Consider the following 57,671-nt stretch of genomic DNA (forward strand, 5'->3'; position numbering starts at 1 on the left):
TAGCTAATTGCAGTCCTGCTTTCGCTGAGGCATCATCAGGAGCCAGTTCAAGCACCCGGGCTTTTGTATACGGCATGCGTTATTTGAATGATGAAGTGATATAGAAAATTATTTTTGATATTCCTGTCGATCAGAAATCAAATATAGAAGAATTGGGTGAAAAATCGGATTGGTTACTGCGTTGGTTATAAAGGCCAGGCAAAAAACCGATTTGAAGCAAGGCAATCCGGTGCATGGCCTTGTAAAAGAGGAATTATAATAATAAATCACTTACTTTCAATTCTATTAAACTTTTTTGAAAAATATGAACCTGATTTTTCCAATTACTTACATGATCTGGCTACTTTCAGAAGTGATTTTGAACAGGATGCTACGCTCGAAAAGTACAGATAAACAGAATGCTGATAAAAACACGTTGACCATTATCTGGATAACAGTTGTAGCAGCAATTACACTTGCCGTTTTTATTTCAATGAATATTTTTGTGCCAATCCTGACTAATCCAGTCATTCAGTATATCGGGCTTGGAATTATGTATCTGGGCATTATTTTACGGATTGCCACAGTAATCTCATTAGGCAGGATGTTCACGGTCGATGTTACAATCCGGGAAGATCATAAGCTTAAACAGGATGGTATCTATCGGTTCCTGAGACATCCTTCCTACTTTGCTTCACTTCTCACTTTTGTAGGTTTTGGGATTTCGCTTAATAACTGGATCAGTCTGATCCTTGTAACAATTTCCGTCATCATCGTTTTTCAGATGCGCATCAGGATTGAAGAAATAGCTTTGATTGAGCAGTTTGGAAATGAATATCTGGACTATAAGAGGACGGTAAAGGGGTTGATCCCTTTTGTTTGGTGAAATGATTTTGGTAGTAATTGCTTACTAATATCAATTTTCATGGGGTATTTTATGACTCTGGTATTTGAACACAATCCGGTTTTTACCGGCATATCAAAATTAACAGTAACTAAATTATCCTATTTCGAACTGAATCAATCTCCCCACCAATCTTGCCAAAGCAATACTAATAAGTATAAAAGTATTACTTTTGAAGTTACTAAATTTAGCAAGGCCATTTTTGACCAATTACCTTCATCAATGAAAACATTTTTTACCTGTTTGTTTGTTATTTGCCCTTTGATTATTATTGCTCAGAACAGTTACCCTGACAGCCTTTCCGTTCCGGAAAAGAAACCTTCCGTAAACTACTTTGGTATTCGGTTCGGTGGTTTGGCGAGTTCTTTCAGCCATAACCCGGATCTTTTGGTTCCTGCTCCCGGGAAAAACTCCCTGCCGGCATGGCATGCCGGACTTGCGATGGATCTTTTTACTAAAAAATATTACAACGCCCGGATCGAATTGTCATATTTAAGCAAGGGAGCAAGGGAAACGTTTACTAATGACCGTATTGCTATCCAAAGTACTAACCGTTTGCAGTACATTGAGATCAGTGCATTACCACTTATTATAAAACCCGGGTTTAAGAAAATCAACCCTTACCTTGCACTGGGCGGTTATTATGCACGCCGTGTCGGAATTAAATCCAGGTCTAAAACAGGAGCAGGATCATGGGAAAAAGATCAGGTTACTGCGGATAATCTCAATGTGACAAACGATTACGGCTATTCCGTTTCTGCGGGTATTTATGTCTGGAAACGGCCTGTCTTTGAGCTTCGGTATGAAGCCGGCCTGCGTTCTGTTTCTTCCACATCCAATATCAAAAACCGTTCAGTAATCCTTTCCATTTCTATTTAATCCGCCATGAAATTTCACGCACGGTTTTCCGCTCAGCTTTTGAGTATATTGTTATCTGTATGTTTTCTCTCCGGTTGTAAATCAGAGCTGGTTCTTGAAACAGATGACTTCTACCGCTTTGATAAAGTGAATAAATTAAGTATCAAAAAACCAGTACAGATCGACTATTTTCTGGGTATTGACAAGGGTGAAATTCCTTTAAATACAACGGTTTATGATAAAAAAGGCACTGTAATTGCTGCACCGCAGGAAGCAATAAGTTATTACGCTAATGATATCAAACTACCGGGCGAAACTTTTTTGCCCGATACAGAAGGAACCTTTATGATTGTAGGCAAGCTGGCCGGGCAGGTAAGTGATTCCATCATGGTCAGGGTTTGGGATACAGCTTCACTTACACTCTCATTGAGTATTACGAACCTGTCAAATGCGTTTTATGCAACGGGCAGGGATACGTTGAAATTTAAAGTAGATGTACAAAAAGCGGGCCGGATTATTGATATTGATTTTCCGTACCATGTTTATCTCTCTAATAAAGAACAAACCATTGAAACGTTTTCAACGACCATTCCGGGCGTATATAGGTTTCAGGCCAAAGGATTGGGTTTGGTTAGTAATGAACTAACGGTCACCGCGCTTTCTACGGCAAATTACCCGGTTATCCGTTTGCCTGTTATATTCCACGAGGTAAATATGACATTTCTCACAGCTGACAAAATCCGGAAATTGACGGATGATATGACCAGGGCGTTCCGTAATCAGCTCAATACTAACCGGGCACAAAAAGATGTAAACGCTTCTGATTTGTTCGTGGAATTTTATCCGGCAGAAACGGGCCTGGACGGAAACAGGCTAAGCTCGGCAGGATTAGACCGTATTGTCAATCAAAAAAACACCTTCACTGTTGATGATACTTATTCTGATGCGTTTAACTCCTTTTGGGATCCGGCAAATTATCTGAACGTATGGGTTTACCCTAATATTACCGGAGATTATGCAAGCTCTTCCTGGGCATTTTTTCCCAGCGTTACCGTACCTATGGAAGGTTTTGGTGTAGTTCCGGCAGGGACGACGCCCTTCTTTCCATATGGAATTTTCTTAAATGGAAATCATGTCGACCTTAATTTTGATGGTGGCCGGACAGAGGAGATTTTAGCTCATGAGGCAGGCCACTTGTTGGGATTAGATCATGTTTTCGACGGAAGCAACAGTGAATTTAATGTATGCCCTTCATTTGATCCGGATTATTGCTCAGACACTCCTTATTATAACCGCTATGCTTATAATCATAATGACTTTAATTACGATCAAAGGTATAACAGGACTTCCTGCGATGGTATTGGTTATGTATCAACCAATTTCATGGATTATTATTACAGCCATAACAATTCTTTTACCGCCGATCAAATGAAAAGGGTAAGGCATACCATTAATTACGGTCTCTGGCTTCCGACTCCCTATAATGGTACACGGGCAGGCAGGAAAAATGCTAAGCTTTCAATTGTTGAACGGCCTGCAAATTTGAAATTCATCAAGCCGGTTATCTGCTCAATCCGCTAAAATATATTTCAGGCCACATCAATGTTAATTTGTGTGGCCTGAATTCCGATTTTTTTCGTTTGGTAATTTCAAGCTAACCCCGATTTGCAATCGGTGTTCAATGGCTTCGCGATTGCAACGCGATTCAAATAATTGCTGGTCAAAGTAATGGCATATAACGTTTTGGATAAAAATCCCGGGTTGTGATAACCGATTTTTCCATGTGGTAATTTCCACGATTGTCATTAATTAACCGAAAGTTAAAATTAATCACTTTGCCTTATCCAAAGCCATTTTAAGTGCGAGGCCGGTTAAGATACCGGCCATAAACCATTTCTGAATTTTGATCCAAAGAGGCTTCGTTGCAAACCAAACGGCCATTTTTGAAGCAGTAAGAACAATGATCAGGTTGATTGTAAAACTTATAAGCAGCTGCGTAAATCCAAGCTTTAAACTTTGGGACATCACAGAGCCATTTTCAATTTTAATAAATTGAGGAAAAAAGGAAAGATAGAAAACCGCCACTTTCGGGTTCAGAACATTTGTGAAAAATCCCATACTGAAAAGTCTGGCTGGTTTATCTGTTTCCATATCTGACTGCATTTCAAAAACACCTTTACTTGCCTGGCTTTACGGATTGATAAGCAAGATATAGCAGGTAAACCACCCCGGTAGTTTTGAGTATGGTGTAGGCAAGAGGAACTGCGAATAAAACGGCTGTAAGCCCGAAAGATACCATGATGATATGAAATAAAAATCCACATACGATGCCGCTTAATGAAATGAATCCAGCCAATCGTCCCTTGCGTAATGGATCGGGAAATGAGGTATACCATATTTGGCCCCGGACTTATTACCAATCCCAGACAAGCAAGAGCAAATAGAAGAAGGTCATATGTTTGTATCATATTCAGAGGTGTTTCCTGATTTTTTTTGTTTTATAAAATTAGTGTGAAACCGGATTGTAGTAATGATCCAATTTTTAGAATTTATATGGTCCAATATTATATTTGAATATTATTTTTCTGATTCAGGATTCACGCTAGTTCCTATTTGCAACTCTGCTAACACCGATTTGCAATCGGTGTTTATCTGGCTTCGCGTTTGCAACGCGTTTATGAATATTCTTTAATACGCGAACCAAAGAATTTTCACAAACGCGTTACAAACGCGACACCAAGCTCACCCCGATTGCAAATCGGGGTGAGCTTGGCTCTGAAAAATTACAACCGAGCTGATACTGTGTGAAAACCGGGGTAATTTGAAAAGGCAAATCTATGTTGCTTTCAGAATTAATTATCCTGGAAAAACTGTTTTCTCCTGATATTTTTAGTAGTAACTAGTCTGTTTGGGAAGATATATCTGGATTTTAGATATATTTTTTTATCGGGAATAGGAATTATTCCCACATGGGTGCCATCTATTATTGGCTCATGAACCCAGTAGACATATAAAGTATCATCAGAGAAATATCCTAAATTCCAATTTTCAAATCCTGAATTGTATATTCCTTTAATAGCCTCTGAATTACTGGAAGAAAGATCAGTTTCGCTTTTGGGCCAGTAGCCGTACTTTTGTCGGTAATTAAATAATGCATGGGTAAATTCAAACGTAGGAGCTATTTTTCTAATTTTTTTACGCTTGTTAATAGATGGAAAAGTTATTCCAAGTTGATTAATGCAGGATATTTCAGATAAACTGAAATAAGAAATTACCGTTATTACGAATAGTCTTTTAAAGCTCATGCAGCTTAGCCTTTACTGGTTTATTGATAAAAGTGTTTTTTACAAAAAGTGTATCCGTTCCGGATGATCTGATTTAAGCTTCACCAAATTATAATGACAAAGTTCAACAAAATTTAAAAAAGTAAGGAATATTTTAAAAACTCTCCTTTTTTGATAACGATACAAGATGCAATTCTGTCATTCTTTAAAGGAATGTATGACACTACTATAATCCATTAAGCAAATCCAAAATTTAAAGATTGTATTTCAAACTTTTTCAGGAAAAAAATATTAATAAGAATCCAGGATTGTAAACTATGAATAAGATTTTGTAACTTACTTACTGTCAATTAAATAATATCAATTACGTAATATTTTCAATAATAAAGGGTAATTCGACATTCGTGTAGAAAAACAGTCGATTGGCTGGATCGTGGTTTTGCAAAAAATACCAAACAATGTTATAAAAACTCAAAACGAAGCATTATGTTTCAGCAATTCTACGAGCCGCACCCGGCCTTAAAAGGTTTTGTAAACAACATCATGATCCATCAGGTGACGTTTGATGTTGCGGCCGGGCAACCGCAATTTCCGGTACCACCGCTTCCCGAGCACTGCTTGTTCTTTTACGTCAGAGATGCTTCCGAATCGGAAGATACGGCTGCCAATAATAAGGAAACGCTTTCGTCTGCTCTCATAGTTGGCCCACATGTCAACCGCCATATTATTATTCCGGGACGTGATCATTTGATGATCAAGGTAGGATTTCAGCCTGGGGGATTATATCGCTTTTTAGGTATACCCATGACGGAGTTATTGTGCCAGGATTCGTTTGATGCGGTGGACCTGTTAGGAAAGGAAATGAATGAGGTAACCGACCAACTGCGTGAGGCCAGTTCGTTTTCCAGCATGAAACTGATTGTTGAACGATTTTTGCTCAGGCATGTTAATCGCTTAAAACCGGTTTTACCCATTGATCAGGTGCTTTCGCTGCTGATCAAAGAGCGAGGATTACTGAAAATAGATCAGGTGGCATCCCATGCCTGCCTGAGTGTTCGCCAATTTGAAAGGGTATTTGGACAAAGGATCGGTCTGCCGCCCAAACAATACTCCCGATTAGTACGATTTGCCCAGGCCTGGATTCTGAAAGAACAGCAGCCGGACAACAGCTGGCTAAAGATTACCTACGAATGTGGGTACTTTGACCAGATGCACCTCATCCGCGACTTTCAGGAGTTTGCCGGTGTCAGCCCTTCGGTTATTGAATCAGCGCTTATGACATCCGAGGTGAAATTTTTTAACCGGCTTTTCAACTAAAGATCCGTCAAAATATTACGAAAAATTATTCCGCTTATTTATTAACAGATCCAAAGATGTCGTGTTTGTACTAGGCTTTTGCCTTCCCGGTGAAATAATTTTACTCAAAAAAACCCGATGAAAAAAGTACTGACGACAACTATCTTCTTATTAATGAGTGGGCATCTGTTTGCTCAAACTCGTAGCGCAGACGAAGCCTCCATCAATAAACAGATTGATGCGATGATTTACAGCTGGAACAATCATAATTATGATGACTTGAAACATTATACGACTGAAAATACCGACTGGGTGAATGGAGTTGGTGCGTGGTGGCGAGGACGGGAGGAGTCTCAATATGGCCATCAGATCTATCACAACACGATTTTTAAAGAATCGGTGTTAAAGAAAACTTCCGTTGCCATCCGCTTTTTGACCGATGATGTAGCCCTGGTGCACCTTTATTGGCATTTTAGTGCTTTTACAAATCCTGCAGGAATAACATCGGGTCCTGATGATTGTATAGCTTCCATCGTGTATGTAAAACAAAACGGGAAATGGTTAATGACTGCCGGACAAAATGTTGCTATTGTAAAAGAAGCCTTACAGTTTGATCCGGTTAAACAAATGCCTAAGCACTAATCCGCTAACACCGATTGTGCTTCGGCTGTTTCGGCTAACACCGATTTGCAATCGGTGTTTAAATGGCTTCGCGTTTGTAACGCGCTTCAATTCCTCTTAGTCAGTTTATTCAGCTCATTCTCATCTGGTGTATTTGTTACAACCCCGTTTTTTGGAACATCGATCCGGGCTGTCCACACAATGGCATTGAGCACCAGCATCCGGAAGCTGTCGTTTTTCCAGTTAGCGTGCACGTGGCCGCCTGTAAATCCGAAACCTCTTCCGCCACCCGGCCGTTCGTATGCCCATGCAATGGTCTGTGGTTCCTTGTTTTTCAGAATGGCTTCGCGCACATGAGGATTGTTGGTATGTGTTCCATCAGGCCGGGTCAGGGTGGAATCCGGTGGAAGCGCTTTCAGGATCGGAGTGATATTTTTCATGTTATCCACAAATCGCAGATGATAATACCATTCGTCTCTAATGGCAAAAGGTTTGACGCCGTTGGTTATCGGATGTTTGGGGAGTTTTGTTATTTCAGGTGTCCAGAATGGGTTTACTGACCAATCCGTTTCAAAATATCCACCGATCAGGTCACGAAACTGATAAGTGAGATTTCCTTTTGGCATTTCCAGTGTAAAATGCAGCATAACCAGTCCTGTTCCTCCGTGCATCAGGGAATCCAGTTCCTGTAGATGAGGAGTAACAATATGCCCGTCAGAACCATCACAAAACAAAACGATGGTGCTGGCGTTTTTAAGCGCATCCCTTTCTTTTGGCCAGCCGTTGTGAAACACTACGGTGTCTGTTTCCGGCATGCCTTCCTTTATTTTTTGTGCCAGAAAAGTCACTCCGCCATTGTATTCGTGCTCACCTTTTCCATGACTGTCGGGGCCGGCAATAAATACAATTTTTTTTCTTCCTTTCCCGGTTTTCAAATCCTGCTGAGCCTGGGCGAAAGAGAGGCTCAAAGTGGTAAGTAACAGAAAAAGAATACAAAACAGATTTTTTATGGCCATTACAATTTGGATTTGATTTCAGATCGTGCATCCGGTATGTTCCGGGCGATAAAAAAACCAGGCCAAAAACACGAAAATGATCTTGCAGAACCCATCGTGTGCCATATCTTTGATCAAAAAAAATCGATTAAAATATGAAAACCAGAATCACTTTTTTCCTGCTGATGATTTGTGCTGCTTCATGGGCACAACTTCCGGCTGCCGACGATATCAAAACTTCAAAAGGCCCGTTAAAAGTCCAGCCTCTGAACCATGCCACACTGGCACTTACCTGGGATGGAAAAACAATTTATGCTGATCCGTATGAAGGTGCCAAAACTTTTGCAGGAATTGCAGCCCCGGATCTTATCCTGATCACGGATATTCATGGTGACCACTTCGATCCTGCCACACTTGAAGCACTCGATTTATCGCATGCGATCCTTATTGTTCCTCAGGCCGTTGCCGATAAAATGTCTGAAAAATTGAAAGCGAAGGCAGTGATCATCAACAATGGGCAAACGATCAGCAAACTGGATATTTCTATTACAGCCCTGCCGATGTATAACCTTCCGGAAGCTGCCGATGCCAAACATACCAAAGGAAGAGGCAATGGTTATGTATTAAAAATGGGTGGGAAGTCAGTTTATATCAGTGGTGATACAGCCGGTATTCCTGAAATGAGAAGCCTGAAAAACATTGATGTGGCATTCGTTTGTATGAATTTGCCTTACACTATGGATGTACCGGAAGCGGCTTCTGCGGTGCTTGATTTCAAACCCAAGGTTGTTTATCCATATCATTATCGCGGGGCAAACGGGTTCAGTGATACAGAAGCATTCAAAAAACTGGTCAACGATAAAGACAAATCTATTGATGTCCGCCTGCGGAACTGGTATACGATCAAGTAGTTTTTGTAAATCCCCGGTTTCCTGGAAATAATCCGGAAACCGGGGATTATATTTTTAAACAATTTTTTCCACTATCAGCTTTATCCTGTATGTCCGGAATTTTTCCTGCTTCCATTTGGAAGACCATTTTGTTCTTCTTTCTTTTTTCTTCAAAATTAGTTTTCGCACAGCTCCTGCCGGACATGTCTGCTGAAAGTGCAGGAATGAGTACCACCCGGCTTCAACGGATTGACAAAGTATTGCAGGAATATGTAGATCAGAAACAGGTAGCGGGAGTAGTTGCCATTGTGGTCAGGAATGGGAAAATCGTATATTATAAGGGATTAGGTGCAGACGACTGGGATGTAAAATCTCATTTGAAAAAGGATGCCATTTTCCGTATAGCGTCCCAGACAAAAGCCATTACAAGTACGGCTGCTATGATCCTGTTTGAGGAAGGGAAATTTCTTTTGGATGATCCGATATCCAAATATATCCCATCTTTTAAAAATCCACAGATCATCGACAAGTTCAATGAGGCAGATTCCAGCTATACGACCAAACCCGCCAAACATGAAATCACTATTCGTCAGTTGCTCACCCATACATCGGGGATCAGTTACGCCGTAATTGGTTCAAAGGAAGCGACTGCTATTTATGCCAAAAATGATATTCCAAGTGGTATTGGTACGCCAAAATACAAGCTGGCTGATGTGATAACAAGGCTGGGGAAATTGCCGCTGGTACATGAGCCGGGAGAAAAATTTACATATGGGCTGAATTCTGATGTCCTCGGATATCTGGTGGAAGTGTTATCAGGAAAATCACTCGACAGCTTTTTAAAAGAACGTATTTTTGAGCCGCTGGGAATGAAAGATACTTATTTTTACCTGCCCGAAAATAAGAAAAGCCGCCTCGCCAGGCTCTACACGGAAGATCCGGAAGGAAACACGATCAAAGCAGAAAGCAGGCCTGATTTCAATATTGATTATCCCACCGAAAACGGCTCATTTTATGCAGGTGGCGCAGGACTAACTTCTACTGCTTATGACTATGCCATATTCCTGCAATCGTTCCTGAATGGGGGAGAATTCAATGGAAAACGCATTTTGAGCCCGGCTGTGGTACATTTAATGACGCAAAATCAAATTGGTGACCTGGACATTGGCAAAAACAAATTTGGCCTTGGGTTTTCTGTCACCACCGAAAAAGGAGCAGCACGCATCCCCGTTTCAGTAGGTACATTTGACTGGGGTGGTATTTTCGGAACTACGTATTGGGCAGATCCCAAAGACAATATTGTTGCCCTGCTTATGACCCAAAAATATCCAAATAATACTTGGGGAGAAATGCAGGACAAGTTTAAAGTGCTGGTTTATCAGGCTGTTATAAAGTAAGTATCAGTTGGTTAATTTGCGGTCAGGCATGAGCATGGTTTTTATATAACTAACTGATATTTTTTTGAATTATTTGCATGATATTTTTATAATTATACAAAAAGCTTTAAACTCAGGAACGGATGAAAAATGTACTATTTTATTCTCTTTTGCTTTATGTATCAACGATGAGTGCCTGTAAAACAACAAAACAAAAAACTGCCGGGCCGGAAAGTACAGCACTAACCGGAACTTACTGGCGTTTGACGGAAATAAATGGTAAACCTATAGGGCCAACTCCTGCTGACAAACGTGAAATCCATATCAAGCTTAACAAGGAAGCCAGCACAATGGAAGGATTTGCTGGCTGCAATGGCATTGGTGGTAATTTTGAGGTAAAAGAAGGCAGCAGGATCAGCTTTACGAAAGTAATTGGTACGATGATGGCATGTCCGGATTTAGACACAGAAAACAGTCTTTTGGAAATTCTAAGATCTGTTGATAATTATAATCTGGTTGACAAACAACTGGTGTTAAACCGCGCAAGAATGGCCCCGCTGGCCAGGTTCGAAGCCGTTGATTTTAAATAATGACGGGAGGGATTACTGTTCCCTCCCAATAAAATTCTGCTAATAACAGAGCGCTCCCCGCTACAATTCCAGCCGTTGTTTGTCTTTTAGTAAACGCTCTTTTAGTTTGGCATAATCCACTTCCTGTACAGAAACATTCCTGTTTATTGCCTGTATTGCTGCCGAAGCAGCACTTTGTCCTAGTATCATAAAAACCGGTTCCATGCGGATGGAGCCATAGGCAATATGAGATCCGGACAAACAAACGGGTACCAGCAGATTTACACAGTCTTCTTTTTTCGGAATAATGGAAGCGTAAGAAATGCGGTAGGGTGTTTTGGGATGGACGCCTATGTCACCTTCGTTTTGTACAAAACCATCTGCCTTTACATAACGCTGTGCATTGTGTGCATCCAATGAGTACGAACCCATCCCGATAGATTGAGAAACTGCTTTTTTACCCAGTGTTTCATTTTCAGTCATCACTTCCTGGCCAATCATCCGGCGTGCTTCCCTTACATAAATCTGATGTGGCCAGCCACCATTATCCTTAAATTCATCTTTCGGCAAACCCCACTGTTTCATTTCTGTTCTTACATCGGCCGGTACATGCGGATCATTGGAAAGATAATACATCAGGCCTTTCTGATATAATTCATGTTCTTTGATTATTTCCTTTCTTCTTTCATAACTGGCATCCGGATAATCGTAGTTCATACCAATATAATCGGTGCTAAACGGGCCGTGGTTGTTGGTATCCGTTTTTTTGTTTGGGATCGGATCGTATTTATCGAAAGTTTCTGTCCATCCGGCTTTGTACACCCGCGCCAGCAACTCATATCTGGCCGGATCGTATCCATCGGGTTTGGCAAAAGCAATGCGGTTGTCAGGGTTAGCCGACAAACACATACGAAAACAATAAGCCTGGATTTTATGATCTCCATCACCGTTTTTACCTATTTTTTCATCTGTTATATATGGCAATAATCCGCTATTCGGATCACCTTCCTTTTTGTACGGACTGACGTTTTTCTTAAAATAATGCCCGTGCTGAAACACACCCGCCTGAATACCGTTCCATTCTTCCTTATAAACACTGTTGGCTTCCCTTCCGACGTGGTATTTCACATTGGCAGCTGCCATCAGATCACCCTCATAAGTTGCGTCGATGAACATTTTGCCAGTAAAAGTTTTTCCGGAGAGGGTTTTTATGGAAAGAATTTTTCCTTCCTTTTTAGTTAAACCTTTGGTTCGGTCAAGCCATTCGTTACGGTAAATTTTAATATTATTTTCTTTCACAAAATCTTCAAAAACCTGTTCTGCCACATGCGGCTCAAAAATCCACATTGTTCTGTCCGCTCCGTCCATGGCTGGTGTTCCCTGGCCTTTGTTGCCATATTCTTCTTTTTTCTGCCATTGCCATGCCTCTGGTTTGTCGTAATGCAGATACACGCGATGGTAAAACTCTCTGGCCAGGCCACCGATCACTGATTTGTTTCCTGTATCCGTAAATCCCAGCCCGCCGGAAGATAAACCTCCCAAATGTTTATCCGGAGAAACAACGATCACCGTTTTTCCTTCCTTTATGACCTGTACAGCAGCAGTAATTGCAGCGGAAGTTCCTCCGTAAATGATGACGTCAGCCGTATAAGAATCCTTGGTATTGCTGTTTTCTTCTTTTTTATCGCCGGAGCATGACCAAACTGGAAATGTAAAAAGGACAATCGCGATCAACCGAAAAATATGTCTCATTATTTGGCGGGTTAGGTTATTGAGTCTCCTGATTAAAGACAAAACAATCAGATTAATACCATGCAAATCCACACGATTTTAAAATTTCGACTATTTGCAGTTTAAACGACTTCCTGTGTAAATTCGGGGCTTTATCAAAAATCAGATTATAAGTGAAACAAATTGCATTGCTCATTATTCTATTTTTTACTTTTTTGTCGGTTCAAGGGCAATCATTGTACATTAAAACCTTCGGGGATAAAAATAATCCGGCAGTGATATTTCTTCACGGTGGCCCAAGAGGAAATTCAGTGCAATTTGAGGCAACCACTGCCAGAAAGCTCGCGGAAAATTTTTATGTGATTGTATATGACCGCAGAGGAGAGGGGAGATCTGCCGACGAAAATGCAAAACTGACTTATCAGGAAGCTTTTGACGATTTAAATGATATTTATAAAACTTACAAAATCAAAAAAGCAAACCTGATCGGTTTTAGTTTCGGAGGTTTACCGACTATTCAATTCGCTGAAAAGTATGACGAAAAAGTAAACTCCATTGTGCTGGTCAGTGCACTGGTTTCTCAACAGGAAACCTATAACCACATTTTTGATTCAGTAAAGAAAACTTACACAGAAAAAGGAGATACAGCCAAACTAAGGAAGGTAGCCATTATAGAAAATCTTGACAAGAATTCTGCGGAATACCGTGGTGAATGTTTTGCACTGGCCTCGGAAAACGGATATTTTAAAGTTAACGATCCAAGTGAGGAAGCTGCAAAAATATACGAAGAATATAAAAACAGCGCGCTGTACAAAATGGATATCAGGAATAATAAGGCACCGGAAATTTTCTACAAAAATGAAAAACGATCCAATATTGACCTGTATCCTGTTTTGATAAAATTAAGAAAAAAGAACGTACCCATTTATGCTTTGTACGGCAAACTGGACGGGATTTTCTCTTCTGCACAAATGAATAAAATGAAAGCAATAACGGGCAGTAAAAATTTCGGGTTACTGGATAATTGCTCTCATTATCTATATGCAGACCAGCAGCAGACATTTTTAAACAGTATTGAAAATTGGCTTAAATGATCCGGTGCGATTTATTGTCTTACCGGAACCAGTTTAATTTCTCTTAAATCCAGCAATGCCCCTGTTTTAAAATTAGAAGCGGGACGAAATGTCATTTTATGCTTTCCGGGGCCAAGTTTTAATTGCCCGATTTGCTTCGTTTTAAATGTTTCCCAGGAACCACTTTTTTCTACTTTTCCTATCACAGCCGAAGTTCCCGTTTCCAGGACAAAAGGTTTACCAGCTTCATCGTCAGCAACGGACCAATCCATCATTACGTTGTAAGTGCCTTCCCTGCTTATCTCAACATCCCATTCAATCCGGTCTTCCGCAGTAAACCAGCCGAACGCATTCCATTCCGGCATGAATTTGATCTTTGGGCCAATGCCATTGGCTGATTTTGCCGAAAGCGAAAAAGCACCGTCAGCGTCTGCATGAACCATTTCCGGTTTGTTGACAACCGCTTCTTTCGTTTCATTTTTTACAGATTGAATGTACTTTGCAACCGTCCCAACCGGCGCGAGCCAGATTCCGTTGGCAGGATCTTTGGCATATTCAATAAGTTTTTTTAGCATGGACAATCGGGTTGTCTGTCCGCCGCTTTCACCCATTTCATGTCCTGCCAGTACGAGCCATTGCCCGTTTGCCCGCGTTTGTTCAATTAAAGGAAGTATTTGTTCAAAGTCCTTTCCATCCATTTCCATTCCGGTAAGCTGGGCAAAATCACCAAATTCGGGATCGTTTGGGCCTTCATCAAGCCAGCCACGGCCGGTCAGGAATAGTTCGGCAACAACCGGAATATAACTTTTTGTGTTTACACCCCTGCCCACAAAAGTACCTCCGCAGGGATAAGCGAATACTTCCGGTTTTACACCCAGCAGCTGATAGATACGGTTATTGGCTTCTATAAGTTCGGCTTTCATTTTTTCAAGTGTGTAACCTTCAAGTGCATTGGGCCTTGCCCAGGTAAAATTTCCCGAACATGGATGGTTAACCGAATGATTGCCAATTTCCTGTCCGCTGGAAACCGCTTTTTTCCAGCCTTCCAGTTGCTTTTCCGCTGCTGCCGGCACGAGATAGAACGTACCTTTCACATCATACTGATTCAGAAATGGAATGCCTGTCGTAGCCTGACTTCCCCGCGCGTCGTCAAACGAAAGGCTGAGTGCTATTTTCTTTCCATCCGGCCATTTGAAAGTTTTGTTTTGTGCTAATGCTCCCATAGTGCCAAGGAATAAAAAGCACAAAGAGGTGAAAATTGAAAGGTTTTTATTCATGAAAACGTTGGGGATTTATTTTTTATAAGGGATATTTGCTAACTCAACATATTCTTGATCTCACCGGCGCTCATTTTTTATCGTACATGCGACCAATTCTCAATTCTTATCTCAAAGTTAATCCTGGTTCGGTTTTTTCATTTCTCCCTGAAGGTAATTCATGACCGCATCCGTAAGATCCTGGCCGGCTTTGGGAGAGTAGGGGGTAACGGTTGTTTCATAACCGCCCTGCGCATATTCTTTTTCGGTCAGCAGATAACCCAGCCAGCCGTTTCCATAACCGAAATAGAATGTAAAAGGAAAGGTTGAACGATCGCGGATTTCATTGGAAATTTCACAGAAAAGTTCAAGCGGTGCACTCCATATAGCAACATCCTCGTTGATTTTAAGAAAACGCACGGGCAGTTTTACCAGATTTACGCCCTCTTTCGTAGTGCGGGTATAATTGACCATGTCATCTGTCCAGCCCATTCCTGCTTTCCTGGGTGTTTCCACGATCAGGGTACTCGTACGCAGTTTTACATCGGAGGTCATCGCAAGAATATCTTTATTGGCCTTAATGATTTTATCCCCGAGCATTACTTTAAATTGTGGCAATACACGATTGCCGTTTGGCTGATCGAACTGGCTGTACAACGGAGCGATATTCCCTGCCGCGCCGTTGATGTAAAGCATGGGAACGCCCAGTTTTTCTTCCACATATTCAGCAACTATACCTGGCCCGTCGGCGCTTATTTCTTCAACAGCAGCGAATACAGTACCGTGCATGGCGTAATTGGCGATCAATGTAAGCAGGCTCCCGTCTTCTTTTTCAAGACGGATCAATCCGATTCGGCGGTCTACCGGGCCGTCCGGATTCATGCCCAGCGTAATTTTTCCGTCAGCCAGCCGGGCACGCCGGTTGATGTTGGCTGATGCAAAACCCCAGCCTGTTCCAAGCTTTGCAGGAGTTAATTTTTTTCGTGCTTCGGCAATACCATCAATCAGTTTCTGTTCTACCAGATCGGTATATACTTTGTCAAAATCATGTTTATAACGGTCGCCCAGGAAAACTGAAGGCAAACCCGGAGGGCCTACTTCCGGTGCAGAGTGGGTATGAGTAAAAGTCCACCAAAGATTTACAGGGCTGATTTTTTGCTCTTTCTGAAGCCGCGCTGCTACCTTATCATATTCCGAAGGGGATACCAGCGCAAGGTCCGAGGAAACGATCACAAATTGGGTTACGCCATCGTCCATCATCACGATCCGGTGGTAAATTTTATCATGGACCCCATTGGATTTACGTGGTCCGTAACCCAGTAAATATTGTGAGTCGGTTGGTGTGATATCCACCTTAACTACTGATGCACGAAAACCGGCCATTGAAACCGAAGGCAAGGAAATAAGGAAAATAAGGTAAAGAACTGCGAAAACTATTTTTGGCCTGATCAGAACAGAGGATATGATAAGATTTGAAGTCATGATATTTTTTGAGTTAAAAAGAAAAATAAATTTTAGTGAGCCGCAGTTTCGTCTTTGCCCTGTTTGAGGTATAGCAGCAAATCTGCCATTTCCTGTTGGCTGATCTGATTTTCCAGTCCTGCTGGCATGACGGACATTCCTAGTGCTTTTAAAGATTTAATGTTCGAACGTGCGATGACGGTTTCCTGTCCTCCGTAATTTTTGATGGTCAAAGCCGTGGGGGATTCCGTTGCAATAAGTCCCTGCACTGCTTCACCTGCATGCATTTCTATTGACCATATATCAAAACCATCGGCAATGGATAAATTAGGATTGAGAATATCACCCATTATGGACTCTGGCCGGCGATTACGGATTGTGCCCAGATCCGGCCCATAAGCTGTTCCTGACTTACCGCCGATCTGATGGCATGTTGAACAATTTTTCTGAAAAACATTTCTACCGTTACCAATATTTCCGGTCATGGATAATGCCGGAGAATAAGCCTTGACAACTGCCAGGCGGCCATCATCTTTTTTGGTCAGGAGCAATCTGGAACGGGCTTTTAATGCTGCATTTCCCTGAGCCATCAGTCCCACACTTCTTGGCCAGCCGATGGCAGAAGGGTCTATGATTTTTTTTCCAATGCATCCAGAAGCAAAGTGATCCTGGCTTCATTGACCATAAATGTATTGATCGCCACATTCCTGACGTCAGGAGTAAGGGATGGCCATTGAGCGATCACAAAATGACTGACCGTTTCATCCGGAATTGCACTTAATGTACGTAATGCAGCCAATTGAACAGGAAGCGGCTCAGTTGGTGCGATCATTTTTTTTAATGCATCTGTGTAAAGTTTTGGATTACTCAGGGATAAAAAATTAACCGCCGCCGTGCGGTTTTCGGTAGTTTCTTTTTTATTCAACGCAGTTTTAACCGATTTTTCAATTGCAGCTTTTGTGGAAGCATTCTCCGCTAATCCGTTTATCAGCAGGATTTGTATACTACCTTGCCTAACAGCAGAAGACGGATGATTTGTCGCCGCATTTACCAGTAAACCCTGCTCACTTTTAATTGCGGCGGCAGCTGATTTATTGTTTTTTAACCCAACTGCCAGACCCTGGAGAACAGGTGCCTGCCATCCGCTGATTTTTTCCGTACCTGGTTCCAGTGCTCTTTTAATCGCTGATTTAATATCCGCTGCTGTACCGCCGTTTCCTGTCATGGTGCTTAATCGTTCCACCAAAGAACTGTATGCTGCATCGCCTTTTTGATACCGGTTAAGCACTGCATCAAGCATATTAGTTTTGGAAGAAGGAATTGCCGACAATGCTGCAATTTGCATCCAGGGATCTGCTATATTTTTAAACAAAAGGTTTTCACGCGCTTTGGCAGCTTCCGGCGTATCAATGAATCCCAGCGTACAAAGCAGTTGAAAACGGACTTTTGCATTGTCGTCATTTTGCAGTGCTATCAATGTTTTTTCCAGTTCAGGATTTTTGGCTAAAAATGGCTCCGAAAGTTTAACCGCATTTTCACGAACTCCCGGTGAAGAATCCTGTAATGCCTTCATCAAAAGTGGTGGCTGCAAAACATTCATTCCTTCCAATGTATAAAGGGCGTGTAGCCGTCCCAAAGGATTTTTTTCATTGAGCACCATTTGTTCCAATGCAGTTGTAAGGCTTTTGTCATTGCCGTCGATCAATAAACGTTGTGCATTGCGACGCCACCAGATATTCGGGTCAGCCAGTTTGCCTAAAAGGAATTCGTTCATCCACCTGGTTGATTTCAGCTCTTTTGACCAGTTTGCCGGCTTGGTTCCTTTTGGTGTAATTCGGTAGATCCGGCCTTTGTCGATCCCGTTATAAAGCTGCCCTGATTTGATCACATCTTCCGCCATCCATTCCGGATGTTCAATGATCTGACGGTAATAATCAACCACATAAAGTGCTCCGTCAGGACCGATATACATATTTACCGGACGAAACCACGCATCGGTGGACGCAAGGAATTCTTTATTTTGATAAACACGGCTTGCTGTAAATGTGGCTCCTTTGTCATGGATCACGTCAGCATGGACAATGTTACTCACCGGCTCAGCTACAAACATCACACTATCAAACGGAGCCGGGAAAATTCCACCCTGGTAAGTCCTTGAACCACATGCAGAAGTGAAAACACCCAAATCGGTCAGCAGCTGATTCTGCGGATTTTGGGTAATTGGGAAAACCTCGGCCGCAGTCCCGTGATCGGAGATTGATTGGGCTGCATTGGAAACCAGCAAACCCGGGTTCCTGTTGAGATAAGCGGCAGAAATAACCTGGTGAATAATGTGATTTGCATTGCTAACCAGCAGGTATCTGCCCCAGTTGTCAAAAGTGTGCCCAAACTGTGTATTTGCTGAAAGTATTTCCAGGCCGGCACGGTCTGGCCGCATACGAACGCTTCTTCCACGTGCATTGTCGGGCAGTCGCGGACTGTCTTTTTTGTCTGGAAAGTACACATCACCTCCGCGGTCACCAAACTCACTTTTAAAAGTCTGTGTTGAAACTGCCGGTTCATGTCCAAGGTAAATCCAGTTGTCCAGGCCAAGCACTGGGTTGTTGAGGTTATGCTGCGGATTGGATAATGCAAAACCGGTGATCAATGTATCACGCACATCAGATTTTCCATCTCCGTCGGTATCTTCCAGGTATAAAACATTTGGTGCATCCGTCACGATGATCCCTTTTTTCCATCGCATTACACCGGTTGGCAGCATGAGCCCCTCAGCAAATACGATACTCTTGTCCATTTTGCCATCACCGTCTGTATCCGTTAGAAGTTTTATTTTCCCCGAACCGCTTTTGTCGAGTGGATAACCATGCATTTCGACCACATACATGTTCCCGGCTTCATCAATTTCCATCGCAACAGGATCTGCAATTAACGGCTCACTCGCTACCATTTCTATTTGAAAACCATCTGCAACCTGGAATGTGGCAAGGGCTTGTTCGGGAGGGACTTCGGCATTGAAAACCTTTGGATTACTGCTTGAAGCAAAAAAACAAATACAGACAAGCAATCCGGTTATAGATTTAGGAATATGGTTACCAGTCATTATGATGAATAATTTTGGTTTTACAATTTAATTGAGGAGCAGTAATTTCAAAGACAGACTTTATGCTAATACGTTTGTCGTCCCTGAAATTACCATTCACTCCATGCAAATAATTTAAAAAAGGAAAAGGGATAGGATAATACTAGTAATTAGGGTTTTGGACCAGCTTGGAATTCTGGTTCATCGCCGATTGCGGGATAGGCAAGAGGTAATTTTTATCGGCATAGAACGTTTTGCCGCCTTCGGGTGCCGGAATCACAGTATAAACCGTTTTTCCAGCAACTACCTCGATTTTCATGGCATGCAGCGTACCGTTCAGGTTCTTTTCTGCGAGTTTCAGCCGCATCAGGTCAAACCAGCGCCTTTCCTCAAATGCCAGCTCAACCCGGCGTTCCCGCTGAATGATCACACGCATTTCGGCCTGGGTCAATCCGGTTTTCAGTGCGGGTAATTCCGACCGCATACGTATCTGGTTAATGGCAGAATATACCGTTTCATCCGGTCCAACGGCTTCGTTTTGTGCTTCTGCATAGCTCAGTAACACTTCTGCGTAGCGATAAATAATGAAACTGCCGCTATTCAACAGGTTGTTGCCATTTACCGTGTATTTAGGGTTCAGCGTTTTCCGCAGGTAATAACCGGTATTGGTTGCCTCATTGGTATTACTCAGATCGGTTGCATTCCTGCTGCCAACACCTTGTTTCATAACCATTTCAGCACCGACCCAGATCGACCCGTCGTAGACAATGGACTGATAGAATCTTTTCTCCCGGTTCACATACGGGTTTTGAGGATTGTATCCCGAAGCCGGATCTGTGATTGGCAAACCATTGGCCATCGCATATTCATCCACAAGTTCCTGCGACGGATCGACTCCACCGTACGCTTTCTGCACACCGCCTACCATCCATGGGCCCCATAAACCTTCTTTTCCGCTTCCCAGTGCTGTACCGCCGAGGTATTGTTTTGCAAAAATAACTTCAGCATTGTTATTATTATCTTCGTAAAATTGCGTTTCATAATTCGCAAACAGGCTGTGTGATCCCAGTTCGATTACTTTTTTATTGGAAGCAGCTGCGAGTGCCCAGCGGGCTTTGTCATTGGCAGTATTTTTCAGCGGACTTGCCCAGAATAGTTCGCAAAAACCTTTGAGCGTCAGTGCAGAGGCTTTGGAAACCCGGCCAGCTTCGGCTTTCAGCGGCAGGTCATCCACGATAGCCGCGCATTCATCTACAATGAACTGATACGTTTCTTCGTCGGTGTTACGGGGCCTGAATATTTCTTCGCCCTGCGTGTTCTGGTTCAGTGTATTGGCAATGATCGGTACGCCGCCGTGGGCTGTCCACAACAATTGATAATAATAAGCCCTTAAAAACCTTGCTTCGGCAATTTTTGATTTTTTCCAGGTATCGGGAAACGCTGATGCTGTTACTTTTTCGATAAACAGATTGGCACGGCGGATGTTGGCGTATTGTCCCCACCAGTTAGGCGTATTACTGGCCGTATAAACCGAAGGGGAATATAATACCCGGCTGTCAAGCCCATTAACACCGTTCATGGAATTATCCGTATAGTTTTCCCAGGGATCGAAGAAGTTAAACGGGCCCGGCAATCCGGAATACACATTGTTCAGGAACAAATCTGCCATGCCTGTGTCCGTCCAGACATCACTATCAGCAATCTGGTCTTTGGGGGATACTTCAAGAAAACTTTTGCAGGAAGCTATTCCCAGTATTATGAACAGTAAAGCTACTTTCCCATTCAAATTCATAAATCTATGGAGTTTCATTGTTGTGTCGTTTTTCAAGGATTAGAAAGTAACATTTACACCAACTGACATTACTTTTTGCTGTGGATAACTCCATGCATTTACCTGGGTTATTTCCGGGTCAAAATTTCTTAACTTAGTCCAGGTCAGGATATTCTGGCCGGATACATAGATCCTTGCATTCTGTATTTTGACCTTTTGCGTAATCGCCGGTGGCAGGGAATATGATAAGGTTAGGCTTTTTAACCTTAGGTAGCCAGCATTGCCTACCCAGAAAGAGGAAGTCTGGGTATTGTTGGTTGTTGGCGCGTTGGTGATACGCGGGTTTTTAGCGTTCGGGTTTTCCGGTGTCCAGTAATCCAGGTTCTCCCTTACAGCACCCATGCCGTTGCTGAATGCCCATGCCGCGCTGCCAGCATAATAGTAGTTCGTTTTTGCGGCACCCTGAAACAGGATATCCAGTGTAAAGCCTTTGTATTGGATATTAGGAGAAATACCGTAAATAATGCGGGGAGTTGCCACGGCGTCACCAATCCTGGTCCTGTCATCATCGTTAATTTTTCCATCATTGTTCATGTCCTCATAACGAATATCACCAGGTAAAACCTTACCCCATGGCTGTACTGCAATGCCCGGTTTCAAATTTCCTGCATCATCGAAATCGGCCAGTTGAAAAAAGCCCATTGAATGAAATCCAAATTGTGTTCCGAGTGGTTTTCCGGTTAGCCGGCGGTTGGGATTGTTAAACGTAGCACCGGCTTCAAATACCTGCAGCAGCTTATTTTTGGCATAGGTAAAGTTGCCATTTACAGAAACACGAAGGTCTGATGTGAACCGGTGCGAAGAACCAATGGAAAGGTCGATGCCCTGATTTTGCATGATACCGGCGTTTACCTGGCTCAGGCCAATACCGTATTCCGCCGGAACGATCACATCCGGATTGACGAGCATATTGGATCGTTTTTCATAAAAGTAATCCGCTTCTACACTTAGTAATCCTTTCCAGAATGTACCTTCAATACCAATATTGGTTTTCTTGGCACGTTCCCACGTGATGTTGGGATTAGGCTCATTACGTTCCCGGATGGCCTGAACTGCGTTACCACCCAGAACATAAGCGGGGCCGGCAACACTGTATGTACTCATGTACTGGAATGCACTGCCAGCCAGGGCACCTACTTCGCCATACGATCCCCGTAATTTCAGGTTGTCGATCCAGCGAATGTTTTTCTTGATAAAATTTTCTTCCGATAACCGCCAGCCAAGAGAGAATGCAGGAAAGAAACCGAAGCGGTTTTCAGCAGCAAAATAGTAACTGCCGTCGTAACGTCCGCTTGCTTCAAATAAGTATTTATCGGCGTAATCGTAGGTAACCCGGTAAACCAGGCCCATCTGGCGGCCATAGTTCGCCGTTCCGTTCGTGGTCATATCTGCATTGCTCGAACTGCCCATATTCAGTTCATCAATGCTCAGGTTGTAATTACGGCGGGATGCTCCCAGTGCAATGGTATCGTTGGCTTTGGCCTCAAAAACTGCCAGCGCCCCAATATTGCTTTTACCAAACGATTTGGTATAATTCAGGCTGGCCTGGTACGTGAGTTGCTGGTACTGTCTGTAATTTTGGTTCAGGGATGCTTTGGCCGCGCCAAATATGCCGTCGGTAATATCTTTCGTTACCGTATTGATTGTTGCCAAATGAACCGGTACGGTCCAGATCTTGTCCATGATCATCGTTGGGTCATAAGCAATGGTTCCCTTCGCAGCCAGCCCGGGAATGAAAGGAATTTGCTGTTCAACAGACAATTGGGAATACAATGCGGTCGTGTTTGTTTTCTGATATCCACTGTTGTAAATACTGCCGGTCACATAAGTACCGTTCATGCCATTGCTGAAAAAGAGCGGTCCGTTTTGCAGATGTGAATAACCGATCAGCTCAAAAATACGGGATGTTCCTATTGACGGGTACCGCGACTGCTGTACACGCCCGTTCAGGGTAAAAGAAATCTTGGTGGTTTTGGTTGCCTGGGCATCCAGGTTCATCGACAGATTATAACGTTTATTATTTGTCGAGGGCCACATACCTGCCTGATACTGGTAACCCAGGCTGGCATAGTATTTAATCCGTTCGGCACCGCCCGAAAGCTCAATGTTGTGTGTTGTGATGACAGCATTGCGGTTCACCAGTTCCTTCACATAGTTGTCGGCCGGATATGAATCGTTGTCTGAACCATCTTTGAACTTTTGCAGCGCTTCATCCGAATAAGGTACCGGCAAACCAGCGTTTGCGGCAGCCGCGTTTTTCAGTGTGGCAAATTCGTGACCATGCAGGTAATCGGGCATTACAGTCGGATTCTGGAAGCCAACATAGGCGTTGTAAGTCAGCGAAGGCGTTCCCGTTTTTCCGCGTTTGGTCGTTACCAGCACCACACCGTTCGCCCCGGCAACACCGTATGGCGCTACCGCAGCTGCATCTTTCAGCACGGTGAAGGTTTCAATGGTGTTAGGATCAAGCTGTTGAAAATTTCTTGGAATACCATCTACCACAAGCAAAGGCTGGTTGTTGCCCGTCGATGAAACCCCGCGGATGTAAATACTGGAACCATCCCTGCCCGGCTCACCGGAAGCCTGCTTTGCGATCACACCGGAAATCCGGCCGCCTAAGCCGTTACTCAGGTTGGTAAGCGGCGTGGCTGCAATCTGTTCTCCCTTCAATGTGGATACAGCAGCCGTCACCGACGTTTTCTTTTGCGTTCCGTATCCTACAACGACCACTTCACTCAATGCTTTGATACTGGCTTTCAGGGAAACGTCCAGAACGGTCCTGTTGCCCACTGCAATTTCCTGGCTTTCGTAACCTACAAAACTGAAAATCAGGATGGCAGATTCGTCCGTGTCTGCGAGTTCAAATTTTCCATCGACACCACTGACGATGCCCCGCTGTGTACCTTTTATAATAACGCTCACACCGGGTAAGGCTTCACCCTTTTCATCTGTGATCGTTCCCGTGAGGTTTTTTTCGCATCAATGTCAAACGGGGCGTTAAGGCTTTCCATCGGTTTTTTATGCAGCAGGATCCTGGAATCTACTACCTCAAACGAAATCTGGATCGGCGTCAGCAACTCGTCCAATACCTTTGAAAGAACCCGATTGGAAGCACTCAGTGATACTTTTTGTCGTGCCTGAATACTATTCGTGCTGTAAATAAATTTCACATTGGCCTGCTTTTCGATTCGGCTCAGGATATGCCTTACTTCCACGGATTCCATCTGAATGGATATTTCCTTCCGAAGTATTTCCTGGGCACGCGTGTCCAGTGCCAGTGAAATATCACAGAAAAGGGCAGCTAGCATTAACTGCAAAACAGTTATTCGCATGACATTAATTAAAATCCGTTTGACAGATACATTTTTTTGCATAATTTTAAATGTTTTTGATTTTTTACAGATTCATGAACACTATCATCCTAATCAGAATTGACGTTCTGCAAGGATGTTTGCAAAGCCAATGATGCTCGTAACATCATTGGCTTTTTCTTTCAACAGGTTTTATTACATAGGCAAAGTTTTTAGTGGTCCTGACAGCTATTTATTACAGCCATCGCCTTTGATAAAAAAAGTGGTGCCCCTCAGCTCGTAACTGGCGTTCACCGATTTACAAATAAATCTTAGTTGTGTGTGCAGGGAAAGTCCTGTAAGGTCTCCCGTAAAAATGCAATCGTTCAGCGACGGATTTTCGACAACGATCTCAACTCCGTATGCTTTCTGGATTACCGACAAAACCTGTAAAAGCGAGGCGTCTTCAAATATCAGTTCAAACTTTTTATCCTGTGAGATTTGCAGTAAAGGGATTTCCACCAATTCAGGAAGCAGTTTTTTGGATTCCTTGTCGAAAGTTATTTTCTGGTTTGGCCTCAAAATTACTCCGTTCCGGTTATGCGGTGCTTTTTGTTTGTTTTCATACACCGAAACGCGGCCACTCACTACTTTAACTTCGATCGTCCTGGAATTTTTATAAGATTTTACATTAAAACTTGTTCCCAGAACTTGGGTAACCAGCTCACCCGTGTACACAAAGAACGGACGTGCCGAATCTTTTTGGACATCAAAAAAAGCTTCCCCTTCCAACTCGACTTCACGCAGTTTTTTGTTAAAATGTTTAGGGTATTTCAAACTGCTTTCTTTCGTTAGCGTTACTACACTTCCATCTTCCAGCGACACTTTCCTGCTGTGGCCCGAAGTGTTTTTTATCACTGCATAATCTTTAATCAAAGTAAAACCCGGATCATCAGAACCGTCTTTTGCAGCGATACCTGTGCTGAACTGCTGCAAAAAATCAGGATAGATAACGGCCACGCTGAACAGCACCGTTAACATCGCGGCAACTGCGAGCCAGCGCCAGCCAATTGTACTAAAACCAGAAGGTGCCGAGAGGACGGATAAGTGTATACGTTTCCATATTTTTTTCTCTACAATTTTTTGTTCCGACTTGTTAATGGGCGTTTTTTTGTTGGCAAGTGCGGTATCGGTCCATTCCAGTATCTGGCTTTCCTCTTCGGGCCCGCATTCACCGGAAAGGTATTTCTGCAACAATATATCGAAGTCGTGTTGATTCATTAGGTGCTTATTTCTGGCCTTAGTTATCTGAATTGTAAATTTTTAACTGGTCTTTCAAAACTTTGAGAGACTGTGTGATATGGTACTCAACTCCTTTCTCTGTAAGGCTGAGTTTTTTGGCAATATCTTTTACTGACCGGTTTTCAAAACGGCTGAGCCGAAAAACTTCGGAGGTCTTTTCCGGTAACTTTTTCATGACCTCATCCACCGCCTTAGACAGATCAGAAAAATGGACAATTTCATCCGTGCCGTACGATTGCTGAATTTCGTTCAGTATCAGATATTCCTGGTATTTTCTTTGTGTAATAGACGACTTGATGTAGTTCGTTACGCGGTGTTTCATGGATACCACCAGATAAGCCCGCAAATGTTTGATGACCGATTCCTCCCGTTTACACCAAAGATTTTCAAACACGTCCTGTACGAGTTCTTCCGCTTCCTCCCTGGTGCCGGTTTCCTGGTATGCGATTGCGTACAACCTATACCAGTATCGGTGGTATATTTCTTCAAAGGCTTTTTCCTTGCCAATCCGAAGAGAATCTACTAATTGTTCATCGGTAAAACGTTTGTACATAGGTTTCAAAATGCTAATATGCTCTAAAGGCAACTAACAAGATAAAATCCCTAGTCATTTTAACAGAAAATTTTGAGATTTTTTAAAAATGAAGAATATTATACTATTTAAGCTTAGTTTAGGATAAATAAATATTGGTTTCCCATCCTGGTGAGGCAGTTCGAAAAACCTGTTCACTGCATTTATTTCTGTCTTAAATAAAAATCAGTCTCATTTTTAGTTGTTTCCAGTATCATTTTGAGCTCATCGGCAAATTCCTCAACAGTATCCGGTTTTTTTAAAAAGTATTTGTTCTTAAACTCATCCGGATTTTGCAGGTAGGGCATGCAGCCGGAATAAAAAATGACCTGGCTATTGGCCAGCGGTAGCTGTCTGAGATTGAACAAACATTCGGCACCGTTCATAGCCGACAGGTTCCAATCTATAAAAAGGAAATCCGGAATTGAAACATTAACCGCTTTTAAGCTCTGAAAAGCGTCCATACAATCATAAGTAAAGATACAATTTACCTGTAAACAGGTTTGCCGGATGGCCATCTGAAAAATAACGTGATCGTCCGGATCATCGTCAATTACTAAACATGTTATTGTTTCTTTCATTGCTATATTTATACTCCCTCAACTAATATTAAAACCATGCCACAATATAAATTTTAGACCTGTTTTAGAAGTTGTTATAACGGCTCTCAAAGAAATATTTAGCATGAAAAATGTAGTGTCATAAATTTTTTTTAAAAGTTTAGAAACTATTTTTATCGCAGAATTTATGTTTCATTCAGCCAATAAGGGGATGGATAAAATTGAATTACTGGAACGAAAAATCAAATTAGTCAGGCAGCAATTTGACGAGTTGAATGCATTGTTTGCAGTCCAGCAAAAACTTGCCCACACGATCCGGGAAGATTATCTGAATTATTTGTTCAATGCAGAAACAGTACTACCTTCCCAAAGAAAACAGCGGATTTTAGAAAGCAACACCAAAATTGCTGAGCTAATCCATCTTTGCAAATTAGAGCGTTCAAATTTGAAGGAACGCCACCTCCAACAAATAGCCGAACTGGAAAAGCTGGAAGATGAAGATCAGGTAAAATTTTCCAATACAGATTAGTAAAACGCAAAGATAGCAGCACCGGATCGTACAAAAACTGTAAATCAAAGAATTCAACCACTGGCAAGCTAGTATTTTTGATTCATGTTGATATTATAATATCCTATGGTTAATAATATAACTCACCCATCAATCTTATTAACCGGCTAATAGCAATGTTTTGCTAAGTTTTATCAGTGAGTATGTCCTCATTCAATTAAGTCTTCCTTTTAACTACTGTATTAATTTAGTTAGACGAAATATTTTGGCTGCCTGGAAATTCTTAGATCAAAAGATCATTCCAACAAAAAGCGTTTTTGAAATATCTGTTTCGGCTTTACCGTGACCATTATTGTGAATGCATAGTAATTTTTTTTAAAATTGGAATTGTGACCCCGGTTATTATTTAGCGTATAACTAAACACGGTAGATCTTTAAAATCGAATTAATACGATGCCATTTCGATAAAAATTTAGATAGTAGGTCTTAAATAGAATAAATATTGAACTCTATACGAAGTTGTTTTATAAAGGGCTCTTTAACCGGTTTTTGTATTAATTTACCGTTTTGCAGGCAATGGTTACTAATATTTGCTTATCAAAATGAAAATTATATTTATTCTATTAAATCACGTTAAAAAAATATGTTTACCCTAAAAACAAACAATGTTTTACAGAATATCGGTACTACTAATATTAGGTACATTTGAGGGCAAAGTATGATTATAAAATGTTCGCTGTCAGGTAAAAATGATTAATCCGGGAAATCCACCCTAACGCAATTTAAAAGGACATTTTTTTGAATAAATATTAAAATATACACTATACACACACGCACAGTTCAATGATTAAAATTTACTTCTTTTAGCCAGGCAGCTCACAGGTTTTTTTAAAGCTTCTGATGAGCCAGAGCACTGCAATTGCTTTTTCGTTTCAGGGAATTTCAGATGAAATGCAAGTCTTTTCAGTTTGATAATAGCTTCACTCCCTCATGTACCATGTTCTTAAAAAAGTGAATTTCCAATCGATACATCCAAATACTTGAGTCATACGTATATGGGGTAGAATATACGTTCAAATTTTCATAGCTGATTTTTAGAGGAAATAAACAAAAGCAAACAAGAACAGAATAACGCATTTCAGGATATTCCATCCATTTTAAAATTTCCCATAAGCGAATGAAAAAAAGATTTTACAAGAAAGATAATACCACACGATTAAAACCAATCAAACACACTTTTAAACCAATCAAAAAGATGATAAAACGAACCAAAGGCCTGATGTTAATCATCTTGCTGGTTACTCTTACCGATATTTGCTATGCGCAAAATGGGTATATCTACCTCCACAAAAAGACGCTGGACGAATCTTCCAGTGTGGATTTTACATTTAATATAACCGTTGGGCCCAACTATAGTACCTCCCATTACGCTTAATGATAACCCAACACAGACACCGTTGGTGGATATCGGTGCATCGCAAAGTGGAAGGCTTTGGGCAGTAGGTAGCACGAACAACACGTTGTACTACCGGGATTTGGAAACAGCAGCATGGATTGCAACTTCTGTTACCAATGTAAGCCATGTGGACGGCGGTCCAGGGAACACTTGTTTTGCTGTCACTACGGCCGGTCTTGTTATAGCTTTTGACGGAACAACAGTTACTCAGCTAAGCACCTCCAACGCGAGCTACGGTGGAAACAACGCTTTTGATATAGGTAGTGCTTGGGATAGCCGTCCATACATAACAACAGCAGCAGGCACGGCCCCTGCACGAACAATATGGCGTTATAGCGGTTCCGGTACGGTTTGGGCTCTGGTAGAATCAACTCCCACTACCAATAATTTACAAATTGACGGAAACCCTTCAACCGGCGGTGCTGTCGTAGTAAAATCAACCAATGTTGTTTCTTCTATTACAAGTGCAGGAGTAGCTACGAACCTGGCAAAACCAGCCAGTTCCACAATGGCTCTCGGAGATATTGCTGTAAGTGGAACAGGACGCATTTTCCTTTCATCGGCTTCCACCGTTACACCAGGCAATAACAAATATATCTTCGAATGGACAAGTGGAACAACCTGGGCAACACCTGAACTCCTGAGCCGCGGTTATGCTGATAGAATTACGGTCGGCATTGCAGATCAGATTTGGGGTGTAGGTCTGTCTCAGCCAACTGCAGCCAACGTATATACAAGAGTATTTGATGGTACAACCATATCATGGCTAAACGATGAACGTGTACATACGAGTCCCACGAACAGCAATTCGGAAATGATAGCTGTAGCACCGGGTACATACACTGTTACCGAAACGCTACCAGGTGGTTGGGATCTGCAATCCATTTATATGTACGATCCTACAAGCAATTCTTCAATTGACGTGGTTAACAACAAGGCTATGTTCAATGTTGCAGCCGGCGAAATAGTACATGCCATTTTCGAAAATGGTCTGATCGTTTCAACGGCAATGACCAACAGTTGTACATCAGCTTATTTGGAAACTTTTGGAACGGGTCCGGTAGATACTTATGGTCCGGAACTGATAGGGCAAACGGATTACCATTATGGGACAACAACATCGGTTGGATCGTTTACCGACTACTATAAAGTTATTGGTAATTCCAAAAACCTGTTTAATGGTACAAGCTTCTTTGACCATACAGTTGGCGATGGACAAGGAAGGATGATGGCGGTTGATGGAAACGATGAACCGGATGTCTTTTTCCGTCGGCGTTTTACTGATCTGATACCAGGTCAAAAGTATGATTTTTCAGCATGGGCGGCAAGTATTGGCAGTGGTGCTACCAAACCTAATATTGCTTTTCTTGTAATTGACCCAGCTACCAATACTGTGCTGGGTAATAATAGCACTGGCCCAATCGACTATATTGCTGCCGCTCCCTGGCAAAAATTCACGCTGTCGTTTGTGGCTACCACTACAATCGTAGATCTGGTATTGCAAAACAATGCCAATGGTGGCAATGGTAACGACCTTGCAGTAGATGATATCAGCTTTGCAATTTCACCGGCAGCGATTCCTATAACAACAGTTGTCAACGCAACATGTGGTACTTCAACAGGAAGCATCACGGTTACTTCGCCAGTGGGTTCATCTTTTGAATATAGTCAAGACGGCTTTGCAACACTTCCGCAATCCAGTCCCTTATTTTCAAGTCTAACACCTGGCATATTCACCATATCTGCAAGGTATGTGGGAACAACGGATTGCTTAAGTTCTAAAACAGATACTGTAAAAGTAACAATCTGTGGTAGCGTTTTTGATGATGCAAATGGCGACGCAATCAACAACAGTGAAAATCCGATTACGACAGGTGTTTGGGTAAATCTGGTGGATCCCGCAACAAATGCTGTGCTCCAATCAGTACTGGTGGATGGTTCAGGTAATTATAATTTTGGTGGTTTGTTGCCAAGTACAGATTACAAGATTATCCTCACAGAGACCGACCAGAGCGCCAACACAAACCTGACTGTTTCAGACCTTCCAGGCACATATGTAAACACAGGTACAAACCTGAATGGAACCGTAATTACAGCGAACCAAACGGGTGTAATTACAGTCAATACAGGAACAACTGGCTTAACGGCTCAGAATTTTGGAATAGAGCAACCACCTGTCGCTGTTGATGTAGCATCTGCAACCCAACCAAACCCTGGTGGTAGTGGAAAGGTAGTTGTGCCAACGCTTAATGGAACGGATCCTGAGGATGGAACATACAACGGAACCAGTCTTACCAATACAATAAAAATTCAGGTACTGCCAACTGATGGTACACTTTATTATAATGGCGTTGCTGTTACGGCAGGACAGGTAATCCCAACTTACAATCCTGCTTTGCTGACTCTTGACCCCAATGACGGAGTGACTTCTGTAACTTTTACGTATAGTGAAGTCGATGCAGCAAATCAGGTAAGCCCACCAGCTACCGTCACGATGCCATTTACGACTGCGACTGCGTTTGCTTGTTCGTCCAATGCGTATCAGGTAGCGGGAAATGCAGGCGGTAGCTCTACACTTTATTCGTATAATGTAAATACCGGTGTACGCACATCAATTGCAGTGTATGCAACGCCTATTTCATTAAACAATCTAGGCTACAATATTGCTGATAACATGATATGGGGATTCAATCAGGATCCTGCAAAACGTCAGGTGGTACGTTTAGATGCCGCAGGAGTAATGACTTCTTTCACGATTCCTAATCTGCCAACCAATGTAGTTTTTAATGTTGGAGATGTGATGACGGGTGGCTACCTTTTCTTATACATAAATGGAGGGACACGCTATTATGTTGTTGATATAAACCCGGCACATGCCAACTACCTGCAGTTGGTCGACCCTACTGCCGCATACATAGTAGATCTTGCACCATTTGGCAACGCTGTCTCTCCAATCGCGTTGGCAGACATGACTTATGATCCTACAACAAATTTGTTATATGGAGTAGTAAGTCCGACAGCCACTAACGCATTTAAGATTGCATCGTTGAATCCTGTAACAGGCACAGTAACTTACAGCGCCACAGCTATTACAGGCAGCACCATACAAACGGAGACAAATGCTTTCGGAAGTGTATTCAACGACATAAACAACAATGTATTCTATGCATTTGCAAATGCACTAGGCAAATATTACAGAATAGATTTAGCCACTAATACGGCGACATTATTGTCTTCATCAGCTTCAGCCAATAACAACGACGGAGCAAGCTGTCCAACTGCGGTTCTTAGTTATGCAATTAGTGGCAATGTATTTAACGATGCCAATGGTTTAAACCCAACGCCAACAAACACAGTTGATGGGTTAGGGACTAATGCAGGTGGACTAAATGCCATCTTATATGATATCAGCACAGGTAGAGTAGCTGCAATAACTCCGGTGAATGCGGACGGTACATATAGTTTTGGAGCAACACCAGGCGATAATTATAGTGTTTATATTACAACGAACACCGCCACAGTTGGACAAACTGCTGTCCCAGTGGTTGCTTTGCCATTAGGTTGGGTTAACACAGCCGAAAATTTGGGGGCAACTGCTGGTCATGAGTTAGTAACTGACGGGATTTTGTCTATCGGGGTAGTGAGTGCATCAGTAATTGACGCCAACTTTGGTATTGAACAGCCGCCTGTTACTAACAACGACAGTAGCTTGGACAATGTGAGCGGAACACCGGTAACCATCAATCCATTGACGAATGACACTGACGGTACTCCCGGAACATTGGATGGTGCAACGGTAAGTCTGGTAGCTCCGGTCACAGCAACAGGAGTTGTTACTGATGCCAACGGAGACATCACAAGTATGACAATCCCCGGCGAAGGAACATGGACAGTGAACCCAACAACGGGAGCAATTACATTCACGCCGCTTTTAACTTTTACAGGAAACCCAACGGTAATCAACTACAATGTTGAAGACAACGCAGGTAAAGTATCCAACGATGCAACGGTAACCATTACATATTTGGCACTTGTAAGTATCAGCGGAAATGTTTGGAACGATGTCAATGGCGATGCGGTGAACAGCACAGAAAATCCAATCACCGCAGGTGTGTGGGTAAACCTGGTTGACCCTGCAACAAACGACGTGATCCAATCTGTACAGGTAGATGGCAGCGGAAACTATACCTTCCCAGGTGTAGCCCAAAGCACCAGTTACCAGATAATTTTAACCAATGCCGACGCAACGGGCAACACAAACCTGACGGCTTCAACGCTTCCCGGAACTTATGTTAACACAGGAACAAATTTGGCAGGAACGGCGAGTACAGCCAATACAACAGGTGTGATCACTGTTAATTCCGGTACAACAGGTTTAACGGCACAGAACTTCGGTATTGAAATTCCACCAGTTGCAACAAACGACAATAGTTTAGGTAATGTGAACGGCACACCCGTAACTATCAATCCGCTGACCAATGACATGGATACGGCTCCTGGAACGTTGGATGCTACAAAAGTGAGCTTGGTAGCGCCAGTCACAGCAACCGGTGTTGTAATTGATGCCAACGGAGACGTTACCAGCATGACAATCTCAGGCGAAGGAACCTGGACGGTGAACCCAACAACAGGAGCAATTACCTTTACGCCGTTAGTTACTTTCACCGGAAATCCAACCGTTATCAGCTACAATGTTGAAGACAACGCAAGCAAAGTTTCGAATAATGCAACAGTAGCAATTACTTATCTTTCCCTGGTAAGTATCAGCGGAAGTGTCTGGGACGATGCCGATGGGGATATAACAGTCAACGGAACCGAAGCCGGAACCGATGCAGGTTCTGCTACCCTGACCGCTTACCTGGTCAACAGTTCAGGCAATGTAGTGAGCAGTTCTGATATTGATGCCAATGGTGTATATACTTTCACAGATGCCTTTCAGAATACAGCTTACACGGTTGTTTTAAGCAATACAGCTGGTGTCACACCGGGCAGTCCGGCACCAGCGCCTTCGCTTCCGAATGCAAACTGGGTTAATACAGGTGAGTCATTTGGTTCCGGAAATGCCGCCGGATCAGGCGTTGAAGCAAACACACCTGGTGTCATTGCTGTAACAACCTCAACAGGTAATATAACTGCTGCCAATTTCGGTATCGAACAACTGCCAGCTTCCGACAATAAAACCGGAACACTTGCAACGCAGCCTACATCTAACCAGTTTGTAACACTGGATGGTTCTCTTGCCACCGTGCCGCCATTGACAGGCAGTGACCCTGAGGATCAGCCAACAAGCGGAAACCTGGCAGGTAAAACGATTGCAATCACGTCGCTGCCAACCAACGGAGAGTTATGGTACAATGGAGAGCTGCTCACGGACGCTTCACCCGCAACCCCGTTAGTAATCCCTGACTTTGATCCGTCGCAATTGCAGATCAAACTGACAGGGACCGGATATACTTCCACGTCTTTCACTTATGCGTATGTGGATGCAGCCGGGCAAATTGACAAAACTCCTGCGACTTATACGCTCAACTGGGCTTCCCCATTACCGGTAACCCTGGCAAGCTTTACGGCTGTGAAAGAAGGAATGTCAGCGACACTGAAATGGACCACCACGGAAGAAGTAAACAGCGACTATTTTGAGATCCAGCAAAGCACAAACGGCAAAAGCTGGAACGTGCTAAGCCAGGTAGAATCGCACAAGGACAGCAAACAATTAAACACTTATACCTATACGCACAAAAGCCCGGCAGCAGGAACAAATTATTACCGTTTGAAGATGGTAGACCAGGCGTCGGACCGCCTTAATGCAACTTATGCGTATAGCACCATTCGTCAGGTTACATTTGAACCCGCAGCTAAGTTGGAAATCTACCCGAACCCGGCAAACGTACAGGTGCAGGTTCCGGGACATGAGGGAGAATCAGTAAAGGTGTATGATGGCGCTGGTATCCTTCGTCTGACAACCGTTGTGAGCAATGGACAAATCAATACGCAAAACCTTTCAAATGGTTTATACCTGATAAAAGTTGCGACAAAGGAACAAGGGACGATGACCGCTAAATTTGTAATTGTAAAATAAGGAGAAGCCCCACATATTGAGAGGGTACTGAAAAAGTCCTCTTGTATCTGAGTCAGAGAAAGGAGTAGGAAATTAAGTTTTTCTGCTCCTTTTTTGGTATCTTAAGGTGGATTTAGAAAGGGATTCAGATGTTAATTCACCAACAAAAAATTCAATTTACTGCGTTCGCCGGATTGTATGACCTGATCATTCCCAAGGACAATCTTCTTCGCAGGATTAATGAATTGATCGACTTTAGCTTCATTTATGATGAGCTTGCAGGTAAATATTGTTCTGATAACGGACGTGCAGCACAGAGCCCCGTACGGATGTTCAAATTCCTGTTGCTGAAGACAATCTACACCATTTCAGACGTAGATGTAGTCGAACGTTCCCGCTACGATATGTCCTTCAAGTATTTCCTTGGCATGGCCCCCGAGGATGAAGTCATCAATCCGAGCTCTTTGACAAAGTTTAGAAAATTGCGTTTGAAAGATGCCGACTTATTGAAGCTGTTGATAGGCAAAACAGTCTCCATAGCGATTGAAAAGGGTATTGTTTGCTCTCGATCCATTATCGTAGATGCTACCCATTCGCTTTCCAGATCTAATCCACATTCAGCCCTTAAGGTGCTTAGGGAGCATTCAAAGCTTTTACGCAAAGCCGTTTATGCTGTGGATGCTGACATTAAAGAGCGTATGCCTAAAAAGAATGATTCGGGCGAGCTCGAAAAGGAGCTTGCCTATTGTAATGAGCTTGCGAAGTGTATAGAATCGGATCAGACGTTGATCTATATCCCTGCGATCAAGGAAAAACTAAACCTGTTAAAGGAAACAATGGAGGATACTTTGGAGAACTATACGCTCTCCAAAGACAGCGATGCCAGGACGGGCCATAAATCGTCTGACAGCAAGTTCTTTGGCTACAAGACCCATATTGCCATGACAGAAGAACGTATTATTACCGCCGCAGTGGTCACCTCGGGAGAAAAGGGAGATGGTCCACAACTTCCTGAACTTTTGCAGATCAGCCAGGACAACGGCATTGAAGTAGACACGATCATCGGCGATTCAGCCTATTCGGGAAAGGATAATCTTCAACTAACCAGTGAGCAGGATATCAAGGTGGTTGCCAAGCTGAACCCTTCTATTACCCAAGGATCCAGAAAGAATGAAGACCGCTTCGATTACAACAAAGATGCGGACATGTTCGTATGCCCGGCCGGGCATCTGGCCATTCGAAAGGCACGTCAGGGAAGGAAGAATGTGGGGACAAATCAGACCTATACCTACTATTTCGATGTCGAGAAGTGTAAAATCTGTCCCTTAAGTGAGAACTGTTATAAGCGGGGGGCCAAAACGAAATCCTATTCAGTGAGCATAAAATCGGACTCGCACCTCCAACAGACAGCCTTTCAGGAAACTGACTATTACAAGCAGAAAATAAAACATCGGTATAAGATCGAAGCAAAAAACAGTGAATTAAAGAATGTCCATGGCTATGGCCGCGCAACATCTTATGGAATTGAAAATATGCAGATGCAGGGAGCATTAGCCATCTTCGCAGTAAATCTGAAAAGAATTATCAAACTTACCAACTAGGCTCGCAAAACTAAAGACAAACACTGATAAACCTAAATTCGAACATTTTGGGACGGTAGTCCATTTGCAGATCACATTTAAACAACAAAAGCGGTCAAGTAAATAAAATTTACCTGACCGCTCTGGGTAGTCCTATAATTGAGAAGCTTTTTCAGTGCCCTCCATATTGACGTGGGGTTTTTATACTAATCTCATTCATATAAAAAGGTACGGTTCAGAGCATTAAGCGCTCGGCTGTACCTTTTTTTATATAGGAAGGTTTAAAATTGTGGGGATAATAGGGATTTTATCCAAACCGGAAAGTGCTTGTTTTACAGTCTTTCCGCTTAAGAATTGCTGATCAGTACCTTACTCAAATGATCAACTTGACGTTATCTGCTGATAGTGCCATCGCTAATTTTAAGTATATACAGGTAATTTATTTAAGTGTTTCGTTGTGACAAATATTTATTGTACTGATTAAGGCAAACAAACAATGTTTACCCTAAAAACTAACAATATTTCCCGGGTTTCACAAGGCTATTTCTCCATTTATCTTTATGGGTTAGTAAACTCATCATGCGCAGGGCATGCTCATCAGGCACAATCTACTATCTGGTAACCACTATTTTTATGGAAGATTCTACAAAAAACAAATTTTATCTGCATCGCGGGTTTAACTTAAAAAAAACACCGGTAAAAAATCATTTGCTACGGCAGGTGATGATATTGCTGTTGATTTTTACCGGTCTAATGGAGGCCAATGCCGCCACTTACGTAGTTACAACTGCCAGTGACAATGCAGGAGGAACAAACCCGGCGGTAAATGCGGGTACCGGGACGTTGCGTCAGGCAATTATCAATGCCAACTCCAATGCCGGAGCCGACATTATTAATTTTAACATTGCCGGCGCTGGTGTGCAAACTCTCACTATGCTGGCGAACCTGCCGCTCATTACAGGCCCCACTACCATTAATGGTTATTCTCAAACAGGTACTGCGCAGGGCGCCATCGGAAGCCGGACGATTTTGATTCAGATTGATGGCGGATCGCAAACTACCGGCGGAACCCGGGGCGCTTCTACCAATGACGGTTTATTCCGTTTCACGGGAACTGCTGACGGATCAGTCGTTAGCGGACTTTCCATCTATAATACCGGTGATGGCAATGAGCCGATTCTCGTTGAGCCGGGAGTAAGTGGTATGAGTATCTGGGGCAATTACATAGGTGTTCTTGCAAGCGGCGTAAGCCCGGCATCATCAGCCGATTACAATGGCGATGATGGAATATTTGTTGGTCTTAATGGTACTGCAACAGGTACGTTTACAAACATTTTTATCGGGAGTGATGGAGACGGCGTAAATGACGCCAACGAGGGAAATGTGATCAGTAATTCAGCTGGTTCTACAGGCGGAGATGGAATAGAGCTCGGATTTATCGGAAGTACCTACACATTTACAAATATTAAAATATCCGGAAATTATATCGGTTTGCAGGCCGACGGGCTTACTGCCGCAGGCAATGGTCTTCCCACGATAGGAGCAGGAGAAGCCGCCGGACAGACCGGGATTGTAATGGCAGGAACGGCACTCGCTTCGTCTGTCTTAATAGGAACCAATGGTGATGGCACATCCGATGTGTTGGAACGAAACATTATTTCAGGTAATAACGGTACGGGAATTGGTGTGGTTGGCGGTATTAACAACCTGAAAATCGACGGAAACTATATTGGAACTGATAAGACAGGTTTAATTGCAGTTCCCAATGGCAAGAAAGCGAATACTGGAAGCTATCCTGGCATTACGCTGAGTACACTGGTTTCAGGGTCTAGTTCCATAATTGGCTTTGATGATGCTACACATGCAACCGCAGTGGCAAGTGTGGTAAGAAATATTGTTTCGGGTAACTGGACTTCCGGAATTTTGGTAGTTGATGGGGTGAGCGGCGCGGTAGTTCGCATTTCCGGAAATTATGTGGGCGCGAGTTTAACAGGCAACGTTGCGCTGGGTAACGGGCAGGGTGGGGGAACGTTGTCCGGAACTGGCATTGATATCAACAATGCACAGGGCGTTTTGATAGGTACGGATGCGGATGGTGACGACGATGTGCTCGAAAGGAATATTATTACCTCTGCAATAAACAGCCGGGGAGTTTATCTTAGAGGTGCAACGGCAACTACGATCGTTGCAGGAAACTATATCGGCGTGGGTGCAGATGGCACAACGGCGCTGGGAAACTCAAAGGAAGGAATCCGGATAGGTTCTACTACAACGATTTCGACGAATAACCGTATCGGCTCAAACGACGACGGAACCAACGATGCAACCGAAGCAAATATCATTGCCAACAATGGTACGGACGCGAGTGTAGCGGCAAGCAGGTCCGGTGTAATTGTGGTTAGTCCGGCAGGCAGCGGATCCACCGGGAACAGGATATCCAGGAACTCTTTTTACAACAATAAAGGACTTCCAATCGACCTGAACGATAATGGAATGACGCTTAACGACGGTGTCACGACTGCAAATACCGGAAACCTGTCGCTGGATTATCCGGTTATTACAGGCTTCACTTTTTCTGGTACTACCATTTCAGTAGCAGGTTATGTCAGCACTTGTAACGGCAACGAAAGTACCGCCGGTGCGAGCATTGCAGGAAATAAAGTAATCCAATTTTACAAAATTGCTGACGATGGTGACCAGAATGGTGCATTAACGAATGGCGTTTGTACGCGGGTGGTGTCTCATGGAGAAGGTGTTCAATATCTGGGAAGTATAACCGCCATTGTTAATGCATTTAATACTTCATTTACACTGGTTAGTGGTGCAAGTTTTGCCATTGGTGATAAAATAACCGCCATCGCCATTGACGCGAGTGGTAACACCTCTGAATTTGGTGTATTGGCTTCACAAATACAAGTGAGCGGTAATGTATATGCTGATGCAGACGGCCTTATCGATGGCACTGTTGATGGAACCGGTACAAACGGTGGTGCTGTGAACGCGATTTTATACAATAACACCACCAACACAGTTGCAGCCATTATGGCCGTTCCTGCAACAGGTATTTATGGTTTTGGAGTAAACGCAACACCTGGAAACAGTTTCACGGTTTATCTTACAACCAATACGGCTACGGTCGGTTCGGCAACAATTCCTGTTATTGCGCTTCCTACGGGCTATGCAAGTACGGGTGAAAATCTGGGTGCCGCAGCAGGCAGCGACGGTACCGTTAATGGTATATTGTCACTGGGACCAGTAAACACAACAGTCGATAATGCCAATTTTGGGATCGAACGACGACCGACCGGAACCGCCGCATCCGCTGCGTCTCAGCCAAATCCCGGAGGTACAGCAACTGTGGCGATCCCATCTACGGTTTTCAACGGTACAGATGTGGAAGATGGTGGTGCGTATGCCAGTAATCTTTCCGGCCGGACTGTCATTTTAAACCCCGCAACCAACGGAACACTTTATTACAATGGCGTTGCAGTATCCGCGTCCACCTCATTCACGAATTTCAATCCGGCCCTGGTTTCTATGGATCCGACGGGTACTACGAGTACTGCTTTAAGCACGTCATTCACTTACAATGTGGTTGACAATGCCGGTATACCTTCGTTAAATATCACAGTTACAGTTCCGGTTACTGCGGCCGCGCGATTAATAAGCGGTACGGTTTGGAATGACGTAAACAGCGATGCCGTTAATTCTGCAGAAGCATTTACCAACGCAGGAAGTATTTATGCCAACCTTGTAAATTTCACTACAGGTGCAGTGATCCAATCCGTATTGGTGGACGCCACAACCGGTGCTTATAGCCTTGGAGGTGCCGGCAGTACTGCATATAACATTGTATTGACGGACGGCTCACGCGCGGTCGGCACCGTGTTAAGCAGCGGTAGCTTACCTAACGACTGGGCCAATACAGGCGTGAACATCAGCGGTGTTTCCAACTCACTAAATCAGACCGGCGTAATATCTGTTGCATCAGGCACGGGTGCTTTGGCCAATCAGAACTTTGGTGTAAAACAAATAACAAGTCTTTCACAAGATCCCTGCGCAGCGACTACTACGCAATATGACGGTCTTATTGGCGGATGGCATAACACGCTGGCAAAAAATTCAAGTGGAGGTTACACAACCTGGGGGCAATACCAGCAACCAGGCGGTTACGATGGGAATGATGCCAATGGACAGTTGTCCCCGGCTGACGTTACTCCTGCCAACGGTTACAACTATACGGGAGATGTGATCCTGGCAACCTTGGGTACCCAAGGTCGTGAAAGTCTTTCCTTTTTACTAACTACAACTGGCTTGTACGCATGGGGTTATGACAACATTATTATCGCCGGAAGCATCACCTCGAACAATGCAAGCCTGGGTGTTCCGTTTCAAAAAATAGCAGTAAACAGCAAAGCGGATGGTTTGCCAACCGGCGTTAGTCCGACCGACGTAAAAATGATGACGGCAAATGGTTCGGGACTTACAATCCTTACCAATGCGGGTACTGTTTATACATTGAGCCATTTCAGTAATAGCTGGGGAGATGGCACTGCACCAGTTCGTGCAGCTGGTACAAGTGCAGTTTGGCATCAGGCACTTACTGCGGCAGCCACGCCACTTACGGGAGTTGTTGTTTTAAGAGCAAGCGGCGGCGGTGTGTTCGCAATCACAAGTGGGAACGACTGGTACACATGGGGGATTAACACGTATCTGGGTACAGCAGGCAGCGGTCCAACTGCACGTGGTTACGCGACGCTGATGACAAAACCAGCTGCGTTTACCAGTTTAAGTGACGTTAAAATGATCGCCATAACGCACAGTTCACATACCAGTCCGTTTTATCTTGCTTCATACTATGTGCTTCACAATACAACAAAGCGCATTTATGTATTGGGTAAAAATGACGAGGGCCAGTTGGGAACAGGAAATACAACCGATGCTCAGACATGGACAAATGTGGTACAGACCGTTTCCGGAAGCTTACCCCTGGAAAATGTTAATTTTATCAGTGCCAATGATAATGACGAATTTCATCCTGCAGCCGGAGCAATTTTAACGACCGGTACGTTGCTTCTTTGGGGAAATAACAACGAGGGTATGATTGGTGCGCCACTTGCAACTACTAACTCTAACCGTCCGCGTGTTCCTGACGGCTTTACAGTTGGAACCGATATCGCACGTTATGTAGAAGTAGGAGGTCACTTTACTGAATATTACAAACAAGGAGCAACCCAGCCTTGCTACACAGGGCACCACATCGGTGGTTCGGCAGGAAACGGTACGGCTACCGACGCTCAGCAAATAGGTTTTGGTTGCAATCTGACCTTAACAGCACCACTTTGCCCCTCCTATGACGCGACTGTGGTTCTGCTAAATGTGACCGGAAGTGTTTTCAATGATGCCAATGGTTTAAATGCAACTCCTGTTAATACCGTTGACGGACCGGTTACCAATGCGGGAGGATTGAACGCGGTTTTGGTTGATGCAGTAACCGGAAACGTGGTTGCGGTGGTTGCAATAGGTGCGGGCGGAACATACAGTTTCGATGTGGCCGCAGGGAATTACAATGTAGAAATTACAACCAACACCGCTACGGTTGGTAGCGCGGCACCTGCTGTTGCGCTACCGGTTGGATGGGTAAGTACGGGTGAAAATCTGGGTGCGACAGTTGGTAACGATGGAGTAGTAAATGGTATTTTGCCTTTGGGAACAATTTCAGCAAACGTAACCAATGCGAACCTCGGAATCGAGCAGCCACCAGTAGCCGTTGCCGACAACAGTACGGGCAATGTGAACGGAACAGCGGTAATAATCAACCCGCTAACCAATGATACCGATGCAACGCCGGGAACAACAGATCCAACAACTGTAAGTCTGGTTCCACCAGTTGGTTCGACGACCAATACAACGGATGCGAACGGAGACATTACTTCGGTAACAGTTCCAGGCGAAGGAACATGGACAGTTGATCCAACAACAGGAGCGATCACTTTCACCCCACTGGTAACCTTCACCGGAAACCCGACTGCGATCAGCTACAATGTTGAAGACAACGCCGGCAAAGTTTCAAATGATGCGGCCGTAACGATTACTTATCTTTCATTGGTAAGTATCTCTGGTAATGTTTGGAACGATGCAAACGGAAACGCGGTCAACAATACAGAAAACCCGATTACCGCGGGTGTATGGGTGAATTTGGTTGACCCGGCGACAAATGATGTGATGCAGTCAGTTCAGGTAGATGCAAGTGGAAACTACACCTTCCCGGGTGTAGCCCAAAGCACGAGCTACCAGATCATTCTGACCAATGCGGATGCAACGGGTAACACGAACCTGACTGCTTCAACGCTTCCTGGAACGTATGTAAACACAGGAACGAACCTGAATGGAACGGCAAGTACTGCAAACACAACTGGTATCGTTACTGTAAATTCCGGAACAACTGGATTAACCGCACAGAACTTTGGTATCGAGCAATTGCCAACAGCTACTCCCGTAACAGCAACCACACAGCAAAATCCGGGTGGAAATGGAAAAGTAGTTGTCCCAACGCTTCATGGAACAGATCCTGAGGATGGAACATACAACGGAACAAGTCTTACAAATACGATTAAAATTCAGGATCTGCCGACCAATGGTACACTTTATTACAATGGTGTTGCTGTTATTGCAGGACAGGTAATATCAACTTACGATCCTGCATTGCTTACGCTTGATCCTAATGATGGGGTAACTTCTGTAACATTTACTTACAGTGAAGTGGATGCAGCAAATCAGGTAAGTGCGGCTGCTACCGTTACCATGCCGTTTACGACGGCAACTTCGTTTGCCTGTACCAACCTGGCCTACCAGATTGCGGGCGCTTCGGCAGGCAATAACCTCTATAGCTATAATTTAAATACTGGAGTCAGGACCCTGGTCGCAAATCTCGGCGCGGTTAATATCAATGCTATTGGTTACAATGCATCGGACAATAATATTTGGGGTGTTGAAAGGATCGCGAATCAAGTGGTCAGGGTGGATGCGACAGGTGCTTTGACAAGGTTTTCTATAGCTAATTTGCCGGCGATCGTCAATGGTGGAGGAACCATAGGGTTCACTGTGGGGGCGATTTCACCAAATGGGTATCTGTATTTATATGCGGATAATTTTGCTACCTATTATGTTGTTGATGTTAATGCCAGCCGTTCTACTTATTTGCAATTGGTAGACCCCACAGCAAGTTACGCATTGGAGGCAGCGCCTTATGGTACATCAATTGGGACACCAATCAATATCAATGATTGGGTATACAATTCGGCAACCAATAAATTGATTGGCGTTATCAATTCACCTGGCAGCAATGCATATAGGGTTGCGACGATTGAACCAACCACAGGTGCTGTATCCTTTTCTTCATCTTTGATATCGGGTTCTACTTTTCAGTCAGAAAATACTTTTGGATCAATCTTCTATGATGGTTCAGGAACGCTATATGCATTTGGAAATGTACAAGGCAAATACTACCGAGTTGACGTAGTTACTAATACGGCGACCCTGTTATCAACCACTTCTCCATCTACTTTTAACGATGGTGCCAGTTGCACATCAGCGATACTTAGCTATCCGGTTAGCGGAAATGTATTCAATGATACTAATGGGTTAAATCCAACGCCTGTAAACACAATTGACGGTACAGGAACCAACGCAGGTGGACTGAACGCAATCTTATATGATAACACCACAGGTGCCGTAGCGGCAATGACCACTGTAAATGCAGATGGGACATACAGTTTTGGAGCGACTTCTGGAAATGATTACAGTGTGTATATCACAACAAATACAGCCACAGTTGGCCAAACAGCCGTACCTGTTGTTGCATTGCCATCGGGTTGGGTAAGTACTGGTGAAAATCTGGGTTCAGGTGCAGGAAATGATGGGTTGACAGATGGTATTTTGCAATTGAATATCGTAAACGCTGCTATTACAGAAGCGAACTTCGGTATCGAGCAACCACCAGTTGCCACAAACGACAGCAGCACAGGCAATGTGAACGGAACAGCGGTAATATTCAACCCGCTAACCAATGATACCGATGCAACGCCGGGAACAACAGATCCAACAACTGTAAGTCTGGTTCCACCAGTTGGTTCAACAACAAACACAACCGACGCAAACGGAGATATTACTTCGGTAACAGTTCCAAGCGAAGGAACATGGACAGTCGACCCGACAGCAGGCGCCATCACTTTCACGCCTTTGGTAACCTTCACCGGAAACCCGACCGTGATCAGCTACAACGTTGAAGACAATGCAGGCAAAGTTTCCAACGATGCGACCGTTACGATTACCTATCTTTCTCTGGTAAGTATCTCTGGTAACGTCTGGAATGATGCAGACGGAAACGCGGTCAACAACACAGAAAATCCGATCACCGCAGGTGTGTGGGTGAACCTGGTTGACCCGGCTACAAACGATGTGATCCAAAGTGTTCAGGTTGATGCCAGCGGAAACTATACCTTCCCGGGTGTTGCCCAAAGCACGAGCTACCAGATCATCCTGACCAATGCTGATGCAACGGGCAATACAAACCTGACTGCTTCGACGCTTCCTGGAACTTATGTGAATACAGGAACAAACCTTGCCGGAACTGCAAGCACTGCAAACACGACTGGTATAGTTACTGTGAATTCCGGAACAACGGGCTTAACCGCTCAGAACTTCGGTATCGAGATTCCGCCAGTAGCAACCGCAGATGTTAGCAATAACAACGTGAACGGAACGCCGGTAACAATCAACCCGCTGACCAACGACACCGACGCAACGCCTGGTACGCTTGATCCAACGAAAGTAAGTCTGGTTCCACCGGTTGGTTCAACTACCAACACGACGGATGCAAACGGAGATATTACCTCGGTAACAGTTCCAGGCGAAGGAACATGGACAGTGGATCCGACAACGGGCGTCATCACCTTCACGCCACTGGTAACTTTCACGGGTAACCCAACCGTGATCAGCTACAATGTGGAAGACAACGCAGGCAAAGTTTCCAATGATGCGACGGTGACAGTTACCTATCTTTCATTGGTAAGTATCTCTGGTAATGTCTGGAACGATGCAAATGGAAACGCAGTCAACAATACAGAAAATCCGATCACCGCAGGCGTATGGGTGAACCTGGTTGATCCTGCGACAAATGATGTGATGCAGTCAGTTCAGGTAGATGCAAGTGGAAACTACACCTTCCCAGGTGTTGCACAAAGCACGAATTACCAGATCATTCTGACGAATGCAGACGCAACCGGCAATACAAACCTGACAGCTTCGACGCTTCCTGGCACTTATGTGAATACCGGAACAAACCTGGACGGAACGGCAAGCACCGCAAATACAACGGGTATAGTTACTGTAAACAGCGGAACAACGGGCTTAGCAGCCCAAAACTTCGGAATTGAAGTGCCGCCAGTTGCAACAAACGACAGCAGTCCGAACAATGTCAACGGAACGCCGGTTACAATCAGCCCGCTTACCAATGACACAGACGCTGACGGAACAACCGATCCGACGACTGTAAGTTTGGTTCCACCAGTTGGCTCAACGACCAACACAACGGATGCAAACGGAGATATTACCTCGGTAACCATCCCAGGCGAAGGAACATGGACAGTGGATCCAACAACAGGAGCCATCACTTTCACGCCGCTGGTAACTTTCACGGGTAACCCAACCGTAATCAACTACAACGTAGAAGACAATGCAGGCAAAGTTTCTAACGATGCCACGGTTACGATTACCTATCTTTCTCTGGTAAGTATCTCTGGTAACGTTTGGGAAGATGCCAACGGAAACGCAGTCAACAATACAGAAAACCCGATCACCGCAGGTGTATGGGTGAATCTGGTTGATCCTGCTACAAACGATGTAATCCAGTCAGTAGAAGTAGATGCAAGCGGAAACTATACCTTCCCGGGTGTGGCGCAAAGCACAAACTACCAGATTATCCTGACCAATGCAGATGCAACGGGTAATACAAACCTGACTGCTTCTGCACTTCCTGGAACATATGTGAATACTGGAACGAACCTGAGCGGAACGGCTAATACGGCAAATACAACTGGTATTGTTACGGTAAACAGTGGAACCACAGGCTTAACAGCACAAAACTTCGGTATTGAGATTCCGCCAGTTGCAACCGCAGATGTTAGCAATAACAATGTCAACGGAACGCCAGTAACAGTAACGCCTCTGACCAACGATACAGACGCTGACGGAACGACCGATCCGACAACAGTTAGTTTGGTTGCCCCAGTTGGTTCAACGACCAACACAACAGATGCAAACGGAGACATTACTTCGGTAACAGTACCAGGCGAAGGAACCTGGACAGTCGATCCAACAACAGGCGCTATCACCTTCACACCATTGGTAACCTTCACCGGAAACCCGGCCGTGATCAGCTACAACGTAGAAGACAATGCAGGCAAAGTTTCCAATGATGCCACGGTGACAGTTACCTATCTTTCTCTGGTAAGTATCTCGGGTAACGTTTGGAACGATGCCAACGGAAACGCGGTCAACAACACAGAAAATCCAATCACCGCAGGTGTATGGGTGAACCTGGTTGACCCTGCGACAAATGATGTAATCCAGTCGGTCCAGGTTGATGCAAGCGGAAACTACACCTTCGCAGGTGTGGCCCAAAGCACGAATTACCAGATCATTCTGACCAATGCAGATGCAACGGGCAACACGAACCTGACAGCTTCAACGCTTCCTGGAACTTATGTAAACACAGGAACAAACCTTGCCGGAACTGCTAATACCGGAAACACAACAGGTGTGGTCACAGTAAACAGCGGAACCACCGGCTTAACAGCACAGAACTTCGGTATCGAGATCCCACCAGTAGCAACCGCAGATGTTAGCAATAACAATGTGAATGGCACACCAGTAACGGTAACGCCTTTGACCAATGACACGGACGCTGACGGAACAACAGATCCAACAACGGTAAGTCTGGTAGCACCAGTTGGTTCAACAACAAACACAACCGACGCAAACGGAGACATTACAAGTGTAACTATCCCAGGCGAAGGAACGTGGACAGTTGATCCAACAACAGGCGCGATCACTTTCACGCCGCTGGTAACCTTCACGGGTAATCCAACCGCAATCAGCTACAATGTAGAAGACAACGCAGGAAAGGTTTCAAACGACGCCACGGTAACGATCACTTATCTTTCTCTGGTAAGTATCAGCGGTAACGTCTGGAACGATGCCAACGGAAATGCGATCAACAACACTGAAAACCCGATTACCGCAGGTGTATGGGTGAACCTGGTTGACCCAGCGACAAATGATGTAATCCAGTCTGTTCAGGTAGATGGCAGCGGAAACTATACCTTCCCGGGTGTGGCCCAAAGCACCAGCTTCCAGATTATCCTGAGCAGTGCTGATCAAACCGGCAACACCAACCTGACAGCTTCAACAATACCAGCCGGATATGTAAATACCGGAACAAACCTTGCCGGAACTGCCAGCACAGCAAACACAACTGGTGTGATCACAGTAAATTCCGGAACAACCGGCCTGACTGCGCAGAACTTCGGTATCGAACAGCCACCGGTTGCGGCCAATGACAGCAGCTTAGGCAATGTAAACGGAACGCCGGTAACGATCAGCCCGCTGACCAACGACACGGACGCCGACGGAACGCTTGATCAAGCGAAAGTGAGTTTGGTAGCACTAGGAACCGCGACAGGTCTGGTAACCGACGCCAATGGTGACATTACCAGCATGACCATCCCGGGCGAAGGAACCTGGACAGTGGACCCGGCAACAGGAGCGATTACTTTCACGCCTCTGGTAACCTTCACCGGTAACCCGGCCGTGATCAGCTACAATGTGGAAGACAACGCCAGCAAAGTTTCAAACAATGCAACCGTGACAATTACCTACTTATCTCTTGTAAGTATTAGTGGTAACGTCTGGGATGATGCAAATGGAAATGCAGTAAACAATACAGAAAGTCCAATTACAAGTGGAGTTTGGGTAAACCTTGTTGACCCTGCAACAAATGATGTGATCCAGTCTGTACAAGTTGATGCCAGCGGAAACTATACCTTCACAGGTGTGACCCAAAGCACAAACTACCAGATCATTTTAACTAACGCAGATGCAACCGGTAATACGAATTTGACTGCTTCGACAATCCCGACTGGGTATGTAAATACAGGAACCAACCTTGCCGGAACTGTAAATACGACAAATACAACTGGTGTCATTACGATCAACAGTGGAACAACCGGCCTGACGGCCCAGAACTTCGGTATCGAACAACCACCGGTGGCGGCCAACGACAGCAGTTTAGGCAATGTGAACGGAACGGCGGTAACGATCAATCCGTTGACAAATGATACAGACGCAACTCCGGGAACACTGGATGCAACGAAAGTGAGTTTGGTAGCACCAGGAACCGCGACTGGTTTGGTAATCGACGCCAATGGCGACATCACCAGCATGACAATCCCGGGCGAAGGAACCTGGACAGTAGACCCGGCAACGGGTGCGATTACCTTCGCACCTCTGGTAACCTTCACCGGTAACCCGGCCGTGATCAGCTACAATGTTGAAGACAACGCCAGCAAAGTTTCCAATAACGCCACTGTGACTATCACTTATCTTTCTCTGGTAAGCATCAGCGGTAATATCTGGGACGATGCCAATGGAAACGCAGTCAACAATACAGAAAATCCAATCACCGCAGGAGTATGGGTAAACCTGGTTGACCCGGCAACAAACGATGTAATCCAATCAGTTCAGGTGGACGGCAGCGGAAACTATACCTTCCCGGGTGTTGCCCAAAGCACAAACTACCAGATCATTTTGACTAATGCAGATGCAACCGGCAATACCAATCTGACAGCTTCAACCATCCCGACTGGATATGTCAGCACAGGAACAAACCTTGCAGGAACAGCCAGCACAGCAAATACAACCGGGGTAATTACGGTCAACAGTGGAACGACAGGTTTAACTGCCCAAAACTTCGGGATCGAACAGCCACCGGTTGCCACCAACGACAGCAGCTTAGGCAATGTCAACGGAACGCCGGTAACGATCAGCCCACTGACCAACGACACCGATGCAGATGGAACAACGGATCCGGCCAAAGTAAGTTTGATAGCCCCGGGAACAGCCACTGGTCTGGTGACCGATGCCAATGGTGATATCACTTCAATGACGATCCCAGGCGAAGGAACCTGGACAGTGGACCCGTCCACAGGAGCGATTACCTTCACGCCACTGGTAAACTTCACAGGAAACCCGGCCGTGATCAGCTACAATGTGGAAGACAACGCCAGCAAAGTTTCCAACAACGCCACTGTAACAATTACTTACCTATCTCTGGTAAGTATCTCTGGTAATGTCTGGGACGATGCGAACGGAAACGCGGTCAACAATACTGAAAACCCGATCACCGCAGGTGTATGGGCGAACCTGGTTGACCCTGCGACCAATGATGTGATCCAGTCTGTTCAGGTAGACGGCAGCGGAAACTATACCTTCCCGGGTGTTGCCCAAAGCACCAGCTACCAGATCATTTTGACCAATGCGGATGCAACCGGCAACACCAACCTGACAGCTTCAACCATCCCAGCCGGATATGTCAGCACAGGAACAAACCTTGCGGGAACAGCCAGCACGGCGAATACAACCGGACTGATCACTGTAAATTCAGGAACCGCCGGGTTAATAAATCAAAACTTCGGTATCGAACAGCCACCGGTGGCGACCAATGACAGCAGTTTAGGCAATGTGAACGGAACGGCGGTCATCGTGAACCTGTTGTCCAATGACTCGGATGCGGACGGAACGCCTGACCCGACAACGGTCAGCCTGGTAGCACCGGGCACCGCGACGGGGCTGGTAACAGATGCGAACGGCGACATTACCAGCATGACCATCCCGGGCGAAGGCACCTGGACGGTGAACGGCACAACGGGAGCGGTCACCTTCTCCCCCTGGCAAGCTTTACAGGAAACCCGACGGTAATTAATTATAATGTGGAAGACAATGCGGGCAAGCCATCCAATAATGCGACGGTGACGGTCACTTACCTGCCCTGCACGGTCGATATCGGCGGGACGATCTACCTGGACAATTCAGGGCTAGCAGACGGTATCACCGGCACACCTGTCAACGGTACAACACTGGGCTTATATGTGACACTGAAACAGGGCAATAACCAGATAGCGGTACATGCCGTGGATGCGGCCGGTAAGTATGTGTTCAGCGAAACACCGGTGGGGACCTACAAGCTGGTCCTGGGAACCACATCTACCGGGTCTTCGGCCAAACAGCTGCCCTCGGGTTACTTCACTTCCAGTGAAGGCGGACGGATCAGTACGGGCGGCACCATTGCTGCGGGTGTGGCATCGGGCGACGGAACGGCCAACGGGGAAACCACGATCACGGTCGACTGTGCAGAGATCACTTACGAAAACCTGAGGACGACGGCAGCCAGCTACCTTTTGAACAACTTCGGGATCTCGACCACCGACCCGCTGCCAGTGACGCTGGCCAGCTTCACGGCGGCCAGAGAAGGGACAGCCGCCGTACTGGAATGGACCACGACGGAGGAAGAGAACAGCGACCGCTTTGAAGTGGAGCACAGCAGGAACGGAAAGGATTGGGGCCTGATCGGGACCGTCAAATCGCATGTGGACAGCAAGGTTGTGAACACCTATGGCTATACCCACACGATGCCCTCTGAGGGAACCAACTACTACCGCTTGAAAATGGTGGACCGGGCATCGGACCGCCGTGATGAAAGCTTTGCGTACAGCCGGATCCGCAGCGTGGAATTCCCGGGCGTGCAGGTGCTGCTGTACCCCAACCCGGCGGTGCGTTTTGTAAACGTGACAGGCCAGGAAGGAAAAACGGTACAGGTCTATGATGTGGCGGGGACCCTGCGGATGACAGCCAGAGTGGCCAATGGCAGGATCGGGACGGACAGCCTGGAAAACGGGGTGTACCTGGTCAAAATGAACGACACCAATGGCAAAACCATTGTCAGAAAGTTCGTAATCCTGAAATAAAATTAATTAAAAATGGATGAGGCACGGTGCCAGTATTTACCGTGTCTCATTCCAGTTGCACTGAACAAATCTTAATCAAAACTAAAACAGGCCTTCCGGACAAAAGTTTGGAAGGCCTGTTTTAGTTTATCATTTTAGTACTTGTCTATTAATCCAGAATCAATACTTTCAGTGTCTCAGTTGCTGAGGCTGATTGAATTTTAAGGAGATAAATACCTTCCGGTAAAGACAAAACGGAAACATCCACTTCTGTTTTTAATTCAGGTTTTATGTTTACCGGGTTAATAATTGGAAATACCTTCCCCGATGTGCCGATAAGCTTCATACTGACTTTGCCTTTATGCCGGCCGGATAATTTAATGGTAAATTTATTATGAGTAGGGTTCGGATAAGTTTCTGATTTGCTGAACTCCTCTTTTTTTGCAGTACTGATATCTTCCTGTGCAATCCGGACTGCTGTGGCGCTGACGGGAATAACTTCAATCGCAGACAGTTTAGGGATATTGGCAGTGCCTTTTGTAAAATTTATATTCAGCCTGCCATCGGTTACGGTTACAGGAAAGGTTTCCAGAACGGGCCGCAATGATCCGCCTGCTTTTGCATATACATCATAATTGGTAAGCTTCGTAACATTTTCAATAGCAACATTGAATTTTCGCTTGCCTACACCTCCGGCTGGTTTTCCGGGAGCACCGAAATAGGTTTCAGCAAAGTGCAGGATCACATTATAAGAGCCGTTTTGTACGGGTATATCATAATTAAATGCCTCCGAGGAACGCTCTGACCGGTATAATACATCATCTGTTGTATTCAGGATATCAACTGTACCGGGCAGGGGAGACGCAGTACTCGCAGTACCGCCATAGTATGCATCGGCAATAAACGGCCGGTTTCCCGTAGCCGTGTAGGCACTGCCCGCCGAATTGATACGTATTGCTGTCGCTGGGATGTTACTGACTGTTACCGTAATAGCTTCTTCATCAGACAAAGTTGGTGAACCGTTGTCTGTCACTTTTACTGTGAATGGAAAAGTACCGGTTGCTGTTGGCGTCCAGCTGAAAACACCAGTAGATGCATTGATTGTGGCTCCTGCCGGGACAGTTCCGGTCAACGAAAATGTTTTGGTCTGCCCTGCATTTGGATCAGTTGCTGTTGCAGTAAAACTCAGAACTTTTCCAACCGTAACGGATTTATTCCCAATTGCTGAAAGTACCGGAGCCTGATTAGGCGGGTTGTTGACTGTTACCTGAATGGATTTTTCATCGGACAAAGCTGGCGAACCGTTGTCCGTAACTTTTACCTTAAATGTGAACAGACCTGCTGTTGATGGTGTCCAGCTGAAAACACCTGTCGAAGAATTGATTGTAGCCCCGCCCGGAACGGTTCCGGTTAATGAAAACGTCTTCGTTTGTCCCGCATCAGGATCGGTTGCTGTCGCTGTGAAAGTTAGTACCTGGCCCACAGTAGCCGTTTTATCTCCAATTGATGTAAGTACCGGAGGCCGGTTTACAACTGGTGCCTGTGGTGTTACCTCAATAGCACACAGAATAGGCTGGTTCACTGTACCTTTTGTGAAATTAATGTTCAGATAATTGTCATTAACCGCCACCGTGAATGTTTCCAGTACAGGCCGTATTGCCCCTCCTGCCTTAGCATAAATATCATAATCGGTCAGTTTTCTGCTGCCTTCAATGTCAACATTGAACTTACGTTTGTTAACTCCTCCCGAGGCTTTTTCGGGAGCACCGAAATAGGTTTCAGCAAAATGCAGCACCACTTTATACGAGCCGTTTTGTACAGGGATATTGTAAACAAAGTCAGTGGAACTACGCGCTGTACGGTACAAAACATCGTCAGTTGTATTCAGGATATTAACTGTGCCTGGCAGAGCGGATGAAGTACCAGCAGTCCCGCTAAAATAAACATCAGCCATAAACTGGCGGTTTTCAGTAGCAGTGTATTCACTGCCTGCCGAATTGATCCGTATAGTTGTTGCCGCGGGACTACTAACAACTACATTAACCACTTCTTCATCGGACAAAGCGGGTGAACCGTTGTCCGTAACTTTTACTGTAACCGTGAACGGGCCTGCCGTCGTTGGAGTCCAGCTGAAAACGCCTGTTGAAGGATTGATGGTAGCTCCGCCCGGGACATTTCCGGTTAATGAAAAGGTTTTGGACTGCCCCGCATCCGGATCGGTTGCTGTAGCTGTAAATCCTAATGCCTGGCCGACAGTAGCAGTTTTTTGTCCTATTGGCGTAAGTACGGGTGGCTGGTTTGGCGGATCACTAACCGTTATCTTAACCTCTTCTTCATCGGACAAAGCGGGTGAACCGTTGTCCGTAACTTTTACTGTAACCGTGAACGGGCCTGCCGTCGTTGGAGTCCAGCTGAAAACGCCTGTTGAAGGATTGATGGTAGCTCCGCCCGGGACATTTCCGGTTAATGAAAAGGTTTTGGACTGCCCCGCATCCGGATCGGTTGCTGTAGCTGTAAATCCTAATGCCTGGCCGACAGTAGCAGTTTTGGATCCTACTGGAGTTAGTACGGGTGGCTGGTTTGGCGGATCACTAACCGTTATCTTAACATCTTCTTCATCAGACAAAGCTGGTGAACCGTTGTCAGTAACTTTTACCGTAATTGTGAACGGGCCTGCCGTCGTTGGAGTCCAGCTGAAAACGCCTGTTGAAGCATTGATGGTAGCTCCGCCCGGGACATTTCCGGTTAATGAAAAGGTTTTGGACTGCCCTGCATCCGGATCGGTTGCTGTGGCCGTAAATCCTAATGCCTGGCCGACAGTAGCAGTTTTTTGTCCTATTGGCGTAAGTACGGGTGGCTGGTTTGGCGGATCACTAACCGTTATCTTAACCTCTTCTTCATCGGACAAAGCGGGTGAACCGTTGTCCGTAACTTTTACTGTAACTGTGAACGGACCTGCCGTCGTTGGAGTCCAGCTGAAAACGCCTGTTGAAGCATTGATCGTAGCTCCGTCCGGGACATTTCCGGTTAATGAAAACGTTTTGGACTGTCCCGCATCCGGATCGGTTGCTGTAGCTGTAAATCCTAATGCCTGGCCGACAGTAGCAGTTTTGGATCCTATTGGTGTTAGTACGGGTGGCTGGTTTGGCGGATCACTAACCGTTATCTTAACCTCTTCTTCATCAGACAAAGCTGGTGAACCGTTGTCGGTAACTTTTACCGTAACTGTGAACGGGCCTGCCGTCGTTGGTGTCCAGCTGAAAACGCCTGTTGAAGCATTGATCGTAGCTCCGTCCGGGACATTTCCGGTTAATGAAAACGTTTTGGACTGTCCCGCATCCGGATCGGTTGCTGTGGCTGTAAAACCTAATGCCTGGCCGACAGTAGCAGTTTTTGATCCTATTGGCGTAAGTACGGGTGGCTGGTTTGGCGGATCACTAACCGTTATCTTAACCTCTTCTTCATCGGACAAAGCGGGTGAACCGTTGTCCGTAACTTTTACTGTAACTGTGAACGGACCTGCCGTCGTTGGAGTCCAGCTGAAAACGCCTGTTGAAGCATTGATCGTAGCTCCGCCCGGGACATTTCCGGTTAATGAAAAGGTTTTAGTCTGCCCCGCATCCGGATCGGTTGCTGTTGCCGTAAATCCTAATGCCTGGCCGACAGTAGCAGTTTTGGATCCTACTGGAGTTAGTACGGGTGCCTGGTTTGGCGGATCACTTACGTTAAGACTATAACTTGCATTTGCAGAACAGGTTCCTTTTGTAGCAGTGACTGTAATATTAAATTCAGAACCTGCATTTGCAGGTGTTCCGTTTAGTAAACCGGAAGATGATAAGGAAAGTCCGGAAGGCAATCCTGTCGCAGTAAAAGTATATCCCGTAGCATTTACGCTGATTGTTTGGTTATATGCAACCCCTTCAGTTGCATTTGGCAAGGCATTTCCGGTAACAGGATTGAACACGAGCGTTGGACAGGAAGTGCCATACGTTGCTTTGTAAATGCCATTAATTGCCGGAAAGAAAGCATATAATATTCCCTTAATATTCTCAGTCGTATAAGTAACTGCATTGTTATTCATGGTCAGCCCTGTTAACTGGCTGTTATTGCCATTAACAGGAAGCATGGCACGTAAATTGGTTGACCCATCAGCAGTGGTAATGGTAAAGTTCAATGCATTATTACTCCATGTCATGTCTTTGAACGAAGAATTATTGCGTCCATCCAGCCAGGTAAGCATTTGTTTGGCAGAAACTACGGGAATTTGTCTTTGCAATGCTGAAGCAACAATGGCATCTGAACCGTCACTGCTGTTACCGCCATTTTGGTCAGTATGCATATTGGCTGTAAACACACCGTAATAACCTTTATCAATTGCATTGTCCAGCAATTTATTGATATGCGCTGCATAAGTAATTCCTGATTCATCGGTTAACTGGGTGACTGCCTGGTAAACATCAATCAGGCTGCCATCCAGATCTGCAAAACGCATTGGCATACCTGAACCTGTAAACATTCCCGGCCTGTCATTTACCCAGGCTTCCGGCCAGTAATAGTAATCTGCATCCAGCCGGATTCCTTTTTCCAGTTCAACTTTTGGTTTGGTTGCCCAGTCACTCCATGCTATACAATGCGTCCGGTTGGTAGTTGGCGGGGAAAGTCCCGGGAATTTTTGTGCAAGATCAGGTAATTGGTCATCAAAGAAACGTCTTAAGCCATTCACAGTATAATCCCCGCAGTTGGTGTTCAAATGAAGTGCTATTTCAAAACCCTGGGTCTGAAATGCCGCAGCCTGTGCATTTGTAATGGGCGTATTTGAATAAATATAGGAGGTTCCCCTTACTGCAGTCCAATTGTTTACTGCCTGCTGGTCATTGGAAGGGCTCTTGCTGATGTAATCATTAAACCTTCCGATTGTACCTCCATTTCCATGATCATCCCCTGTCATGATAACAGCGGCCTTTAAGCCTCTTGGCAAATACCAGAACCGGGGCAATGGTTTCTTTTCCAGATTACTTTGAAGGATAATATTAGCCAGGAACCGTTGCTGTTCATCTGCCTGTGGAATCTCAATTTTGTTAAAATCAACCCAGTCAGGGAAAAACATATCGTCGGAGCGTATCGGATTTATTTGCCCGTCACGTTTCTGGCCTGCCCATGCAGGGTTGCCCTGACGTGTGTAAACAACGGACTTTGCAAGATCGTAAGTAAATGCAATAGCCTTTCCGCTGCCAACATCACGTGTGGTAACCGCAGGATTGCTGGTGGCAACAGTAGCACTGGAGTAGAGGTTGGCCAGGCTGGCAGCACCACTAAGAGTATATAAATCTGCCTGGCCATGAAATTGAATGGTTTCATTAACTATACCCACACCTGGCCCGCTGGCATTAATTTTCAGGTACTTGTCAGTCAATGACCCGCTAATGGCTGTGATACCAAATAGTGAAGCCAGTTGTTCATTTGGTTTAAATGCAATCAAAGTGCCTCCCGCATTGACCCATGTAGTGAGTGAATTGACATTGGCAGCAGAAAGAGAAATTTCCCCCAGTATGATCACATCATAATCATTGAGCAATGAAGGTGTGGCTGTTATATCTGAAATATCTTTTGCAGCAAACTCATTCAAACCTTCGGCTCTTAAAATTTCTACCGGATACCGGCTGAACGGATTGGCCTCATCACTGATAACCAGTATAGGGCCGCCAGGGCCGTCATTGGGAGATGGTCCTGGTTTGCCTTGTGTAGTAAATGTTACATTATAATTTGCGGCCAGTTCATTTCCTGCCAGATCCGTAACACCACTATTTCCGCCAGTTACGGAAATAGTATAATTAGTTGAATAATCCAGGTTAGAAGCGGGATTGAGCGTGGCAGTAAGCGTATTGGCATCATAAGTAACCGCAGCCGGAACGGGTGAGCCTGCATCAAGCAGACGGATAGTACTGGCTGAAACTGTATTTTCGCTAATAGCTTCATTAAATACTACGGTAATATTGGCTGAAACATTTACTGCCGAAGCATTCGCAGCCGGAGAAGTAGAGGCCACAGCTGGTGGTGTGGTATCCGCCGTATTGCCGGAGC

Annotated in this window: 31 protein-coding genes (2 of these 31 running past the window's edge); 14 read left to right on the top strand and 17 right to left on the bottom strand. The window is 44.6% G+C overall.

Features of this window, described 5'->3' with window-relative positions; translation table 11 throughout:
• A protein-coding gene (locus KZC02_RS24580; RefSeq protein WP_221391089.1) for an SWIM zinc finger domain-containing protein crosses the window boundary here: on the bottom strand, nucleotides 1–76 show its 5' portion. The gene continues 1,235 nt to the left of window position 1, outside the view; the window shows 76 of its 1,311 coding nt (coding positions 1–76); the start codon lies at nucleotides 74–76; the stop codon falls past the left edge of the window.
• Nucleotides 77–304: 228 nt separating this feature from the next.
• Here KZC02_RS24580 and KZC02_RS24585 point away from each other — a divergent pair, with 228 nt between their 5' ends.
• The 3 genes from KZC02_RS24585 (at nucleotide 305) to KZC02_RS24595 (ending at nucleotide 3,322) form a co-directional block, all read left to right on the top strand.
• Nucleotides 305–865, top strand: a complete 561-nt coding sequence (locus KZC02_RS24585; protein ID WP_221391090.1) for an isoprenylcysteine carboxylmethyltransferase family protein — start codon at nucleotides 305–307, stop codon at nucleotides 863–865.
• 240 nt (nucleotides 866–1,105) lie between these two features.
• A complete protein-coding gene (locus KZC02_RS24590) occupies nucleotides 1,106–1,762 on the top strand; it encodes an outer membrane beta-barrel protein (RefSeq protein WP_221391091.1) in 657 nt (218 codons plus the stop codon).
• 6 nt (nucleotides 1,763–1,768) lie between these two features.
• Complete coding sequence (locus KZC02_RS24595) at nucleotides 1,769–3,322, top strand: M43 family zinc metalloprotease (protein WP_221391092.1); 1,554 nt, start codon at nucleotides 1,769–1,771, stop codon at nucleotides 3,320–3,322.
• A 249-nt stretch (nucleotides 3,323–3,571) separates the two neighbouring features.
• Here KZC02_RS24595 and KZC02_RS32635 read toward each other — a convergent pair whose 3' ends face one another.
• The 3 genes from KZC02_RS32635 to KZC02_RS24610 form a co-directional block, all read right to left on the bottom strand.
• A complete protein-coding gene (locus KZC02_RS32635; protein ID WP_221391093.1) occupies nucleotides 3,572–3,892 on the bottom strand; it encodes a LysE family translocator in 321 nt (106 codons plus the stop codon).
• A gap of 25 nt (nucleotides 3,893–3,917) precedes the next feature.
• Nucleotides 3,918–4,097, bottom strand: coding sequence for a LysE family transporter (locus KZC02_RS33420; protein WP_221391094.1), 180 nt, complete (start codon nucleotides 4,095–4,097; stop codon nucleotides 3,918–3,920).
• A gap of 496 nt (nucleotides 4,098–4,593) precedes the next feature.
• Nucleotides 4,594–5,046: a hypothetical protein gene (locus KZC02_RS24610; RefSeq protein WP_221391095.1), complete on the bottom strand. Its 453-nt coding sequence runs from the start codon at nucleotides 5,044–5,046 to the stop codon at nucleotides 4,594–4,596.
• Between the two features lie 465 nt (nucleotides 5,047–5,511).
• Between KZC02_RS24610 and KZC02_RS24615 the strand changes: the two genes are divergently transcribed.
• Nucleotides 5,512–6,342 (top strand): helix-turn-helix transcriptional regulator, encoded by an 831-nt coding sequence (locus KZC02_RS24615; RefSeq protein WP_221391096.1) that lies wholly within the window; start codon nucleotides 5,512–5,514, stop codon nucleotides 6,340–6,342.
• Between the two features lie 153 nt (nucleotides 6,343–6,495).
• A complete protein-coding gene (locus KZC02_RS24620; protein WP_221391097.1) occupies nucleotides 6,496–6,963 on the top strand; it encodes an SgcJ/EcaC family oxidoreductase in 468 nt (155 codons plus the stop codon).
• 86 nt (nucleotides 6,964–7,049) lie between these two features.
• Here KZC02_RS24620 and KZC02_RS24625 read toward each other — a convergent pair whose 3' ends face one another.
• The gene (locus KZC02_RS24625; protein WP_221391098.1) at nucleotides 7,050–7,958 is read right to left on the bottom strand and encodes a ThuA domain-containing protein; all 909 of its coding nucleotides are present in this window, start codon (nucleotides 7,956–7,958) and stop codon (nucleotides 7,050–7,052) included.
• Nucleotides 7,959–8,092: 134 nt separating this feature from the next.
• Here KZC02_RS24625 and KZC02_RS24630 point away from each other — a divergent pair, with 134 nt between their 5' ends.
• The 3 genes from KZC02_RS24630 (at nucleotide 8,093) to KZC02_RS24640 (ending at nucleotide 10,793) form a co-directional block, all read left to right on the top strand.
• Nucleotides 8,093–8,848: an MBL fold metallo-hydrolase gene (locus KZC02_RS24630; RefSeq protein ID WP_221391099.1), complete on the top strand. Its 756-nt coding sequence runs from the start codon at nucleotides 8,093–8,095 to the stop codon at nucleotides 8,846–8,848.
• Between the two features lie 89 nt (nucleotides 8,849–8,937).
• Nucleotides 8,938–10,224: a serine hydrolase gene (locus KZC02_RS24635; RefSeq protein ID WP_221391100.1), complete on the top strand. Its 1,287-nt coding sequence runs from the start codon at nucleotides 8,938–8,940 to the stop codon at nucleotides 10,222–10,224.
• 122 nt (nucleotides 10,225–10,346) lie between these two features.
• The gene (locus tag KZC02_RS24640; protein WP_221391101.1) at nucleotides 10,347–10,793 is read left to right on the top strand and encodes an META domain-containing protein; all 447 of its coding nucleotides are present in this window, start codon (nucleotides 10,347–10,349) and stop codon (nucleotides 10,791–10,793) included.
• Between the two features lie 60 nt (nucleotides 10,794–10,853).
• Here KZC02_RS24640 and KZC02_RS24645 read toward each other — a convergent pair whose 3' ends face one another.
• Entirely contained in the window at nucleotides 10,854–12,524 is a 1,671-nt protein-coding gene (locus tag KZC02_RS24645; protein ID WP_221391102.1) for an FAD-dependent oxidoreductase, read from the bottom strand.
• Nucleotides 12,525–12,676: 152 nt separating this feature from the next.
• On the opposite strand from KZC02_RS24645, the gene KZC02_RS24650 reads away from it, so the two are divergent.
• The gene (locus tag KZC02_RS24650) at nucleotides 12,677–13,597 is read left to right on the top strand and encodes an alpha/beta fold hydrolase (protein WP_221391103.1); all 921 of its coding nucleotides are present in this window, start codon (nucleotides 12,677–12,679) and stop codon (nucleotides 13,595–13,597) included.
• 11 nt (nucleotides 13,598–13,608) lie between these two features.
• Here KZC02_RS24650 and KZC02_RS24655 read toward each other — a convergent pair whose 3' ends face one another.
• From KZC02_RS24655 to KZC02_RS24700, 10 genes are all read right to left on the bottom strand, one after another.
• Nucleotides 13,609–14,853, bottom strand: a complete 1,245-nt coding sequence (locus tag KZC02_RS24655; RefSeq protein WP_221391104.1) for a polysaccharide deacetylase family protein — start codon at nucleotides 14,851–14,853, stop codon at nucleotides 13,609–13,611.
• 117 nt (nucleotides 14,854–14,970) lie between these two features.
• Entirely contained in the window at nucleotides 14,971–16,314 is a 1,344-nt protein-coding gene (locus tag KZC02_RS24660; RefSeq protein ID WP_221391105.1) for a neutral/alkaline non-lysosomal ceramidase N-terminal domain-containing protein, read from the bottom strand.
• 32 nt (nucleotides 16,315–16,346) lie between these two features.
• Nucleotides 16,347–16,883, bottom strand: a complete 537-nt coding sequence (locus KZC02_RS24665) for a c-type cytochrome (protein ID WP_221391106.1) — start codon at nucleotides 16,881–16,883, stop codon at nucleotides 16,347–16,349.
• Between the two features lie 38 nt (nucleotides 16,884–16,921).
• Nucleotides 16,922–19,393 (bottom strand): PVC-type heme-binding CxxCH protein, encoded by a 2,472-nt coding sequence (locus tag KZC02_RS24670; protein WP_221391107.1) that lies wholly within the window; start codon nucleotides 19,391–19,393, stop codon nucleotides 16,922–16,924.
• 142 nt (nucleotides 19,394–19,535) lie between these two features.
• Nucleotides 19,536–21,182: a RagB/SusD family nutrient uptake outer membrane protein gene (locus KZC02_RS24675; RefSeq protein ID WP_221391108.1), complete on the bottom strand. Its 1,647-nt coding sequence runs from the start codon at nucleotides 21,180–21,182 to the stop codon at nucleotides 19,536–19,538.
• A gap of 21 nt (nucleotides 21,183–21,203) precedes the next feature.
• Nucleotides 21,204–24,125 (bottom strand): TonB-dependent receptor, encoded by a 2,922-nt coding sequence (locus KZC02_RS24680; RefSeq protein WP_229253775.1) that lies wholly within the window; start codon nucleotides 24,123–24,125, stop codon nucleotides 21,204–21,206.
• Nucleotides 24,122–24,577, bottom strand: coding sequence for an STN domain-containing protein (locus tag KZC02_RS24685; RefSeq protein ID WP_221391109.1), 456 nt, complete (start codon nucleotides 24,575–24,577; stop codon nucleotides 24,122–24,124). Before KZC02_RS24685 ends, KZC02_RS24680 begins: the two co-directional genes overlap by 4 nt.
• 165 nt (nucleotides 24,578–24,742) lie before the next feature.
• Nucleotides 24,743–25,774, bottom strand: coding sequence for a FecR family protein (locus KZC02_RS24690; RefSeq protein WP_221391110.1), 1,032 nt, complete (start codon nucleotides 25,772–25,774; stop codon nucleotides 24,743–24,745).
• Nucleotides 25,775–25,793: 19 nt separating this feature from the next.
• Nucleotides 25,794–26,348, bottom strand: coding sequence for an RNA polymerase sigma factor (locus KZC02_RS24695; protein WP_221391111.1), 555 nt, complete (start codon nucleotides 26,346–26,348; stop codon nucleotides 25,794–25,796).
• A gap of 182 nt (nucleotides 26,349–26,530) precedes the next feature.
• Nucleotides 26,531–26,947, bottom strand: a complete 417-nt coding sequence (locus KZC02_RS24700) for a response regulator (protein ID WP_221391112.1) — start codon at nucleotides 26,945–26,947, stop codon at nucleotides 26,531–26,533.
• 166 nt (nucleotides 26,948–27,113) lie between these two features.
• On the opposite strand from KZC02_RS24700, the gene KZC02_RS24705 reads away from it, so the two are divergent.
• The 5 genes from KZC02_RS24705 to KZC02_RS24725 all read left to right on the top strand — a co-directional run bounded on the left by KZC02_RS24705 (nucleotide 27,114) and on the right by KZC02_RS24725 (nucleotide 51,611).
• Entirely contained in the window at nucleotides 27,114–27,455 is a 342-nt protein-coding gene (locus KZC02_RS24705) for a hypothetical protein (RefSeq protein WP_221391113.1), read from the top strand.
• 1,379 nt (nucleotides 27,456–28,834) lie between these two features.
• Nucleotides 28,835–34,969 (top strand): T9SS type A sorting domain-containing protein, encoded by a 6,135-nt coding sequence (locus KZC02_RS24710; RefSeq protein WP_221391114.1) that lies wholly within the window; start codon nucleotides 28,835–28,837, stop codon nucleotides 34,967–34,969.
• Nucleotides 34,970–35,097: 128 nt separating this feature from the next.
• Nucleotides 35,098–36,549 carry an IS1182 family transposase gene (locus tag KZC02_RS24715; protein ID WP_221390362.1) on the top strand — a complete coding sequence of 484 codons (1,452 nt, stop codon included), beginning with the start codon at nucleotides 35,098–35,100 and terminating at the stop codon, nucleotides 36,547–36,549.
• Between the two features lie 612 nt (nucleotides 36,550–37,161).
• Nucleotides 37,162–50,565, top strand: coding sequence for an Ig-like domain-containing protein (locus KZC02_RS24720; protein ID WP_221391115.1), 13,404 nt, complete (start codon nucleotides 37,162–37,164; stop codon nucleotides 50,563–50,565).
• Nucleotides 50,566–50,576: 11 nt separating this feature from the next.
• Entirely contained in the window at nucleotides 50,577–51,611 is a 1,035-nt protein-coding gene (locus tag KZC02_RS24725) for a T9SS type A sorting domain-containing protein (protein WP_221391116.1), read from the top strand.
• A gap of 148 nt (nucleotides 51,612–51,759) precedes the next feature.
• Here KZC02_RS24725 and KZC02_RS24730 read toward each other — a convergent pair whose 3' ends face one another.
• Nucleotides 51,760–57,671, bottom strand: partial view of a N,N-dimethylformamidase beta subunit family domain-containing protein gene (locus KZC02_RS24730; RefSeq protein ID WP_221391117.1) — the 3' portion only. 2,341 nt of this gene lie beyond the right edge of the window; only the last 5,912 of its 8,253 coding nucleotides appear in the window; its start codon lies off the right edge, out of view; the stop codon is at nucleotides 51,760–51,762.

The organism is Dyadobacter sp. NIV53, from assembly GCF_019711195.1.
GTDB lineage: Bacteria > Bacteroidota > Bacteroidia > Cytophagales > Spirosomataceae > Dyadobacter.

Bases quoted from the DNA above. Each gene is read 5' to 3' on its own strand.
- KZC02_RS24660 (WP_221391105.1), bottom strand. From the start codon at position 16,314: ATGACTTCAAATCTTATCATATCCTCTGTTCTGATCAGGCCAAAAATA.
- KZC02_RS24700 (WP_221391112.1), bottom strand. From the start codon at position 26,947: ATGAAAGAAACAATAACATGTTTAGTAATTGACGATGATCCGGACGAT.
- KZC02_RS24705 (WP_221391113.1), top strand. From the start codon at position 27,114: ATGTTTCATTCAGCCAATAAGGGGATGGATAAAATTGAATTACTGGAA.
- KZC02_RS24615 (WP_221391096.1), top strand. From the start codon at position 5,512: ATGTTTCAGCAATTCTACGAGCCGCACCCGGCCTTAAAAGGTTTTGTA.
- KZC02_RS24695 (WP_221391111.1), bottom strand. From the start codon at position 26,348: ATGTACAAACGTTTTACCGATGAACAATTAGTAGATTCTCTTCGGATT.
- KZC02_RS24595 (WP_221391092.1), top strand. From the start codon at position 1,769: ATGAAATTTCACGCACGGTTTTCCGCTCAGCTTTTGAGTATATTGTTA.
- KZC02_RS24720 (WP_221391115.1), top strand. From the start codon at position 37,162: ATGGAAGATTCTACAAAAAACAAATTTTATCTGCATCGCGGGTTTAAC.
- KZC02_RS24655 (WP_221391104.1), bottom strand. From the start codon at position 14,853: ATGAATAAAAACCTTTCAATTTTCACCTCTTTGTGCTTTTTATTCCTT.
- KZC02_RS24665 (WP_221391106.1), bottom strand. From the start codon at position 16,883: ATGGCTCAGGGAAATGCAGCATTAAAAGCCCGTTCCAGATTGCTCCTG.
- KZC02_RS24610 (WP_221391095.1), bottom strand. From the start codon at position 5,046: ATGAGCTTTAAAAGACTATTCGTAATAACGGTAATTTCTTATTTCAGT.
- KZC02_RS24590 (WP_221391091.1), top strand. From the start codon at position 1,106: ATGAAAACATTTTTTACCTGTTTGTTTGTTATTTGCCCTTTGATTATT.
- KZC02_RS24675 (WP_221391108.1), bottom strand. From the start codon at position 21,182: ATGAAACTCCATAGATTTATGAATTTGAATGGGAAAGTAGCTTTACTG.
- KZC02_RS24670 (WP_221391107.1), bottom strand. From the start codon at position 19,393: ATGACTGGTAACCATATTCCTAAATCTATAACCGGATTGCTTGTCTGT.
- KZC02_RS24585 (WP_221391090.1), top strand. From the start codon at position 305: ATGAACCTGATTTTTCCAATTACTTACATGATCTGGCTACTTTCAGAA.
- KZC02_RS24645 (WP_221391102.1), bottom strand. From the start codon at position 12,524: ATGAGACATATTTTTCGGTTGATCGCGATTGTCCTTTTTACATTTCCA.
- KZC02_RS24630 (WP_221391099.1), top strand. From the start codon at position 8,093: ATGAAAACCAGAATCACTTTTTTCCTGCTGATGATTTGTGCTGCTTCA.
- KZC02_RS24715 (WP_221390362.1), top strand. From the start codon at position 35,098: ATGTTAATTCACCAACAAAAAATTCAATTTACTGCGTTCGCCGGATTG.
- KZC02_RS24625 (WP_221391098.1), bottom strand. From the start codon at position 7,958: ATGGCCATAAAAAATCTGTTTTGTATTCTTTTTCTGTTACTTACCACT.
- KZC02_RS24685 (WP_221391109.1), bottom strand. From the start codon at position 24,577: ATGCAAAAAAATGTATCTGTCAAACGGATTTTAATTAATGTCATGCGA.
- KZC02_RS32635 (WP_221391093.1), bottom strand. From the start codon at position 3,892: ATGGAAACAGATAAACCAGCCAGACTTTTCAGTATGGGATTTTTCACA.
- KZC02_RS24620 (WP_221391097.1), top strand. From the start codon at position 6,496: ATGAGTGGGCATCTGTTTGCTCAAACTCGTAGCGCAGACGAAGCCTCC.
- KZC02_RS24690 (WP_221391110.1), bottom strand. From the start codon at position 25,774: ATGAATCAACACGACTTCGATATATTGTTGCAGAAATACCTTTCCGGT.
- KZC02_RS24635 (WP_221391100.1), top strand. From the start codon at position 8,938: ATGTCCGGAATTTTTCCTGCTTCCATTTGGAAGACCATTTTGTTCTTC.
- KZC02_RS24640 (WP_221391101.1), top strand. From the start codon at position 10,347: ATGAAAAATGTACTATTTTATTCTCTTTTGCTTTATGTATCAACGATG.